The sequence below is a fragment of the Gemmatimonadota bacterium genome, from assembly GCA_009838645.1.
Classification (GTDB): Bacteria; JAAXHH01; JAAXHH01; order JAAXHH01; family JAAXHH01; genus JAAXHH01.
Window position 1 is genome coordinate 230,687 of sequence record VXRC01000049.1, and the last position, 57,671, is coordinate 288,357.

A 57,671-nucleotide genomic window follows, 5' to 3' on the forward strand; every position below is an offset into this window, starting at 1 on the left:
CGCTCCGGTGGGAGGAGCGCAGCGACGAGGAAGCGGCAAGGGCCCTGGATATCGTGCTGAGTAATCCCGATGGCGCACCGGAGGAAGCGTCATTGTGCCTGGGCGACTGGGGCTGGGCGCGGGGCGTGGAATTATCCATCGAACATAATTTGCCGTTCAAGATCCACACAGGTTACTACGCGGGTCACAGCCGGATGCCGGTGGACCGGATCAAGAGCGGGAATCTTTGCGGACTGCTGGCCCGCTACCTCGACGCCCGGTTCGTGCTGATGCACATCGCCTATCCCTACAGCCACGAGTTGATCGCCCTTGCCAAGCACTATCCCAACGTCTGGGTGGACCTCTGCTGGGCCTGGTCCATCGACCCTTTTAGTTCCTGCGATTTCGTCCGCCGCTTCATCCACGCCGTACCGATCAACAAGCTGTTCGCTTTCGGAGGAGACACCGGCTGGCCCACCAGTGCCTATGCCTATGCCGTGCAGGCGCGAAGGTGGCTCGGCCGCGCCCTGGAAGGCGAAGTGAACGACGGCCTCCTCACCGAAAAACAGGCGATGGACGTAGCGCTCCGGCTCATGCAGACCAACCAGCGGGAGTGTTTTGATATCAGCGGAACGTGGGCGAATATCGCGCGGTCCCTGGAATCCGTCGGAGCCTAAAAACGGGTTGCGATCGGGTAGGTCGTGCCTTATATTTAGCGCGGTTTTACCAGGCCACGATAGCTCAGTTGGTAGAGCAATTCATTCGTAATGAATAGGTCGTCGGTTCGAGTCCGACTCGTGGCTTTCCAACACCTCCAGCAACGTGTCGACTGTCTGTTCTATGGCGGTTTCCGACTGCAAGGTCTCTACCGGAATCGACACGTGTAATCCCGCTTCGATCCGGTTCCTCAATTCCACGGCCATGAGGGAATCCACCCCCAGGCTGCGCCACGTGTACCCCAGGTCCACGCTCCCCCGGTCCACTTCCACGATCCGGCCGATCGCATCGGACACGAATTCCTCGATGTAAGCACGCAGTTTGTCCATGGGCAGCGCACTCAAGTCCGCTTTCGATAGCGGTGTAATCGACTGTGGTACGCGTTCCGGACGATCATCTGGAGACAGGTACGGCGCGAGCAGCGATTCTGCAGCGGGCTCCGTCGTGGGAATCACGCCAACGCGCTGGACATCACGGTGCAACAACCAGTCCAGCAACACACCGGCCTCATCTGGCAGGATCGATCGCAGTCCCTGGCGTCTGAGACGATCGACGGCGTGTTCGTCTGCCGCCATGCCCGTACCTTCCCAGGGACCCCAGTTGATCGACGTCACCGACAGGCCCTTCTGGCGCCTGAGGTCCGCCAGACCGTCCAGATAGGCATTCGCGGCGGCGTAGGACGCCTGGCCCGTGGTGCCTACGAGGGAAGCCGCCGATGAAAACAGGACGAAGAAGTCCAGTTCGAGATCTTTTGTCAACTCGTGCAGTAGCCAGGCGCCGATTGTCTTGGGTCCGAGGACCTTGCGGAACCGTTCCACGTTCTGGGTGAGCAGAATGCCGTCGTCCAGCACGCCGGCCGCGTGGAAAACGGCCCTGATCGGCCCGTGCTCCGCCCTCAGGTCCGCTATAAATTGTCCCATTGCCTCCCGGTCGGTCACGTCGGCCTGCACATATCTGACTTTGCCAGTGGGATCGGCTTCTGGTGCCGCTTCCTCGATTCCCCTTCGGCCCGTGACGACCACCACGCCAGCTCCTCGCTCAAGCAGCCAACCCGTCAGGAAACGGCCGATCCCACCCGCGCCGCCCGTAACGAGGTAGGTCCCTCCCGGGCGAATGACAGGATCGTCATCGCCCAGGTGCACCGGAATTGGCGTTCCGTTATCCACGAGTACCAGTTTGCCCGTGTGCCGGGCCTGTGACATGAACCGGAAGGCCTCCGGTGCCTGTTCCATCGGGAAGGTCCGATAGGGCAGGGGACGTATCCTGCCATCCGCGGCCATGTCGACGATCTTCTGCAGCAAGCCGCCTGCTCGATCCGGCCGTTCCTCAATGAACTGCGCGAGATCGATGGTATGATAGGAACGGTTGTGGTCGAACAGGTTCAGGTCAATGGATCCGTGGTTCAGCAAATCGGTTTTCCCGAACTCGATAAATCGCCCGTTAGAAGCCAGCACGGACATCGAAGCCCGCATGGCGGTACCGGAAAGGGTGTTGAGCACGATGTCCATGCCCTTCCCATCCGTCTGCTCCATGATCTCTTCGGCGAAAATCAGCGATCGGGAATCCATTACATGGGAAATGCCCATCTTCTTTAGATAAGCTCGTTTTTCAGGGGAACCTGCCGTGGCGAACACCTCGGCCTCCGCCTGGTGCGCGATCTGAATAGCGGCCAGGCCCACCCCGCCGCTCGCGTTGTGTACGAGAATGCGGTCTCCGGCAGACATCCCGCCGCGTACCACGAGCCCCAGGTACGCCGTCAGAAAGGCTACGGGCAGCGTGGCGGCCTCCTCGGTGCCCAGATGTTCGGGCTTTCGGACGACCAGGCCGGCCTTCACGGTTACGTGTCCGGCCATGGCACCAGGCATCATCCCCAGGACCACGTCGCCGATTTCCACGGAGTCCGCCCGATCGCCGCGCGCGATCACTTCGCCGACGCATTCCCACCCGAAGGACGGTGGCCGCCGTGATGGTACCTTCAGCATGCCGAGGGCGGTCAGCACGTCCCGGAAATTCAAAGCGGCGGAGCGCATGCGAATGACCACCTCGTCTGGTCCGGGTTGGGATTTCTGTTTCGTTTCGAAATGGAGGTCGTCGATGGACCCCGGTTTTGACTGTGACAGTACATAGCTTGTTTTTGAAAAAGCGGTTACAGGTGCAGTTTGTGCCGTGCTACGTTCCAGGTCAAAGGGAACGAGTCGGCGGGTGAAAACACCGGCCCCTCGCAGTGCGATTTCACCGGGTAATGAGTCCGTGGCCACGATCTCCGCGAGACCTTCCATATCGATCTCGCCGGTCCCGGCCGGGAGATCGATCAGCGTACAGTTCAACTCGGGATGTTCTCGCATGGCGACCCGGCCACAACCCCAGATCGATGCATATGCCGGCGATACAAGGTCGTCTGCTTTCACGGACTGCGCGCCCGCCGTAATCAGCCGCAGGCGGCACGGAAGATCCGGGTTGTCCAGCACGGTGCGGACCAGTTCGAAGGATTCCAGGGCGGGGCCGGTGTGTTGGCAAGACTGCTCGCAGGACTGCTGACCGGACTGGCGGCCGGACTTCTGATCGCCGCCTCTCTTCCAGATCCCTGCCAAACCAATGTAGCTACTGTGGTCGCATTCCACGGATCCCAGTTTATCGGCCAGCACCCCCCAATCTGTTTCCGATCCACTGCCGGTTATGTCGATGAATTCACTCTCCACACCAGGGCGCGACAGGGCGTTGGCCAGTTTGCGCCCGAGTCGACGATCGTCCGAAAGCACGAACCAGTGGGAGGCCGGACCGAATTGCCGGTGCTCCGTCCAGCGGTTGTCGACCACCCACTCTTCGCGGTACAGTCCGTGGGGGTTGTTATTGACGTCGCGACGGCCTCCCCAGCCGCTCGCCCGGGACAGGGACACGCCTTCCAGGGTCACCGCGGGAAGGCCCTTTTCGTCAACGAGGTACACGTCGGCCAACAGACCGCCGTCATCGGAGGATTTTCGCAGCCTCGCATAGGCAATCAGGACTTCATCGCGTTCCGGAAGTCTCTGCAGCACAACGGTTTTCACGCCGACTGGTAAATGTGGGCGGTCATCCGGAGCAAGCAGCAACAAGGCCTGCAGACCAGCATCCAGGACACCGGGGTGCAGGCGGTAGGACCCGTGTCCTTCATCCCGGGGCGCCAGAGTGACCAGCGCTTCCCGGTCGGAGTATACGACGTCGTCGACTTGGCGGAAGGCGGGGCCGTATTCAAACCCCGATTCGGAGGCGCGTTCGTAGAATCGGCGGTTCGTGATCCGGCGGTCGCAGCGGGATCTGACGCCTTCCAGGTCGATGTTTTCGGTCATCCCGGCTACCTCAGTCGCCCCGGCCCCCTGAGATCTTTCGGTACGCATGTGCGCCAGCCACGTCGAAGCCGTTTCCTGAGAATCAGATTTGGAGGACAGGGTATACCGGTTCTGCCCGCGCACAACCTGGACGAGGTGGGCACCGGTTTCGGGCAAAATCAGCGGATGCAGGAGTTTGAGGTCGGTGAAGGCGACGGGGACCTCCGGTAACTTCACAACCTCCGTCTCGTCGAGCGTCTCGATGAGCATTTCGATCTGCCCGGCAAACGGCATGATGGATCGGTCCAAAACCGTGTGGTCCGCCAGGATCGGATGGGATGCCAGGCTGATCGCTCGTTCCCATACCTGGGAGTCGGGGTCGACGGACGATTCGATGGCCCGACCGATCAACGGGCGCGGGAACCGGCCGTCTATACCGCCCGAACCACCCGGACGGTCCGCTCCGCCCTGGCTGTCCAGGCCACCCGGATGTGTTGTCAAGCCATCCAGCCAGTACCGTTCCTTCTGCCAGGGGTATGGCGGCAACGGAACCCGCGTATTAGGCGGGTCTACAAGGCGCTTCCAGTGGATATCGTGTCCATGGACGTAGCACTTGGCCACGGATTCGAGCAGGACGTCCCACGCATCGCGATCACGCCGCAACGAAGCCAGCGCGTGGCCCGTCCGCCCGTATTGAGCCAGGTTCTCGTAAATAGCCGAGGAAAGCACCGGGTGGGGGCCGATCTGGATGTACAGTGCCTCCCCTTCACCAGGGATCTGCTCGAATATCCGGTTGAAAAGGATGGGACTCCGTATGTTCCGCCACCAGTGGCCCGCGTCTAGTTCCGTTCCGTCTGCCTGCGCGCCCGTGACCGTCGACAACAGGGGTACGCGGGTTTTCGCGGGAGACAACCCGTTCAGGGACGCCAGGAATTCGTCGCGGATCCCATCCATTTGGCCACTGTGATAGGCGATCCCCGTGTGCAGTTTCTGGCAGAAAAGCCGTCGATCTTCGAGCGTGGCCTGCAACCGGTCGACATCCTCTGACTCCCCCGAAATCGTCGCGGATAACGGGCTGTTGACCGCGGCGATGGACAGGCCGTCGCCGTAGGATTCTATTAGCTCCTCGGCCTCGATCGACGACACCCCCACGGCCAGCATCTCACCCCTGCCCTGCAGCTCCTTCTGTAGCCTGCTGCGCTGGTAGATGATGCGAACGCCTTCCTCCAGGGACAGTGCGTCCGCGACACAGGCTCCGGCGATTTCCCCGACGCTGTGGCCGACGACGATCTGCGGCTCGATGCCCAGGGACTTCCACAGGGCGGTCAGCGCCCACTGCAGGGCCATGTTGGCGGGTTGGGCGATTTCGACGTCGGTGATTCGTTCTCCGTCTGAGCCACTCCACATCGCGTCCTTGATCGATCTCCCTGCTGTTTCCTCGTACAGAAGATCGAACGCGTCCATCGCATCGCGAAAGACGGGGTCCGTGCGATAAAGTGCTTTCCCCATGCCGAACCATTGCGGCCCCATGCCGGTAAAGACGAAAACGACGGGCGCCGGTTTCGCGCCTATCCGTGCCGTCTCGAGCCGATCGGGGATGCCGCCCGCGCAAAACTCCTCAAGATTTCGGGCGGCTTCTCCCAGCTCCTCGAACACCAGCGCCAGGCGGTGATCGAGATCGGACCGGTGCAGGGCGAGCGTAGCCGTGAAATCGCCGGGCGGTATATCGGGGTGGCTTCGCAGCAAGGTAACCGTGTCCGCCGCTTTCTGCTTCAATGCGCCGGCACTGTGGGCGGACAAGGTAAGCAGCAGAGGATCGTACGGGTCGGCCTCGCTCTGCGAACTGTCCTCACCGTGTGATCCGCCCTTTTTGACCGTCGCCGCTCCGTTTCCGGTTCGCGCATCGGCTGGATGTCTATGGGATTCCGTGACCGGTGGAGACCCGAGCACGACGTGGGCGTTGGCGCCGCCGAATCCGAAGGAATTCACACCGGCGAAGGCGGGACCGGGGATGCTGACCGGCTCGGTGGCCACCTTCAGGCCGAGTTCTTCGAAGGGGATGTCGGGATTCGGCTGATCGAAATGCAGGGAGGGCGGCAGGATGCCGTGCTTCAGCGACAGCGCCGTCTTGATGAGACCTGCGACTCCGGCCGCGGCCTCGGTGTGGCCGATATTGGTCTTCACCGAACCGATCAGGCAGCCCGCGCCGTCCGTGACGCGTCCTTCCCCCGTGGCGCGTCCGATGGCCATCGCTTCAATGGGGTCGCCTGTGGGCGTTCCCGTGCCATGGGCTTCCACGAAGGCAAGCTGAGCGGCGTCTACGCCCCCTTCGCGTGCGGCCGCCTCGATGACGGCTTCCTGCGCGCTTTGCCTCGGGACCGTCAGGCCGCGGCTGCGCCCGTCCTGGTTGATCGCGGACCCGTGAATGACCGCGTAGATCGCATCGCCGTCCTCCACCGCGTCGGACAGGCGTTTCAGCACCACGATGCCCGCGCCGTCGCTGCGTCCATATCCGTTCGCCCCCTGGTCGAAGGCCCTGCAGCGCCCATCCGGCGATAACATCTGCGCCTGCTCGAATCCGCGCGTCGTCTGGGGCGTCAACAGTAGATTGGCGCCGCCGGCGAGGGCGGCCGTGCACGTCCCGGCATGGATGTCGCGGCAGGCCAGGTGTATGGCGGTCAGTGACGAAGAACAGGCCGTGTCCACCGCAATGCTCGGGCCCTTCAGGTCCAGGTAGTAGGAGATCCGGTTCGCCGCGATGCTCAGCGTCCCGCCCGTGTTGGTGTGCATGCCGACTTGCGAAGGCGCCGCGTACCGCTGGAGGTCCCAGTATTCGTCAAGGAAGATCCCCATGTACACCCCGACGGGCCGGCCTTCCAGCCTGGCCGGGGGGATCCGCGCGTCTTCCAGCGCTTCCCAGGCGAGTTCGAGCAGGATGCGCTGTTGGGGATCGATGTGGCGGGCTTCCCGGGGAGAGATGTTGAAGAACGCCGCGTCGAACCGGTCGATTTCGTCGACGAAACCGCCCCATTCGGGAAAGTCCCCGCCTTCCGGCCACGGTTTCCACAGCGATTTCCGCTCATCCGGAACCGGACGAATGGCGTCTCCGCCGTTCAGGACGAACTCCCAGAAGGATCGGGGCGTCGATATATCCCCGGGAAACCGGCAGGCGATGCCGGTTATGGCAATAGGTTCACCGGACATGGCTCGCGGTCCTGCGATAGGTCCAGTCGGCGTTTGCGTACCGGGTGCGGACCAACGACTCGGCTGCCCGCCGCTCCACTGCATCCAGCACGTCCGTTCGGCCTTCCACGTTCAGGCGGTCGAGCATCGAACGGGACAGGCGGTTGGTCCATTCCTCGAAGGAGGGCAGATCGGGGATCAATTCGGCAACGGAGACGGTCCGGTGGTTCAGCAACCGGGCGATGGTCTCCCGGCGTTCCGGTTCGTGGGCGGGCATCAACAGGGGAAGCCTGCGGTGCCCCGGACCCAGGAGCATGGATCCGTGCTGCAGCACGACCCCGCGAGATCGGCGCTGGGCGCTGCCGGCCAGTTTTCTGCCGGCCACCGTGATCTCGTAACGTCCAGTGGCCGTGAAGCATACGTCGTCATTGCCACCCGAACCGCAACGCCCTTCCTTCGCCAGTTCGGCCGGTATATCGAAGTGCTTCAGCGTTTCAACCAGCGCCTCGCTCACCGTGCGGAGCATCACGCCGGACCGGCCTCCCAGCGCGGGATGGGATTCCGGCGCGACCAGGCTGTAGGCCAGTTCCTGGTCGTGCAGCACCGCGCGCCCCCCGGTGATCCGCCGGACCACGCCGATACCGTACCGTTCGCACTGACCGAAATCGACTTCTTTTTCGGCCTCCTGCCCGTATCCAATGGACACGGCGGGCGGACACCACGAATAGATGCGCAACGCCATCATCTCCGCGTCTCCCCGGCTCGCGTCCCGCTGGCTCGCGTCGTCCCAGCCCGCGTCGCCTCGGCTCGCGTCGTCCCGGCCCGCGTCCCGCCGGCTCGCGTCCCGCTGGCTCGCGGCTCGCCGGCACGTGTCCAGCAGCGCTTCGTCCACGGCCATGTTGTACGCGGCGAAACATCCGGGCGTGGAGAGTACGCGGATCATGACCGATCGAAGTCGCGGTCGGACTGCAACTGCTCCACGGCCTGTCGCGCTGCATCCTGTTCCGCGTTCTTCTTGCTGGTGCCCGTGCCTTTGCTGACGGGGTTTCCCGCGACGAAGACTTCGATGGTGAAGATCTTTTCGTGATCGGGACCCACGGCGGAATCGACGCGGTATTCCGGCTGGCCGATGCCTTCGCCCTGCGTGTATTCCAGCAGCGCGCTTTTGTAGTTCAGCGTGTGATCGATATGGGAGGGACGTTCCGCGCTCAGTTCCTGCAGGAGGGTACGGTCCAGGAAGCGTCGGACCGGCTGAAGCCCGCCGTCCAGGTAGATAGCGCCGATGAGGGATTCGTAGGCATCGGACAGGATCGAGTGGCGAAACCGGCCGCCGGATCGGGCTTCACTGGTACTCAGCAGCACATAGCTTCCGAGCTTCATCGCCCGGGCCTGGCGGGCGAGCGCCTTCCGGTTGACCAGCGTGGACCGGAGCTGGGTCAGTTGGCCCTCGCGGCGCCCGGGGTACTTGTGGTATATGAACTCGCCGACCACGAGATCCAGCACCGCGTCGCCCAGGAACTCCAGCCGTTCGTTGGAGTGCACGCCCGACTGCTCCCGGGAATATACGTAGGAACGGTGCTTGAGCGCCGTGATCAGGTAATCGGGGTTCTTGAAGCGGTAGTCGATGTATTTCTGAACCTGGCGGACGTTTTCACGTTCAAGGGCCGTTCGGTTCGCGGCGTGACCGGATGCACCGCTATTCAGGCCCGAGACCAGGGCACTGGCCGCGCGTCGCAGCTTCTGCAGAATGGAATGCCGATTTGGCACGGTAGTCCCCGAAGCACGTCCGAGGCTTTTCGGAAAGAAGCTACGCCGTGTATTTCCTGATCACGAGCGTCACGTTGTGCCCTCCGAAACCGAACGAATTGGTTAGGGCCGCCCTCACTTCCCGTTCCCGGCCCGCGTTGGGGACGTAGTCCAGGTCGCAATCGGGATCGGGCTCCTCGTGGTTGATGGTAGGATGGACGAAATCGCGGGCGACGGACAGCGTGGTCGCGATGAACTCGACTCCTCCGGACGCCCCCAGGAGGTGGCCGACGAGCGATTTGGTGGAGCTGATCGCCAGGCTATGCGCTTGATCCCCGAAGACCTTTTTGATGGCCAGGGTTTCGATGCGGTCATTGAATGGCGTGGACGTGCCATGGGCGTTGATGTAATCGATTTCGTCCACGGCCAGTCCGGCGTTCCGAAGCGCCAGGTGCATGGATCGCGCCGCGCCTTCACCCGATTCATGGGGTTGAGTGATATGAAAGGCATCCGCCGTCGCGGCGTAACCCGCCAGTTCGGCGTAGATCGTTGCACCGCGCCGCTTCGCGTGAGCCAGGGTCTCGAGGACGACCATGCCGGCGCCTTCGCCGAGTACGAATCCGTCCCGTTGGGCATCGAAAGGCCTGCTTGCCCGCTCCGGCTCTTCATTTCGCAGGGACAGGGCCCGCATGTTGCTGAACCCGGCCACGGCCATGGGGGATATGCTGGCCTCCGTGCCGCCGGTGACCATGACGTCCGCGTCCCCGTGCTGCAGGATCCGGAACGCGTCGCCGATGCCGTGCGCGCCGCTGGAACAGGCCGATACCGTGGTGTAGTTGGGCCCTTTCAGGCCGTGAATCATTGAGATATGGCCGGGCGCCATGTCCGCGATCATCATGGGGATGAAAAAGGGACTCACGCGTCCCGGTCCCTTGTGCACCAGGTTGGCATGCTGGTTTTCGAAAGTCCATATCCCGCCGACGCCCGTACCCAACACCACCCCGATGCGGTCCCGGTCCTCGGCGTCGAGATCCAGCCCGGAGTCGTCGATCGCCATTTGCGCCGCGATCACGGCGTATTGGACGTTCTCGTCCATTCGCCGCACTTCTTTCCGGTCGATGTAGTCCGCCGCGTTGAAGTCCTTCAATTCGGCGGCGATTTTCGCCGGAAAGGCGCTCACATCGAATTTCGTAATAGGCCCTACGCCGCTCTGACCCGCGCAAAGAGCCTTCCAGTAAGTATCGAGCGTGAGACCCACGGGACTCAGGACGCCCATACCGGTGACGACAACGCGTTCAGCCACCCCGACGCCTCCCGAAATCAGCCAGTCGAGTCACCCAGCCTGCGTGGAAATCCCGATCTGCATGGATATCCCGGTCTGCATGGATATCCCAGTCTGCATGGATATCCCGGCCGGGCCTCGATATGAATCAGCCGTCTAAATTGGACTGGAGATACTTGATCGCGTCGCCGACCGTGACGATCTTTTCGGCATCCTCGTCGGGGATCTCAATGTCGAACTCTTCTTCGAGGGCCATGACGAGTTCGACCGTATCAAGCGAGTCGGCGCCCAGGTCGTCGGTGAACGAGGCATTGTCGGTGACCTGGTCACCGTCCACACCAAGTTGTTCGGCGATGATCTCCTTTACGCGGTCTTCCATCTTCTTTCCTCCTGTACAGATGATTGTAAAAAACCGGCTGCTTTCCTCACATGCCCATGCCGCCGTCGACGCGCATCACCTGGCCGGTTACGAAAGCGGCGTCGTCGGACGCCAGAAAGGCCGCGATGCCGGCGACGTCATCGGGTTGTCCGGCCCTGGACAGCGGCGTGGCTTCCAGGAACGCGGACCGCACCGCCTCGGGAAGCGCTTCCGTCATGGCCGTTTCGATGTATCCCGGAGCGATCGCGTTGACCGTGATGCCCCTGCTGCCCACCTCTTTAGCCACCGATTTGGTGAAACCGATGATTCCGGCCTTGGAAGCGGCGTAGTTGGCCTGGCCCGGGTTGCCCGTAAGGCCCACGATTGAGGTCATGTTAATGATCCTGCCGCTGCGCTGCCGCATCATCTGGCGGATTACGGCCTGCGTACAGACGAACACGCCGCCCAGGTTCACGTGGATGACTTCGTCCCAGTCATCCTGTTTCATGCGCATCAGGAGCGTGTCCTTGACCGTCGCCGCGTTATTGATCAGGACGTCGATGGACCCGTAGTCCTCGACCACGCTGTCGACCAGGTTCTTCACGCTGTCCCGGTCATCGATGCTCAGGGAAACGCCCCGGGCATCGCCGCCCTTGCGGTTCAGCGCGTCGGCGGCTTCCTGCGCCTTCGCGCCGTCGCGGCTGGACAGGATGATCCGGGCGCCTTCCGCGGCGAAGCGTTCGGCGACGGCGGAACCGATACCCTGCGCTCCGCCCGTTACGATGGTGACCTTGTCCTTTAAGCCCCGCAAACTTGAAGTACTCCGCGCGTGCGTGTCGTTATCCGTAAAACGAAACCGGTTTACCGCGATTCCAACCGATCGGCCACGAGCCGTCCGTGCGTTTCCGCCACAGGCCGACCGATCGATTCCGCCACGGCCGTGACGTCGGCAAGTTTGTCCGCGTTCAGGACGGCGATGCCGCGGTGCATCCGCTTCATCAGCCCCGTGAGCACGTTGCCCGGTCCTGCTTCCACCACGGTGTCCACCTCTTGATCGGCCAGCGTCTGCATCGATTCCGCCCAGCGCACGGGGTGGGTCAGCTGTTCGATCAGCAGGCGGCGGATTTCATCGGGCTCCGTCACGGCCCGGGCGTTCACGTTGGCCACTACCGGCGTTTCCAAGCGGGAAAAGGGGGTCTTTTCAATCGCCTCGGAGAGGCCGTGCCGAGCATATTCCATGAGTTCGGAATGGAAGGCGCCGCTGACCTTGAGCGGAACGACCCGTTTCGCGCCCGCCGACCTGGCACCGTCCATCGCCCGTTCTACGGCCGGCACGGCCCCGGCGATGACCGTCTGTACCGGTGCGTTGTAGTTCGCCGGTTGAACGGGTTCGTCATCCGCGCAGGCGGCCCGGCAGACTTCGTCGATCTCTCGTGGAGACAGGCCGATCACGGCCGCCATGGTTCCCCGACGCCGCTGTCCGGCCTCGTGCATCAGTGCACTGCGCAGTCGGACCAGGCGCAGCGACTCCTCGAAATCGAGGGCGCCGGCCGCCACCAGCGCCGAATACTCGCCCAGGCTGTGGCCGGCGACGAAATCCGGTTCGATCCCATGCGCTTTCAGCATGGATGCGACCGCCACGCTGTGCACCAGGATGGCCAGCTGCGTGTAGTTCGTCTGCTTCAGGGTTTCGGCGGGGCCGTCGAAGGAGACGCCGGCGATATCGGCGCCGGTGATCTCGCGGGCCTGCTGGTAAAGCGATCGAACCTGCGGATACCGGTCGTGCAGGTCCCGGCCCATGCCGACGTACTGCGAGGCCTGGCCCGGAAACAAGAAGGCGATCCTGGCTTGGGTCATGGGTATCGGCGCCGAACCTAAATCGCTTCGACTTCCTGGACTTCCCTTCCTTGGTAGTGTCCGCAGTGGGGACAAACGCGGTGTGCGCGTTTCATCTCCCCGCAATGGGAGCATTCCACCAGCGTCGGCATCTGCAGCACCCAGTGCGTACGGCGCTTACGACTCCGTGCCCGAGATTGGCGTCGCTTGGGCAGGGCCATCTTTAATCCTCCTTCAATAACGTTTTCAAGGTGTGCCAGCGTGGGTCCTCCTGCCGCGTACCGCAACTGCAGGCACCCTCGTTGAGGTTCCTGCCGCAATCGGGACAGAGGCCCTTGCATGCTTCGCTGCACAGGGGTTTCATGGGGATATTCAGGTTGACGAGTTCGGCGATGCGCCGACTGAGGTCGATCGTCTTCGCGCTGTAGTCCAGGATTTCCACGTCGTCCGATTCGGTCAGCTCCTCGCCATCGGGTATGGCCCGGTCGGTCTTCTCGTAGTAGGTCGCGATTTCGCCGCTGATATGTTCTTCGACCTCTTCGAGGCACCTGCCGCAGGAGAACGTCATGGAGACCGCGATGTCGGCCTGCAGCACGAGCGAATTCTCGGAGACTGTCAGCGTGCCGTCCACCTTGACGGGCGAAGCGAAACGGCATTCCTCGTCCGGAATGAAATCGGCGGCGGGTGTGTCTTCCAGGTGGATGGGATGCAGACCTTCGGCCAGATGCTCGATCGCTATTTGCATATTGACGGCTTGTTCACGGGACTACGACCACGTTCCACACGCGATTTAAACGCCACATTCCGGATGCGCCGGACTATATCCCAATCAGCCGGAAGCCACTAATAATAGGGAGGTTACCCCTGTCATGTCAAGAGTAAAATCCCCGGATCAGGCGAGTGCGGACCGAATCGAATCCACCACGTCGGCCGACCGGTCGGCTACCGGAATGCCCGCCTCGTTCAGCGCGCTCACTTTCTCCTCGGCGCCGCCCGTTCCCCCCGATATGATCGCGCCGGCGTGCCCCATGCGCTTGCCGGGAGGCGCCGTGCGTCCCGCGATGAAACCGACCACCGGCTTCTTCATGTGCTGCCGCACGAACTCGGCCGCCCGTTCCTCGTCGGAGCCGCCAATCTCGCCGATCATGACCACGGCGTGGGTATCCGGGTCCGCTTCGAAGGCCTCGAGGGCGTCGATGAAGCCCGTACCGATGATCGGATCGCCGCCGATTCCCAGGCAGGTCGACTGACCGATGCCCGCGGCTGTCAACTGGTGGACGATCTCGTAGGTCAACGTGCCGCTGCGGGAGACCACGCCCACATGTCCGGGCCGGTGGATGTGGCCGGGCATGATGCCCACCTTGGTGACCCCGGGCGTGATGGCGCCGGGACAGTTCGGCCCCAGGAGCCGTACGCCGGAATGCTGCAGGACGGCGTAGACCCGGGCCATGTCCAGCGTCGGGATGCCTTCCGTGATGCAGATCACCAGGTCCATTTCGGCGTCGATGGCCTCGTGGATCGCGTCGGCCGCGAAGGCGGGGCGGACGTAGATGATGGACGTGTTGGCGCCGGTCGCCCCTGCCGCTTCCCCGAGGGTATCGTAGATCGGGATGCCGTCCAGGTCCTGGCCGCCCTTCCCCGGAGTGACTCCGGACACGATGTTCGTGCCGTAGGCCGCCATCTGGCGCGTGTGAAAGGAACCGTCCCTTCCGGTGATCCCTTGCACGACGACGCGGGTGTTTGCGTCAACCAGGATGCTCATCTTGCCCCCTTCCCGAGCGCTACGGCCTTCTGAACGGCTTCCGCCATGGTGTCTACGGCAACGAGCCCCACGGATTCGAGTATTTTCCGGCCCTCGGCTTCATTGGTCCCGGTGAGCCGGATGACGATAGGCAGTGTGAGCGGTCCGCCAGGACCGGCGGCGATACGGTCCAGGGCGGTCACGATGCCGTTGGCCACGTCGTCGCAGCGCGTGATCCCGCCGAATATGTTGAAAAGCACGGCCTTGACCCGGTCGTCGGACGTGATGATGTTCATGGCGGTGACGACCTTGTCCGGGTTCGAGCTCCCGCCGATATCGAGAAAGTTGGCGGGCATGCCCCCGTAGAACTTCACCATGTCCATGGTCGCCATTGCCAGGCCGGCGCCGTTGACGATGCAGCCGATGTCGCCATCGAGCTTGACGAAGCTGAGATCCGCGTCCCGCGCCTCGGTCTCGGTGGGCTCTTCGGATTCGGGATCGCGCATGGCCTCGATTTCCTCGTGTCTGAATAGCGCGTTGTCATCGATGTTCACCTTGCCGTCCAGGATCCACAGTTTGCCTTCCGGCGTGCTCACGAGGGGGTTGATCTCCGCCAGGGACGCGTCGCTTTCGATAAAGGCGTCGTAGAGCCGGGCTAGCATGCCGGCGGCCTGTTTGACCAGCGCGGAATCGGAATAGAGTTTGAAAGCCAGGGACCTGGCCTGATACGGTTGCAGGCCGAGCAGCGGGTCGACGGCCAGCTTGTGAATCTTCTCCGGCGTATCCCGGGCGACTTCCTCGATGTCGACGCCTCCCGCCGCGCTGACCATGAACACCGGCCGCCGGGTCTGCCGGTCGAGGATGATCCCGATGTAGGCTTCGTGGTCGATCTCCACCGCTTCGGCCACGAGGACCTGCCGGACCGTCAGCCCCTTGATGTCCATGCCCAGGATCCGGCCCGCGATTTCGAATGCCTCATCGGGCGTCGAGGCCAGTTTCACACCGCCCGCCTTGCCCCGTCCGCCGACGTGCACCTGGGCCTTGACCACCACCCGCGTGCCCAGTTCCTCGGCGATACGCCGGGCTTCATCGGGCGTCCGGGCCACCTGTTCCCGCGGGATCGCCATCCCGTGCCGGGCGAAGATGCCCTTCGCCTGGAATTCGTGTATGTTCAAATCCTGCTCCTTTGCTTTTCCACCATGCCTCCCAGGGCGTCGAAGCCTGGCTTGAGGGCCGCCGTCTCACCCGTCCTTACGTCAGCTTGCTTACCATGCCGCCCAGAGCGTCGAAGCTCGGTTTCAGGGACGGGTACATTGATTTGAAGATCCCGTAACACTCCTCGTAGCGTTCCGACGTCTCCGGTTCCGGCTCCGTCCTGGACACGACGTCGACCAGTTCGTCCGCGGCTTCCTCGACCGTGCCGTACACGCCGGTGCCGACCGCGGCCAGGATGGCGGCGCCGAAGGCGGGGCCTTCCTCGGCGTTCACGGTAACGACTTCCGCCCCGTAGACATCGGCCTGGATCTGCCGCCAGAGGCTGCTCCGCGCCCCACCGCCCGTGGAACGGACCTGCGTGACGGACAGCCCGAGCTCCCGCATGATTTCTATGGAATCCCGCAGGGCGAAGGTCACGCCCTCCATCACGGAACGGATCATGTGGGGCCGTCCGTGCCGTCCCGTGATACCGATGAACGCGCCCCGCGCGTTGGCGTCCTTGTGGGGGGTGCGCTCGCCCATGAGGTAGGGGAGAAACACCAGGCCCTCGCTGCCCGCCGGCGCGCGGGCCGCCTGGGCCGTCAGCAGTTCGTAGGGGTCGGTGTCCAGCATCCGGGCCGCGCTGACCTCGACTTCGCCCAGCGTATTGCGCAGCCACTGGAAGGCGCCGCCCGCGAAGAGGGTCACCCCCATGAGGTACCACTTGTCGGGGACACTGTGGCAGAAGGTATGGACGCGCAGTTCCGGGTCCACGCGGACGTCGTCGGTGTGGGCGAAGACCACGCCCGACGTACCCAGGCTGGCCAGGATCCGGCCGGACCGGACGATACCGGCGCCCACGGCGCCGCAGGTGTTGTCGGCGCCGCCGCCGACCACGGGCGTGCCGGGCCTCAGTCCCATATCCGCGGCCACCTCCTCCGTCACGCGGCCGCAGACGTCGATGGATTCGAAGGTGGGCGGCAGGAACTCCGCAGGCAGGCCGATGGCTTCCAGCATGGCGCCGGACCATCTCCGCTCGCGCACGTCGAACATGAGCGTGCCCGCGGCGTCGGAGACTTCCATGGCGAATTCGCCGGTCATGCGGAACCGGATGTAGTCCTTGGGCAGCAGGACTCTCCGGATGCGGTCGTAAACAACCGGTTCGTGGTCGCGGACCCAGATCAGCTTGGGTGCGGTGAAGCCTTCGAGGGCCGGATTGGACACCCAGTCCACCAGGTTCTCCTCGCCCGCCTGTTCCGTGATCCATCGGCACTGTTCGGACGTCCGCGTATCGCACCACAGGATGGAAGGCCGGAGCACCTCGTCCCGTTCATCCAGCAGGACCGAACTGTGCATCTGTCCCGACAGGCCGATCCCGGCGATGGATTCGGCTGGCACGCCGGCGGCGCCCATGGCTTCGCGCACCGTATTCGATGCCGCGCGCCACCAGTCCGCCGGATCCTGCTCGGCCCAGTTGGGACGGGGCGTGTGCAGGGGGATCTCCTCGAAGGCCCGGGCCGCCAGGCCGCCCCGTTCGTCGACGATGATCGTCTTGATGCCCGAGGTGCCGATGTCGATGCCGATCATGTGTCTCATGGTTGGACCTGTGCCTGCCTGAAGCGTGCCATTCCGGCACAAAAAAACCTGCGCAAGACCGCAGGGACGAGATGATTGGAACTGGGAGCCGGATTCACCCCATGTAGGCGTGCAGCCGGACACTGCGGGACGTATGGCGCAATCGCCGGATCGCCCGCTCCTTGATCTGTCGCACCCTTTCGCGGGTCAGGCCGAACTGCTTCCCGATCTCGTCCAGGGTCATCGGCTTTTCCCGGTTGATCCCGAAATAGAAACGGATCACGGCGGCTTCGCGGTCCGTGAGCGTATTGAGGGCCCAGACCACTTCCTCCTTCAACGACTTCTCCATGACCGGCGTATCCGGCGATTCGATGTTCGTGTCTTCGATCACGTCGAGCAGGCGCCCCTCTTCCCCCGGTGAAAAAGGCGCGTCGAGCGAAAGGTGGGGACTGAACGTCCGCATGATGTCGACCACTTCACGGTGGTCCTGCGACAATCTGCCCGCGATTTCGAGGGTCGTGGGCTCCCGGCCCAATTCCTGCTTGAGGCCCCGTACGACCTTGTTGATCCTTCGCAGCTCCTCGGCCCGGTTCAACGGAAGACGGAAGATCCGGGACTGTTCGGCCAGGGCCTGCATGATCGCCTGGCGCACCCACCAGACCGCGTAGGAAATGAATTTGAATCCCTTGTGCTCGTCGTAGCGCTGCGCGGCCTTGATCAGGCCGATATTGCCCTCGTTGATCAGGTCGGACAGCGGCAGGCCCTGGTTCTGGTACTGCCTGGCCACAACGACGACAAACCGCAGGTTGGCCTGGATCAGCTTGTTGATGGCGCCGTTCACTCCGTTGCGCGCATCGCGCGCCAGCGCCATTTCTTCTTCCAGATTCAATACCGGGATGGTCCTGATTTCTTTCAGGTAGGTATCGAGCGACCGGTCATCACCGGAATTCCGTGATCCAACCCGGGAAATGTTGACTTCCGACTGGGCGGACTTGGGCATGAACTTTCTCCGGTACCGAATGCAGACCGGTTGAAGACAGCCGGATGCTGTCCCGCCGAACTGTTTGTGGCAGCGGTTGTTGCGGATTTGGATCGGTTAAAGGCGAACCGACACCTGCGTGATACATCCGGTTCTTTAGAAACTTACAAAACTATAATAGTGGCCCGGTCGGGGCGTCAAGGTATTTTAAGGCAAACTCCGCAGTGAGGCAACCCCGGCTTAGAACACCCGTTTCTCGACGTTGTTGCCGATATAGATGTCCATCATCGTGGTCCGGTTGCCCCAGAAGTGATCCTGTCCCCACGAATTGGGCTCCAGGCCTTTGAACCAGGGCTTGCGCAGGTCCAGCACGTGGGTGTGATAGATGAAAACGCCCCCCGCGTCTTCCACCAGGATGCGTTCGGCCTGCCCGTAGTACGCCATGCGTTTCACCTCGTCCATCGTCGTTCCCCCGGCCTGCAGCAGCCGGTCGAAGGCGTCGTTCTTCCAGTCATGCCGGCCGTGGCCGACCGGTTGAGAATGCCAGACCTGGGACAGCATGTTGTCGGGATCGGGGTAGTCGTACTGGTAGGGGATCAGCCCGAAGGGAATGGCGTACTGGTACATGTTGTCCATGTAGAGTCCGATTTCCTGGTTCCGGATCTCGACGCGCATGCCCAGGGTTTCCAGCAGCATGCCCTGGATCGCCTGGGCGATGCCCATCTGGGTCGGGTCCGCCTGGCGAAGCCAGAATTCAATCTCGGGCAGGCCCTTGCCGTCCGGATAGCCGGCTTCCGCGAGCAGGCGCCGCGCCTCGGGCGGGTCGTAACGCTGGACATCCTTCAGCAGGTCGCCCGTGTATCCGGGGAAGTTGGGCGGCAGCATCGTGTAGGCGGGCGTGCCGTGGCCCTGCAGGATGACCCGGCAGATGGTCTCGCGGTCGATGGCGTGGCCGACGGCCCGGCGGACCCGCACGTCGTCGAAGGGAGGGATCGCGGTCCGGAAGAAGAGGTACCAGGTCTGGAAATGGGCGTTGGAAGACAAATCCCGGGTCAGTTCGGGGCTGTTTTCGATCTCTCCCAGGAATTGGGCAAAGACGCCCTGGCGGTCGACTTCGTTGTTCTCGTAGGGCGCGATGCCGGGATGGGTGCCGGCGATGATGAACTTCAGCAGGATCTTCTCCAGGTAGCCCGGGTAAGGCCCGTTATAGTGGGGATTCAGGTCGTAGGAGATGTACCGGTCGGTGATCCATTCATCCAGCTTGTAACTGTAGTTGCTGACCATATTGCCGGGCTCGGTCCAGCGACGGCCGTATTTCTGCACCTGCCAGGGCGGCACGGGCGCCGCGGAATTGTAGGCCATGATGTGGGGAAGAAAGGGGCAGGGGGCCTCGGCCTCGATTTCCAGCGTCAGGTCGTCGATGGCGCGAACGCCCACCGAGTCGGGATCGCTGATGTTGCCGTGGTTGAAGTCCCGCGCGTTCTTGATATTGTAGAAGAGAAAGGCGAAGACGTTGCCCTCGTCCGGGTCCAGGAAACGCTTGAAGGTGTACTCGAAATCGTGGGCGGTCACGTCCCGGCCGTCGCTCCAGCGCGCACCCTCCCGGAGATGGAAGGTCCAGGTACGCCCATCCGGGGACGGTTCCCAGCGGTCGGCGGCCCCCGGGATCAGGACATCGTCGGCGTCGAACATGGTAAGTCGTTCGAACAGATAAGGATCCGCGCCTTTCACGCCGTAGTTGTCCATGCTCACGTCCAGCGTCTTGGGCTCTTCGATGAAGTACATCAGGATCTGTTCGTGGAGCGGTGCGGCGTCGGGCGGCAACTGCTTCCCCAGGCTGTTGACCACGGGACCTTCGGCGATCTGAACCTGGGTGCTTTCGTCTCCGCCGCAGGCCGCTGCGCAGAAGAAAACGAGGAGGAGGGCACGGACCCCGAGGGCATGGGAGGACATAGTACGTGCATCCTTAGTATGGGGTTTTGCGAGTTTCCTGTAAAATGACCACCCACCGTCGCGCGGGTCAACAGAAAAGCGCAAGGGCGGTCAGACGTGCCTGCTTGACACCGGGGATGCGGATAGATAGGTTGATGGCGGCCCGTCCCGCTCACCCGAGTCGTCGCTTAAAACATAACACGCCAGGCAGTCCGGACCATGTCCCAACCGCACGCCGAACCTTCCCGCCCCACACTGCGCAAGTCCCTTGGGCTGTTCGACGGCATCACCATCCTCGTCGGTATCACCATCGGGGCCGGCATTTTCTCGGCACCTCAGATCATCGCGGGATTCACCGGATCCTTCACGCCCATCCTCTGGCTCTGGATCGCGGGCGGGGCCTTCATTTTCATCGGCGGCCTGGTCTATGCGGAACTGGGCAGCCGGATGCCGGACACGGGCGGCGAATACATGTACATCAGCCGCGCTTTCGGTCCCTTTGCCGGGTTCATGTTCGGCTGGTCCCAGCTGTTCATCATCCGCACCAGCCCCCTCGCCGGCCTGGCCATCGTGACCGTCAACTATTTTACCTATTTCGTCGACATGACGCACGTCGAACGGATCGCCGTAGCCCTGTTCATCATCCTGCTGCTGACCATCCTGAACTACGTGGGCGTGCACCGGGCCGGCTTCTACCAGCGCCTGACCACAGTGCTCAAGGTCGCCGGCCTGATGCTCCTCGTTGTGCTCGGATTCACCCTGGATTACGGGGGCGAAAACCTGCTGGGCACCGCTGCGGCGCCGACCGGTACGCTGGGGCCCGTCGGCAATATCATCGCCGCCGCCTTCATGGTGGTCTTCGCCTACATGGGATTCGAACGGGTGGGTTACTCGGCGGGCGAGATGAAGGACCCCCGGCGCACCATACCCCTGACCATGTTCGTGGGGATCACCGCGATCGTCCTGATCTATGTCCTGGCGAATCTCCTCTATCACCAGACCCTCGGCATGGAAGGCGTCCGGTCGAGCCGCATCGTGGCATCGGACACGGCCGTCCTGCTGCTGGGACCCATCGGCGCGGGGTTCATCGCGGTCACCGTCATGATCTCCACGACCGGCAGCATGAACGGGACCTTCATGACCGCCACGCGGGTCTATTACGCCATGGCGCGGGATGGACTCTTCTTCAGGTGGCTGGACTACATCCATCCCGTGTACCGTACGCCTTCGCGGGCCATCATCGCCCACGCCGTGTGGGGAACGGTCATATTGCTGTTCCGGGGGACCTTCGAGACCATCATGGCGGGGATGGTGTTCGCGGTGCTCATCTTCTTCGGGGCCAACACCCTGGCCCTGTTCAGGCTTCGCCGGATGGGCGTCGGCGCCGACGGCGGATACCGGGTGCCGCTCTATCCCTGGACACCGGCCCTTTTCCTGGCGGGCATCGTCGTCCTCGTGGTGCTGCGCGCCACCTTCGAATGGTACAACTCGCTGATCGACCTCGCCTTTATCGTCACCGGCCTGCCGTTCTGGTTGATCTGGCGCAAGACGAGGGGCTGAATGCGGGCGTCGACCCGGCCCAGCCATCAGCTAGAGCCAAACCTGGCCATCGTCAGAAGCCGGATCAGAAGCGGATCCGACCGCCGACGAATACGCCGTGGTCTCCGCCTCGATCATATCTGACATTGATGGCCGGCCGGAAGGAAACCCCGCCCAGGCCGGCGACCGGTATTTCCTCCCAGGATTCCGACTTTACCATGTACCCGACCGCGAGACCGGGCAGCGCGCCGACGAGGTTTCCCAGCGTCACCAGGCCGACCCATGCTTTGCCGGTGTCTACATCATCGGCAAATGTCAAGACGACCAATGCCGTCCCCACGCCGCAGCCGATGAGCAGCCCCTTCCCAACGTTGCGCTCCATGCCCAGGCTGCGCTCGAGGCGAACGATGTCCTTGACGTAGTGGCGCCCAGGCATGTTACCCGACGTCACCAGGTCAAAACCGTCCGAGTAGGTCCCCGAGATCCTGCCGGTCATCCGGTTGTCGTGCAGCGTAACGCGGACCCGTTGCCCGGCAAGCTGTTGCACGATCGCGTTCACCGGTTCCTTCACGATCCTGTCGATCTCTGACATCTCGATGACCCGCATCCTGCCGTCCCGCAATTGAATCTTGATCGTCTCGTTAGGAATCTGTTCAATAATGATCCCGCTTACGATGTCTCCGTTTTTCAAATGGACGACGTCTCTCAACTGCTGGGCATCAGCGACAGGGGTTAACACATAAGCGGCCACGAACAGAACTGCCAGGTGTCGAAGCATGCGAACCTCCTTGATTTCTCCAGTGAAATCTAACCAGGCAAATTGGTCTTGGCAACATCCAAAGTCGGCAGGCAGGAATCATCAGATTTCTCTTTACCGAAATGCGTTCTGCGTGTATATTAAATCGTTCAAAGTCAAGTGTATACAATCATTAAACAATGGGTCGACAAGGGCCGCCAGTACGGCCACGAGTTATTGGATGAGCTACCAGTTGACGGACAGTTTCGGTCGAACGATCAACAACCTTCGGGTGTCGGTGACGGATCAGTGTAATTTCCGCTGTATCTACTGCATGCCTGAAGTGGGGATGATCTTCCAGCCGCGCGAAGAGATCCTGACCTTCGAGGAAATCGCCCGATTCGTCGGGATCGTCACCGGGCTGGGCATCTCCAAGCTGCGGTTGACCGGCGGAGAGCCGACCGTCCGGAAGGACCTGCCGGTACTGGTGCGCATGCTTGCGGAGATACCCGGCGTCCGGGACATGGCCATGACGACCAACGGCTTCCTGCTCAAGAAATTGTCACGCGACCTGCGTTCGGCGGGTCTGCCCCGGATCAACGTCAGCCTGGATACGCTGGACGAGGAGAAGTTCAAGGAGATGACCCGCCGCGACGTCCTGCACAAGGTGCTCGACGGGCTGGAGGAGGCGACCCGGCATTTCCAGCTTCCTATCAAGATCAACGTTGTCGCCATGAAGGGATATACCGAGGACGAACTCCTCGATTTCGCGAAACTGGCGCGAACCGGCCCCTACCAGGTGCGCTTCATCGAGTTCATGCCGCTGGACGCGGACCGTTCCTGGACCCGCGACCAGGTGCTGGACGGCGCCGAGATCATTGAGCGGATCGGCGCGCAGTGGCCCCTGGACGCCGTGAAGCGGCCCAACCAGCGGGAGCCGGCCGACCTGTTCCGGTTCCGGGACGGCCAGGGCGAGATCGGACTCATCGCTTCGGTCAGCGAACCCTTCTGCGGCAGCTGCAACCGGATCCGAATCACGGCGGACGGCAAGCTTCGGACCTGCCTGTTCTCCATCAACGAAACTGATATCAAGGCCCTTCTGCGGGGCGGCGCCTCGGACGCGGAGATCGCCGAGACGGTGATCGAGGCCGTGCGGAACAAGGAACCGGGACATCACATCAACGAACCCGATTTCGTCCAGCCGGAACGGACCATGTCCTCCATCGGCGGATAGCAGGAGATCATCATGAGTCAGCGGTTGTCATCTCAGGAGCTTCTCGCCCAGGTCAAGGGCGAAGTTAAAGAGATGTCCATGGAACAACTTAAGGAAAAGCTGGACCGGAAGAACGACCTGGTCCTGATCGACGTGCGTGAGCAGGACGAAGTCGACCAGGGCGTTATCGTCGGGGCGACCCATATTCCGAGGGGCTTTCTCGAGCTAAGGATCGAGAACACCGAGAGCGACCGGGACCGGGAAATCGTGCTGTACTGCGCGGGCGGCAACCGCTCGGCGCTGGCGGCGCAGTCGCTGGAAGCCATGGGCTACACCAACGTCATCTCCATGCGGGAAGGATATACGGGATGGAGCGCGGCCGGCTTTCCCACGGTCCAGGAGCGTGCCTTGAGCAAGGATGAACGCCTCCGGTATTCCCGGCACCTGATCGTGCCCGAGATCGGGGAGAAGGGCCAGGTTAAGATCCTCGAATCCAAGGTGCTGCTGGTGGGCACGGGCGGATTGGGATCCCCGTCGGCCTACTATCTCGCGGCCGCGGGAGTGGGCACCATCGGGCTCATCGACTTCGACGTGGTGGACGTGACGAACCTGCAGCGGCAGATCATCCACGGAACGTCCGACATCGGCCGTCCCAAGGTGGTATCCGCCCAGGAGACGATCAACGACCTGAACCCCGACTGCAACGTGATCCTCCATGAAACCCGCCTCATGGCCGAGAACATCATGGAAATCATCAAGGACTACGACATCATCGTCGACGGCTGCGACAATTTCCCGACGCGGTACCTGGTGAACGACGCCTGCGTGCTGGCCGGCAAGCCGAACGTCCACGGAAGCATCTACCAGTTCGACGGCTACGCCACGGTGTTTCATCCGGATAAAGGACCGTGTTACCGCTGTCTCTATCCCGAACCGCCGCCGCCCGGCGCCGTACCCAGTTGCGACGAAGCGGGCGTGCTCGGCGTCCTCCCCGGGACGGTGGGACTCATTCAGGCCACCGAGGCCCTCAAGCTCGTACTCGACGAGGGCGATTCGCTCATCGGCCGGATCCTGATGTACGACGCGCTGGACATGACCTTCCAGACCTTCAACGTGCAGAAGGATCCGTCCTGTCCCCTGTGCGGCGAAAACCCCACGGTTACCGAGTTAATCGACTACGAAGCCTTCTGCGGCTTCGCGCCGGCCGCCGGATGACAGTTGGCCGGGCGTTGCCTCCTTGCCGTACGTAGGCCGGGTCCCGCATGGGGAAACATCCCCGGACGACCGCGCGGTAAGGGGATATTCATGTTCATTCGTGTTTGATGGTTTTCCATTCAGTTTAGCCGTTAACCCATAAGGAATCCATACCATGGCGGAAAGAATCGGTTTCATCGGCCTCGGCATCATGGGCGAGCCGATGTGTCGCAACCTCATGAAGGCAGGTTATGCCTGCACCGTGCATACCCGGACGAAATCGCGGGCCGAAAAGCTCCTGTCGGAAGGCGCGGTCTGGGCCGACAGCCCGGAAGAAACGGCGGGCAAGTCGGACGTAATCATCACGATCGTGACCGACACACCGGACGTGGAGAAGGTGATTCTGGGTGAAGGGGGGATCATCGAGGGCATAAGTCCGGATTCGGTGGTCATCGACATGAGCACCATCTCCCCCTCGGCCACGCGGACCATGGCCGCGGCGCTCGGGGAGAAGGGCGCGGACATGCTCGACGCGCCGGTCAGCGGCGGCGACACCGGGGCGATCGCGGGGACCCTGTCCATCATGGTGGGCGGCAGGCAGGAGGTCTTCGACCGGTGCCTGCCCGTCTTCGAAGCCATGGGCAAGAGCATCAACCTGATCGGCGATCACGGCGCGGGACAGATGACCAAGCTCTGCAACCAGGTGGCCGTGAGCGTGGCCAACCTCGCCATGGCGGAGGCGCTCCTCCTGGCCGCCAAAGCCGGCCTGGACATGGAGAAGATGCTCGCCGCGATCAGCGGAGGCGCAGCGGGTTCCTGGCAGCTGTCCAACCTGGCGCCGCGCATCATAAAGCGGGACTTCGATCCGGGATTCATGGTGAAACTGCAGCAGAAGGACCTGCGGCTCGTGCTGGGTACCGCCTCGGAACTCGGACTGGGACTGCCCGGCGCGAGCCTTGCCCACCAGTTGTTCAATGCCGTCGAGGCCGCGGGCGAGGGCGACGAGGGCACGCAGGCCCTGGTGAAATCCCTGGAACGCATGTCCGGGGTGGAAGTACACGGCTAGAAACGACCCCTTAAAGGAGATCGATGCGTTTCAGCGTCCTGTTGACCCTCTTCGGCGTCGGTGCGGTCCTGATGGCGGTCGCCGTAGTCTTCATGTACGGGACGGACGGAGCGGGCGAACCGAGAACGCCGGTCGAGCACGGCAGAAGACTCTTCCGGCTGCAGGGCTGTGCAACGTGCCACGCCATTGGTGGAGGGATCTCACGGGGACCCGACCTGGCCGGGTTGATCCCCCGGCTTTCCGCCCGCCTGACCGACACGGCGTATCAGCATCACCTGGATTCGCTCCGGGTGGCCGGACCGGATGCGTACGCTTATTTCGCGTCGCGGTACGAGCAGGTGCTGGACACGCAGGGCGAAGAGCGGATCAAGGCCTGGTTCGCGGAGCACCTGCGGAATCCCCGGTTCGACCACTTCACGGGACTGATGCCCGACTACGATCATTTGACGGAAGAACAAGTGGGTCGACTGACGGCCTTCATACTGACTTTGCGGTAGCACAATCCTCGCAGAACGGAGACCGAAACATGACAGACGCTGGAAAGAGACACAGCAGGACGATCACCGACGGACCCTCTCGCGCCCCGGCCCGGGCTATGCTCAAGGCATCCGGGTTCACCGACGCGGACCTTGCCCGGCCTATCATCGGGATCGCCAACACCTGGATCGAGATCGGTCCCTGCACCTACCACCTGCGCGACCTGGCCGAATATGTGAAGGAGGGCGTCCGGGAGGCCGGCGGCACGCCCATGGAGTTCAACACCGTCTCCATCTCCGACGGGATCACCATGGGCAGCCAGGGTATGAAGGCCTCGCTGGTCAGCCGCGAGGTGATCGCCGATTCCATCGAGCTGGTCACGATCGGGAACATGTTCGACGGGCTCATCGCACTGTCCGGTTGCGACAAGACGATCCCGGGCACGGTCATGGCCCTCGGCCGGGTGAACGTGCCGTCGCTCATGCTCTACGGTGGCTCGATCATGCCGGGCAGCTTCCAGCAGCACGACGTCACTATCCAGGACGTCTTCGAGGCCGTGGGCGCACATGCGTCAGGCAAGATGAGCGACCTGGAGCTTAAAGACATGGAAGATCACGCCTGTCCGGGCGCCGGCGCCTGCGGCGGCCAGTTCACGGCCAACACCATGGCCATCGCCTTCGAAATGCTGGGGATCTCGCCCATCGGCAGCGCGAGCGTACCCGCCACCCACCCGGACAAGCCGGAGGTGGGCCGCGAATGCGGACGCCAGGTCATGGAACTGGTGCGCAGGAACCTCTGCCCAAGGGACATCATGACCCGGAAGGCCTTTGAAAACGCCATCGCCGCCGTGCTCACCACCGGGGGTTCCACCAACAGCGTGCTGCACCTGCTGGCCGTCGCCCAGGAGTCGGGCGTGGACCTGCAGATCGAGGATTTCGACCGGATCAGCGAGAAGACGCCGCTGCTCGCCGATCTGAAACCGGGTGGGCGGTTCGTCGCCAACGACCTGTTCGCGGCGGGCGGCAACCGGCTCGTGGCCAGGCGCATGCTGGAGGGCGGCATGCTCCACGAGGACGCGATCACTGTTTCGGGCCGGACCATCGCCGAGGAAGCCGCGGAGGCGTCCGAGACGCCGGGCCAGGTGGTCGTCCGGGATCTCGAGGACCCGCTCAAGCCCACCGGCGGCTACGTGATCCTCAAGGGCAACCTGGCCCCCGAAGGCTGTGTATTGAAGGTCGCGGGCCACGAGAAGACCCACCATCGGGGTCCCGCACGGGTATTCGACTGCGAGGAAGACGCCATGGCGGAGGTGATGAACGGGGGGATACAGCCCAATGACGTTGTGGTCATCCGTTACGAGGGGCCGAAGGGCGGTCCGGGCATGCGGGAGATGCTGGCCGTCACCGGCGCCCTCGTCGGCCGGGGACTGGGAGAATCGGTGGCCCTGATGACCGACGGCCGTTTTTCCGGGGCAACCCACGGCTTCATGGTGGGGCACGTGGCGCCTGAAGCCGCGGTGCGCGGTCCCATCGCCGCGCTGCGCGACGGAGACACCGTGGTCTTCGACGTGGCGTCCCGCCGGCTGGACGTGGAGTTGCCCGATGAGGTCATCGCCGAACGCCTTTCCGACTGGACCGAACGTTCATCCCGTTTCGGCGACGGCGTCATGACCAAGTACGCCCGGCTCGTCTCTTCGGCAGCCACGGGGGCGGTAACGCGGGCCTGAGATGCGACAGCACGCGCTTGACGGCACTCGCCCGACAGCGAGTGGCGCGTTTGTGGCCGGTCGGCTGAAGGCGTCGCGAGCAAGGGCGGGCTAGGCGGACTAGGCGGGCTAGGCGGACTAGGCGGACTACAAGATCCCGCGGCCGAGGGCGGAAAGCAGGAGTTCCACGCCCAGTTCGGCCGTGGCGTTCCCCATGTCGAGAATGGGATTCAGTTCGACCACGTCCAGGGCGCGCAGCAGTCCGCTGTCGGCCACCGTTTCCATGAGCAGGTGAACTTCCCGGTAGCTGAGTCCGCCCTTGACCGGCGTGCCCACGCCCGGTGCGATGCCCGGATCGCACACGTCGAGATCGAAAGACACGTGCACGCCCGCCGTACCGTTCCCCGCGAGCTCCAGCGCTTTCTGGGCCACCCGGGCCATCCCAAGCTGGTCCACGTCTTTCATCGTGTAGACATGGATACCGGACTCGAGCACCAGGTTACGCTCGGCGGGGTCGAGATTGCGTACGCCGACGAGTACGGTGTGCTCCGCTTCGACGGCCGGTCCGGCCGGACCGAAACCCGACAGTTCGGTTGGTTCACCGCCCAGCAGTGCGGACAGCGCCATCCCGTGGACGTTGCCGCTCGCGCTGATGTCGGGCGTATTCATGTCTCCGTGAGCGTCCACCCACAGCAGGCCGATGCGTTCGCCGTCGTCCCGTGCGCGCGTGGCGGTGGCCACAACCGAACCGGCGGCAAGACTGTGATCGCCGCCCAGGACGATGGGCACCGCGCCGTCGCGGTGCACGGCTAGCGCTGTATCGTAGAGGTTGCGGCAAACCTCAGCGATGTCTTCGATGTACTTCCTGGACGCGTCGCCCGGACTGCACAGTTCCCGGATGGGCGCGGACAGGTCGCCCCGGTCCGTCACCGTTCTCCCCAGGGCGGAGACCCGTTCGCCCACGCCGGCGATGCGCATGGCGGATGGGCCCATGTCGACACCGCGGCGTCCCGCGCCGAGGTCGAGAGGCACTCCGATGATTTGGATGGGGTTCATCGTTCGTATTGCCTTACCGATTGTTCAAAATCGAACGGGTAATGTTCGGACTACGGCCGGATTCTAGTCCCGCACAGGCAGCTCGCCCGGCGGTGCGATGCGGCAGCCGGGCAGGGTGCGGAGAAAGGCCTCGGGACCGGGCGGACAGTAGATGGCGATGATGCGCATGGGTTCCCATCCGGTGTTGATCGTTTCGTGGAACATGTCGGCGGGAATATGGCACATCATGCCGGGTCCGACCTTCCGGCGAATCTCCTGCCCGTCTTCCTCCACCATCTGCTCGCCTTCCCCGGAAATGTAGTAGAGGATCTCCTCCACGCCGGGGTGGTTGTGCCGTTCGTGGCCCTTGCCCGGCTCGAGCACGACCAGCCCCATGCTGAAGCGTTCGGTCTCGGTAACCCGGGGTTCGCTGAACCACTTGATATTGCCCCAGTCGAACATCATGGTTTCCACGTCGTCCGGTTCTACGAATCGAATGCCCGGTTCTGGCATGGCTGCCTCCCTAGTTAGCGCTCGGCGCGGTGCCGCAATCAGCGTGTCCAAACCCCTACAGATTTAAATCGCCAGTCCCTTGAAGTGACGGACCTGTTCCGTCAGCGCCCGTTCCACGGGAAGGCGCTCGATGCTCGACGCCCCGAAGAAACCGACGACTCCGGTCGTGTTATTCAGCACGTATTCGGCGTCATCGGGTTCGGCGATCGGTCCGCCGTGGCACAATACGAGGATATCTTCCCTCACCCCGACGGCCGCGTCCCGGATGGCCTGGACCCTGGCCGCGGCCTCTTCGAGCGTCATGGCCGTCTGGGCACCGATCGTGCCGCTGGTGGTCAAGCCCATGTGAGGGACAAGCACGTCCGCTCCTGCCTCGGCCATCTTCACCGCCTCCTCCTCGTCGAAGACGTAGGGACAGGTGAGAAGTCCCGCCTGGTGGGCCTCCGCGATCATCTCGACCTCCAGGTCGTATCCCATGTTCGTTTCTTCCAGGTTCTGGCGGAACAGCCCGTCGATGAGGCCGACCGTGGGGAAATTCTGAACGCCCGAGAAGCCCTGGTCCTTGAGCTGTCGTACGAAGACGCTCATGATGCGGAAGGGATCCGTGCCGCAGACCCCCGCCAGCACGGGTGTGTCCTCCACGATGGTCAGGACCTCCTGGCCCATCTCGACCACCACCTGGTTGGCGTCACCGTAAGGCATCATGCCGGAGAGCGAACCGCGCCCGCCCATGCGGTAGCGACCTGAGTTGTAGATGATGATGATGTCGGCGCCTCCGGCTTCCGCGCACTTGGCGGATAGACCCGTGCCGGCGCCCGTGCCGATGATCGGTTTGCCTTCGGAAACCTGCGCGCGCAATCGCCGCAGGCATTCGTCATAAGGGATGGCCATGGTTTGCTCCGGGATGAACAGGGTGATGCATGATGAGGTACTGTTGTAAACGTGGTTTTCGCGACTATGAATCCGTTGACTGTCGAACCCGTAGTATGATTCGAGTATAGAAATCCATGGAACCAGCGTCAACGAAATTGGCGCGCGATCATGGCGTACCGGAACAAGGGGCCGGCAATCTGATTGAATCGGCGCTGGCCGCGCTGTATTTTCTCGGATATGAGCGCCGTCCGCCTTTTACCACAGCCCATCCTGACTGCCCACCAGGGAGGACCGGCGCAAGAACGGATGCCTTGAGAGAACCATCCCATGATCTGTACCGAACACCTGCGGATTGTGCCAATGCAGTACGGGGATGCCCACCTCCTTCGTTTCGAAGTCTGTGATCCTGAGCGTGGCTGGCGCACCGTGCTGTCCCACCGGGCCGAAAACAAGCACCGGCCCTGGGAGAAAGATGAGGGGTCGTCAGTTGAAGACCTGGAAGTCGCGCCTTCAACGGGTGTAGCGGCCGCGGTCTTCACGGAAATCGCCGAACAGGGTACGAACGGACTCATCCGTCGCGGAAAGATCGGTGTTCACAGGATCGAGGAACGGATAATCGTCGAGTCCGCCAACCGGTTCCGCGTCGAGGTATGCGATCGCCTCACCCGTTCTGGCATACTTCTGGCAAGAGTGATGAATCACTACTATTTCGTACCCGATGACCGGGCGATGGGTTACGCCCTGCCCCTGGATTTTGCGTGGATTCCCGGGTTGCACGACCATGAAAACCACGTGGCCGGCGACTGGTTCTTTAGGTCGCCCTGTGCAATCGTATTGGCCCACGGCGTCTATGCCGCCATCGTGCCCGACCTGGACCGCATGCAGGAGCACCCGGACCTGCCCCACGCCCTCGATCTGCGCGCCTGGCATCATCCCGGCAGTGGAGAGACCTACGGGCTCCCCCGCATTTCCTATGGAATCTGCAGATGGAAACCGGACGGTCATGTGCTGACGGCCCGTGATGATGCCGCGCCGGTCAGCGGGACCGAGATCACCTATGGCTTTGATCTCCTGATCGGCACCGGAGAGGGTCCTGAATCGATCGTGGCCCAGGTCACGGAGTTGTTGTGGGACAAATACGGGTCGCGGTACTTGAAGGATATTCGGCCCCAGGTCATGCCCTTCGAGGAGTACGGAAGACGGTACAGCTACAGGCATGAACTGAATCTATGGGCAAAGCCCGTATCCTTTGGCAGTCTAGAAGGTTATGGCATCGAAAACACCTGGCGCAGGGGGATAAACTACCATGCCTGGGAGAATGACTTTCAGGCGGGCTTCGGACTCATGCATTACGGAAGGAAATGGGAGGACGACCATCTCTCTTCCATCGCCGAGGGGATGATCCATCTGCGGCTTTCTTCGCCCAGGCGAGACGGCGCATTTCCCTGTATATACCATGTAGATACTGCATCCTGGGAAGGGGCCATGTACTGGACCTCGTGGCCCGCACACCCCATGGATGGATACGACCTCCAGTCCATGGGCGTTACAGCCTGGTGGATGCTTTATTGGTATGAGCAATTCCCCGATCTCGAACGCGGATCAGAAGTACTGAATTGGGTCATCAATTTCTGCCGGTTCCTGGTCGACGCCCAGCTCCCGTCCGGCGCCATCCCTACCTATTTCGACCGTGAGCTCCACCCCGCACCGCAGCTGAAAGAAGACGCGCCGACGGCCATCGGCGGCGCGGTGCTGGCGAAGACCGCGCGTATTGTCGGAGATCCTGAAATGGAACGAGCCGCCGCGAAGGCCGGCGCGTTTATGAACCGGGAAATCGTACCGCGGATGAAGTTCCAGGATTTCGAACTCTTCTATTCCTGCGCGCCGAGACCGCTGTACTGGGTCGATCCACTCAACGGGATCCCGCCGGTCAATACGCTGGCTGTTCAGTGGGCCGCCGACCACTACTTGGCCCTGTACCAACTGACGGAAGAGGGTCAGTGGCTGCGACAGGGCGAGTACTGCTTGGGCCTGCTGTCCCTGTTTCAGCAGGTTTGGGCGCCGAACCGGTTCGGCAAGGCCTATCTCTTTGGCGGTTTCGGCGTGATGAACTGCGACGGGGAATGGAACGACGGGCGGCAATCCCGTATCGTACCCACCTATGCCGACTACTACGTGGCCACAGGCAAAATCGAATACCTCGAGCGCGCCGTGGCCGCATCCCGAGCCGCCTTCGCCGCCATGGACATGGAGCATAACCACGCCAATGGCATCAACGACTACCGCATCACCATGGCCGAGCAGGAACAGGTGAAGCCGGGAATCGGGATGTCCCCCGAAAGTCTCATGCATGGTGATCCCAGGGTGCATTCCGGTGAAGGCGGCGGCTGGACGGGCTTCAACTGGGGTCCCGGCGGCGGTCTGGCCGCGACTGCTTACCTGGAGCGGCATTTCGGCGGCGTGTGGGTGGACGGTTCATCCAGGAAAGCGGTTGCCATAGATGGTGTCACCGCGGAAGTGACGGGATGGTGGGACAATGCCATAAAACTGTCCGTGGTCAACGCGCTGGGAGACCTCGCGATGCCATACTCGGTGCGGCGAGAAATCCCGCTGAAATTTTGCCATCTGGTCGAAGACGCATACCGCATCGTGGTGAATGAACAGTATCTGGGAGATATACCACGTGAGACGCTGGAGATGGGACTGAAAATCGAAGTATGACATAGCCATTTAGGAGAAAGGAACGTCCTTGAAACTGTCGTTGTCACAGCTCGAAGCGTATCACCGGGACGGATGTGTCATTGTCGACTGCCCCTTTCCGCAGACCCTGGCGCAGGACTGCCAGAGTGCCGTGGAAAAGGTCGCCATCGATCCTGAGTCGGTCACCGCAGATACCCGACGGAATCATTTTCGGCTGGCTCCGCAGATTCCCGGCTCCTACTGGTGCGCGCTCGACCATACCGTGCCTTTCCTGAAGATCATGCTCCATCCGGAAATCCTCGAAATGGCCAGGCAACTCTCCGGCGACGACGATGTCTATTTCCGCAACGGCGGCATCAATGAACTGGCGCCCGACCACTCGTTCTGGTGGCACCGCGACAGCGAAATGGTATACACCGAGTTCATGCACTACTTCTCGGGCGCATCGGTAGCGCAGGGCTGTCTCCGGGTCATTCCCGGCAGTCACATCGGGTCCGCCGACCGGTTCAAGGAAGAAGCGGAACGGCGGCGGCGCAACCAGGGATATCCCGAAGAATACTGGGTCGATGGCATTGCGGACGTGGAATTGCCTGGAGAGGTCCCGCTCGAGGTGAGGCCGGATCAACTCATCGTACGTGATTCAAGGATCTTTCACGCGACCGGGCTAAATACCTCGAATGAAGGCAGGTCGATGAGCCACTGGCTGTTTCGAGATGGAGCGAGTAACGACCACCGGTTCCGTTTCGAGGATGTGCTTACCGAGGAACTGATTGAAGCGCTTTCACCTGAGCAGCGGGACGCGCTGTGGCTGGGAAGGGATTTCGATATCGCCGAGGGATATCGGGATGAACGGGAACGAGAGGATGGGAAGGTGATGTGGGGGGTGGTGTGAGTAGATTCTCTGAGTCCGGGACAGAAAGCGTCTTCGCACAATCCTAGTTAGCCGGCGGAGAGTTCAAAACCCATAGCGCAGCGACATCCTGAATCCCTGCCCTCTGAGCATCGCCCAGGTTTCGGCGAGGTCTAACTCCAGCGGTTCGCGGCTGCCGTCCTTCCAGATGACCCGGCCGGTGGCTCTTCCGGTCTCTACGATTCCCCAATTCACGTATCGCCATGCAAGATCGAGCGTGATCCTATCCGAAAGAGACGTAGCCACTCCGGCTGCCAGCATTACGGAGAAATCGACCCGCCGGCCGTCCGGAACTATGGTCTGCGTCCTGGGAAACGTCATAAGGTATTCGCTGATATCGACATAATGCAGTCCCGCGCCGGCACCCGCGAACACACTAAAGGGACCGTGCGCTATGAAATCCATGTACGCGGTGACCGTACCGGAAGCGGCCTGCAGGTCCGCCGAAACGGACTGTAGTACATCGGTCTGAAGGAAGTTGGCGGTCCCTTCGAAGGCGAAACTCGGACGGTAGGATATGGACGTTTCCAGGCGCAGATCCGGTGTCGCGACGTATCCGAGGCCGACCTCGACACCGCCCGCCATGCTGTAATCACCCCGCGTACCTCTAGCGATGCCGTCGCCCCCTGTTCCACACCCGTAGAGCGCCGCAGGAGACGTACTCAGACAGTTCCTGTCCCCGAACCTGGTTGTCGAGGACAGATCGAGGCTCGCACCGACCCGAAGGTAGAAATTGGTTCGGTGGGTGGTGAGACCGGATGCGGATTTGGTAGTCTCGGTCTGGAGAGAAGGACCGCTTTCTGAGAAGTTTTGAGCATGGGCGACCGACGGAATGATAGCCATGGCGCACACGATCGAAGCCAAAGCAGTAAGCGTTCCGGAACAGATGGCGATCTTGCTTTCGTTGGTCATGTTTAGCTTACTGTTAAGTGCAAACGCGCGGTGCTCAATGCTCGTGCAACCTGTCCGGTGGCGAAACCTCTGAGCGAGAGCGGAATTCTGTCGGCGCGATGTTCAAATGCTGGTCGGATGATGCCAGATTCCAAATAACACCGTTCCGATGTCCGTGTTAAGCGTACTTGTCATGTCCGGACTCCGAGGAAGTATCAATCCGTTCTTTGATTCCTGCTCGGTAGCGGTCAATCCATTCGGCGTTGAGTTCGTCTGCAAGACGTCTGTTATGAGTCGAAATCTGGCGTCCGGGTGGTAGCTTGAGGCCGAGGAAGTCAAGGATTTCACAGACTACTTTGACGGGGTCAGCGTCCAGGTCTTCATACCGCACCATATGCGGCTGAATTCCAGCGGAAGCAAACCACGCCCGCCAAGACGAATTGTGATCTTCTATTACTTGCACCAACTTATGGATCAGATCGAAGTCGAAACGTGGTTCTATTACCGGCTGTTTCAGCTTCTCCCGATCGGTCTGGTGCCAAACATTGGATTGCTCAGCCCGGTGCCACGACACAGCCTGCGCCAGCACATCGTCACGTTGCAGATAGATGAACCCCGTATGACCGAGCGCCTGGTTCAACAGTTCGATATCGTGACCAGCGGGAGCAGGATAGACGGTACCCAGTCTGTCGAACAAATAATCCAAAGTACCCCACATAATCCGGGCGGCAAATACTCCGTTTTCTGACCTGCCCGCGGCGAGGGCAGCACGTATGAACTCGGAATACTCGAAGATCCTATGGGAAGAGCGGACAATGTCCCATCGCTCAGCCCACAACTGCTCATCGGGTTGTCGGAAGTACGACTCGGGCTGACCCGCGAATTTCGTAGACGCCATCAATCCACACAACAAGGTACTGCCCGTACGTGGGGTGGCGCAGATCAAATACGAATCGATGCGTCCCATCCAACAACCTTCCTCACTGGTTCTTGATAACCTGTCTACGCAGGCCAAACACACCATCCAACCTGTTATCGAACCTTAGTCTATGCGAGATGATTGTCGTCAGGGTTAAGGCAGAGCAACCGGCGCAGGTCGACGATAGGCGGCCCACCCCGTTCATCCGATTTTGATGCGGAGACAACGTTGACCCGGCCAGTGAGAATCCCCTCACCCAACCTTCGCCTCGAACGCCGCTATCTCTTCCGCACCCTCCATTACACCGATCTCTAGGTGAAAATCCCGTATCTCGTCGGGCTCGATGTGCTGCAGGTAGCCGTTCTTGCGGTTCCAGGCCCGGCCGAGCATGCTGACGTTGCCCGGTTCGATGCCGGTGACGTAGGTACCCCTATGGAAGTGCTGCCAGTGGCTTACGAGGGGGATCTCCGCCTTGGGGAAGGACCAGTACAGACCCAGACCCAGCCGGTCATTGATCAGTCCTACGTGGCACAGACCGCTGGCATCGGCCCGGGGACGGAGGACGTAGACGTCGTCGTGCGCTTCGTCTGCGGGTGCAGAGACCGTAGAAAAGGTATCGGGATCGACCTCCCGGTCTTCGAGCCATTCCGTCGACTTTTCGCTGTCGATGACGACGCGCGTGCCCTCGTCGAGGATGGGGAAACCGGGGTTGCAATGATAGACGAACATCAGGGGTGAGCGATCGACGGATTGGTTGTGTATACGGTCGTGAATGTGCAGCGATTTCTCGCCCAGGACCGTCGAGATTTCCCGGGTGAGTTCCAGGTTGGTGCCGAAGACGACGGCTTCCCTGATCTTCCCGCGCACTTTGATGACATAGTCGTCGCCGTCCCATTGGCCATCGGTATGGACCTGCCGGGCGGGAAGGAATGAAAGGCGTCCGTGGAGGCCGAGTTCTTCGTTTTCTTCTTCGGGATCGACTTCCGGATGGCCCGTGAACGTCATCCCGCAGCTCAGGACCAGCCCGCCGTAAAACCCGCGCATCCAGCCGTAGCCCTGCGGTTCGTAAAACGCTGGCCCCACGTCGCCCGTGTTGCTGCGGAAGCAGAGCGACATGCCCTTGTAGTGGGCCGAGGCCACGTCAAGTGCCCGCCCGGGCAGCAGGGAGAAGCACAGGCCCGAGGCGTTGAATACCTCGATGAGATCGGCGCCCCGGTCGCTGCCTTCGCGCAGTTCGCCGTACCGGGCGTGGGCCACCTGGCTCATGTCACCAACGAGATCGAGCAGTTCCCTGCGTGTATACTCTTTTCCGAATAGACGTGCCATGGTCACCTTCCTGGATGGAATCGTCTCTGTGAGTTGCGTGAACTCGTATCTACTTTTGTTCTACTTCTGCTGGATCTTCGCCCAGGTATCGCGGAGGGTGATCGTACGGTTGAACACCGGTCCGTTGGGCTGCGTTTCGACGGCGTCGATACAGAAGTAGCCCAGCCGCTCGAACTGGTAGTTTACACCGGGTTCGGCGTCTGCCAGCCCGGGCTCGACCTTGCAGTCCGTGACGGTCTTGAGCGAATCAGGATTCAATAAGGACCGGTCATCGTCGACTTCACCCGGACGGGGATCCGGGTCGCTGAAAAGCCGGTCGTAGAGACGCACGGTGGCGTTCAGGGCGTGCGCGGCCGATACCCAGTGAATGGTGCCGCGTACCTTCCGGCCGTCCGGCGTAGACCCGCCCCGGGATTCGGGATCGTAGGTGCAATGCAGTTCGACCACTTGCCCGTCATCGTCCTTGATCACGTCCGTGCAGGTGATGTAGTAGCCGTATCGCAGGCGGACTTCCCGGCCCAGCGCCAGCCGGAAGAACTTCCGCGGCGGATCTTCCATAAAGTCGTTTCGCTCGATATAGATTTCACGGGTGAAAGGCACCTGCCGCGTCCCCATGCCCTCGTCTTCCGGGTTGTTCACGGCTTCCATCTGCTCGGTGCGGTCGGTGGGGTAATTGGTGATCACGACCTTCAGCGGGTCGAGCACGCCCATGACCCGAGGTGCCCGTTTGTTCAGGTCCTCCCGGATGATGAAGTCCGCCAGGGCCATGTCGATGAGATTGTGGTTCTTGGCCACACCGACGCGGTCGCAGAGGGTCCGGACGGCCACGGGGGTGTATCCCCGGCGCCGCAGGCCGGACAGCGTGGGCATGCGGGGGTCGTCCCACCCGGACAGCACGCCTTCTTCGATGAGCGGCCGGTAGAAGCGCTTCGAAAGCACGGTGTGGGCCAGCGCCAGCGGCGCGAATTCGATCTGCTGAGGGTGGTAGACGTCCAGTCGGTCCAGGATCCAATCGTAGAGCGGCCGGTTGTTCTCGAACTCCAGGGTGCAGAGCGAATGGGTGATGCCTTCGATGGAGTCCGAAAGGCAGTGGGTGAAGTCGTACATGGGATACACGCGCCACTTGTCCCCGGTGCGGTAATGATGGGCGTGTCGGATCCGGTACAGCACGGGGTCGCGCATCGTCAGATTCGGATGGGCCATGTCGATCCGGGCCCTCAGGACGTGCGTACCGTCCGGAAACTCCCCGGCCTGCATGCGTTCGAAAAGGTCCCGGTTCTCCGCGACAGTCCGGTCGCGGTACGGACTGTTTCGGCCCGGTTCCGTGGGCGTGCCACGGTGATCCCGCATTTCTTCCCAGGTCAGGCTGTCCACGTAGGCGTCGCCCTGGTCCACGAGTTGCTGCGCGTAGGCGTACAGCTGATCGAAGTAACCGGAGGCGAAGTACAGGCGATCTTCCCAGTCGAATCCCAGCCACCGGATGTCCCGCTTGATCCCCTCCACGAAGTCCACGTTCTCCGTCTCGGGATTGGAATCGTCGAACCGGAGATTGCACAGGCCGGAGTACTCCTCCGCCACTCCGAAATTCAGGCAGATCGACTTGGCGTGACCGATATGGAGATAGCCATTCGGCTCCGGAGGAAAACGGGTATGCACCTTGCCCCCGAATTTCCCACTTTCCATGTCCGTGTCGATAATTTCGCGTATGAAATCCCTGTACTGTTTTTCTGTGCTCATAAGTTCCTGATCGGGTTACCGTTAGAGCAGATTCAAGACCGTGTAATATAGGGCGTTAGAGGAGAAATGGCAAGGTGAAGATAGGGCAGCGAGAGGCACGGAATCATTCGTAATATAGTAAGGTGCTTATAGCATTCTGACTATAATACAGAACTCAGTCGGTCCTATATTATAGCCTGTGTTGAATACAATCACAGAATCAGGCCTTATACCAGCCTAACTTTAATAGCGAATTTGTCTCGCTAAGTCGCAACAAACAGGAAAATCGAAAGCGGCGCTATTGATTTTCTACATTGTCCTCGCCCACGCCCCGATATGCGGCGGAATAACAACTGGTCGCTTCGCCGCGACGATTTCCTCCCGTACCCGCCGGGGAATGGTGTCGATGTCCACCTCTTCGGCGGTCGCGATCCCGTAGTGTTCCAGCAGCGGGACGACGCTACGGAATGAATTCGCGACGTACGAATACCCCGGCCAGTCGGCGGATCCGCCGAGCAGCATGCCGGCGTCCAGGGTGGGCTCGGGCAGGCCGGCCTCGATGAACACCCGGTGCAGGTCCAGTCCCATATTCGGGTTCGCCCCGGATCGCTCAAATACCTCCACGATCCAATCGACCAACTGGCGCATGAGCGGAGTATCTTCGTTACTGTACGACCGGGTCATCGTGAAATCGATCTCCTGGAAGACAACGAGACCGCGGGGGCGCAAGCGGGTTGCGAGTTGTTTGAGTGTGGCCACGGGATCGGGCAGGTACATGAGCACCAGTCTTCCGATCAGGGCGTCGAAATCGCCGCCAAGTTCCAGGGTATGCACGTCGCCGGCAAGGAACTCCACGTTTCGGTGCCCCGCCTGCCGGACCCGTTCCCGGGCGGTCTCCAGGATCTCCGGATTCATGTCCACGCCCACGACTTCCCCTTCGGGACCTACGAGCTCCGCCGCGACCAGGACCACGTCGCCCGCGCCGCTGCCGATGTCGAGGACCCTCATGCCCCGAGCAAGGCCGGCCGACTTCAGAAACCGCTCCGTGATCGGCCTTAAGAGCCGGGACTGCTCGATCAGGCGTTCAGTCTCTTCGTCGCTGCGTCCCATCGTGTATTGCCGATCGCGGTCTTGATCCGTCATTTCAGATACTTCTCCTTTCCATCCTTCTACTTGCACATACATGCGCTGGTTTGGACTCGGCTGCTCGCGAATCGCTCAAATTGTGGCCCATAGCGTCACACGTCAACGACTTTAAGTCGCGCTTACCATTCTCACCTGTCACACGCATCACATGCGTCATAACTAGGAGTTACTGTCCATCCTCCCTCACTCCTTCACCGCCCCCAACGTGATCCCCTGCACGAACTCCCGCTGCATCGCGAGGAACAGGGCCATGATGGGCAGGATGGACAGCAGTGTCCCGGCCATGAGCATGCCGTATTCCTGGCGGTAGACGCCCACCAGGCTGGCCAGGCCGAGGGGCAGGGTGTACTTGGCGGCGTCCCGCAGCACGATCATGGGCCAGAGGAACTCGTTCCAGGCCCCCAGGAACCCGAAGATGCTCAGGGCGCCCATGGCCGGCTTCACGGTCGGGATGATGACGCGCCAGTAGATACCGAATTCGGAGGTGCCGTCGATCCGCGCCGCATCGAGCAGATCCGAGGGTACGCCGAGAATGAACTGCCGCATGAGGAACACGCCGAAGCCACTGGATGCCAGGTAGGGCAGGATCACGCCCTGGTAGGTGTCGAGCCAGCCAAATTTGTACAACAGGGTGAACAGGGGCACCAGCACCAGGTGAAAGGGGATCATCATGGAGGCGAGGACGATGGCGAAGAGGACGCCGCGGCCCCGGAACGAGTACTTGGCAAAGGCGAATCCGCCCATGGTGGCGATGGCGAGAAGCAGCAGCGTGTGCGAGGTGGCCAGGAAGGTGCTGTTGACGACGTACTGGATGATCGGCATTTCCTGGAACAGCCGGGTGAAGTTCTCGAGTGTGGGGTCCTGGGGGAGAAAGGTCGGCGGGTAGGTGAAGATTTCGCCCGACGGCTTGAAGGAAGCGGATACCACCCAGAACAGCGGCGTCAGGACCAGGACGGTCAGCATTATCAGGAGCACATAGGTGATGGTGGTGCGAACAGGGTTTCTCATGGTGTCAGTTTTCCCTGAGTACGCCGAAAAACCGGACCTGTATGATGGAAATGACCCCGATGATCACGGCCAGGGCCCAGCCGATGGTCGCCGCGTAGCCGAGGTTGATGAACTCGAATCCATGCTTGTACAGGTACATCACCATGGTCATGCTCGCATTGCCGGGGCCGCCCTCCGTGAGTACGTAGGGCAGATCGAAGAGCTGGAACGAGCCAATCATGGACGTGATCACCACGAAAGCGATGACGGGCTTGAGGGCGGGGACCGTCACGTGCACGAAGCTCTGCCAGGGTCCCGCGCCGTCCACCGCGGCCGCTTCGTAGAGCTCCTGCCGAATGCTCTGAAGCCCGGCGAGGAAGTAGACCATGTTGAATCCCGCCCACCGCCATACCCCGGCCAGTACGAGGGCGGGCATGACCAGGTCGGGATCCTGAAGCCACGGGATTTCGGAACCGAGCACCCTGTTCACCAGGCCGTAGCGCCGGTCGTACAGCAGGTAGAAGATCACGGCGATGAAGACGCCGGAGATCAGCACCGGCGAGAAGAAGGAAAGACGGAACAGGTTCCGGCCTTTCAGGCGGGCGTTGCTGAGGAGCAGGGCGAGGGCCAGGGCCACCGGCAGTTGCAGGAGCAGGCTGCCCGCGGCGAAATAGGCCGTGTTCCAGAGGGCGGTCCAGAAGAGCGGGTCGGCGATCAACCGTTCGATGTTCTCCAGGCCTACGAAGGTCTGGTTCTGCATGCCCCGGACACTGTACGTGCTAAGACGGATCGAATCAAACAGGGGGTAGACCATGAAGACGCCGAAGAGCGCGAAGAATGGCGCGAGGAAGAAGTAGGGGGCGTACCGGGGTTTCATTCGGTCTCTGCTGTGTTATCCCGCAGCGCGCGGACCTGCTCTGCCAGGTGGGACAGCGCATCGGCGGGCGTCCGAATCCCATTGGCGGCTTCGTACACGGCCTGCCGCAGCAGATCGTTGGCTTCGGCCCAATACGGGTTCAGGTGAAATCCGGGGATGTCGGGCGCGAGTTCCGTCAGGCTTCTGCCCAGGACCTGCCCGTCCAGGTACGCCTCGGACTCGCCGTACACCGGGTTGGACCACGCCGACCGGATCGGCGGGATGATAAAGGTCTTGCGGTAACGGTTCGCGAGGGCCTCGTCGTCCATGTAGGCGAACTTGGCGAATTCCCAGGCGAGATCCGGGTTCTCGGCCTGTTTGGTAACCGCGATCATGGTGCCGCCCCAGGTCGAGGTGCGTCGCTCGCCTTCCCGCCAGGCCGGCAGGGGCATGGCACGCCATTTCCCTTCCAGTTCCGGGACGAACCTCCGAACGAAGCTAATGTACCAGTCCGGTGCCAGCACACCCAGAATGACGTTTTCCTTCATGGCGGCGTAGCTGGCCGGGTCCTGGGAGAATTCGGGGATGGCCAGTTGCGCCTCGTTGAGCAGGCTGCAGTAGAATTCCAGGGTGGAAACGGCGATGTCGTTGTCGATGATGACCCCGCCGTCCTCATCGAACATGCCGCCGCCGTTCTGCAGGAGCATAAGCCAGAAATGGCCCGGCTTGTGGGCGCTCAGCATGATCGGATAGCGGTCGGGCCGCCCGTCTCCGTCCTCGTCGCGGGCAAGGGGTCTCGTCTCGCGGACGAAATCATCCCAGGTTTCGATGGATGCCGGATCGATCCCCGCTTCCTCATACACGTCGTGACGGTACAGGAGCATGACGGGATGGACGTCGCGGGGCAGGCCGTACACCCGGCCGCCTAAGGACCAGGGTGCGAGGCGCGCCTGTACGAACTCATCCGCGATCCCCTCGCGCTCGATGCGGTCGGTCAGGTCCACGAAGCCGATTTCTTCCTTCGTGCCCTTGAAGAACCGGCCTACCGATGAGATTTCTACCTCGGAAAGATCGGGGCCGCCGATGCCGGACAGGAAGGCGGCAAGGAGCTTGTCGTGCAGTTTCGAGATCAGCCGCAGTTCGACCCTGACGCCGGGATGGGCTGCCTCGAACGCCGGGATCCTGGCACTGAACTCATCGTAGTGCGTCTGCGCGAAGATCCAGAACTCCAGCGTGTCCGAGCGGTCATCGCCGCGGAACACGATGACGGGAAAGGCCAGGAGGAAGAGCAGGCCGAAGATCAGGGGAGCCTTGCCGAGGTGGTTCATATGCTACGCCTGTTGCCGGCGAACGGGTGGACGGTCATACGCGGTCAACCATCTCCCATGGCCTGCCGGATCGGGGTCATCACCGGTTCGGTAACCGATTCCGGCGGCGGGGTTGTGAAAAGCGACACCACGACGCCCACGATGGAAGTGGCCATGAAACTCCACGCGACGGGGATGAGGCCCGGGTTCGGCAGCCATTCGTAGAACATGGCGACGAGCACGGCGTTCCCCGCGATGATGGCCGTGATGGCGCCCGGGGCCGTGAACCGCCTCCAGTGCAAACCGAGCAGCCAGATAGGGGTCAGCGTGACGAAACCGGAGAAGGACAACTGGGCCAGGGCGAAGATGGAGGCCGGCCGGAGGATCACGATGTAGTAGGCGATCGCGCCGAGTATGACGAGGAACAGCCGGCCCAGCACGACCTGTCGGCGCTGGGACAGCCCGTACCACACGTCGCGGGTGAGCATGGACGAAAGGGTCAGCATCTGGGCGTCCAGGGTGGACATGACCGCCGCCAGGATACCGGCCAGGGCGAGTCCCTGGATCAGGGGACCGAAGTGGCTGCGGATCACCATGGGGAAGACCATGTCGGAATCCCGGCCCACGAAATCCGGGAATTCGATGCGTCCCCACACGCCGTAGAGCGTGGCCACCAGCATCAGCCCGATCATGATGATGGGGTAGTACCGGATGGAGTTCTTCAGCGATTTCACGTCTTTCGCGGCGAATACGCGCACCAGCAGGTGGGGAAAGGCGAGGACGACCAGCCCCATGGCCATGCCCCAGACGAACCAGTTGCCCGTAGTGAAGGGCGGAGTATCCTTTGTGGCCGTGAGCTCCGGGAACCGCCGGGCGACCTCCTGCATGACGCCCGAGACGCCGCCGAAATCGGCCGCGACGACGAAGATCGATACGTAGAGGAACACGCCGAAGACGAGGCCCTGGAACACGTTGGTCCACATGGTGGCCCGCATGCCGCCCGTGGTGGTGTAGAGCAGCGTGATGACCAGGATGCCGGCCGCCGCGACTTCGAAGGAGATCGCCTGTTGGGTAAAGACGTCGACGGCCAGCCCCACGCCGGCGACGCCGGTGGACAGGTAGGGCAGCATGAATACGAAGTACACGACGAAGAGCAGGCGGCCGAGGTTAGGGCTGTCGAGCCGGCGGGCGAGCAGTTCGGCGGGCGTCACGGCCTTCAGTTTCCGGGACGCGATCCACGCGGGGTAGCCGATGACATAGTAGGCCACGGGGATGATCAGGGCCGCCATGGCCGCCGTATAACCGAACACCCCGTAGCCGTGATGGTAGGCGAGCCCCGAAATGCCCATGATCAGGAAGGGCGTGATGTTCGTGCCGAAGAGGGCCATGAACATAACGAGCGACCGGGCGAGGCGGCCCCCGAGGAAGTAGTCTTCGGCCGTCGGCTGGGACCGGCGGAACGCGGCGGCGCCGATGCCCAGCACCACGGCGAAGTACACCACCACCACGACGAATATGGTCGTTTCAGGACTCATCGAAGTCCCGCCATACATATCGGGTGAAGTAGAGGACGAGCGCGGCGGCGGCGATCACCCATACGACGTGGTAGGCCAGGTCGACAGGAAGCCATCCGAAGAGCGGCGGAGGAGAGATGCCGTGGTTGAAGAAATCGACGTGGAGCGCGGCCAGCACGACCACGAGCACCCAGAATATCCTTCTATGCTGTCTTCGTGTCATGTCTGCCGAAGTATCGCCGGGTTTCCGCGGCGACGATGGGAGATAGGAAGAGCAGGGCGACCAGGTTGGGGAAGGCCATGAGGCCGTTCATGATGTCGGAGACTCCCCAGACCAGTTCCAGTTCCGAAACGGCGCCGACCCCCACGAAGAGGCAGAACAGCATGCGATAGGGCAATGCGGAGCGTTCGCCGAGCAGGTATACGACCGATTTCTCGCCGTAGTAGCTCCAGCCCAGGATCGTCGAATAGGCGAACAGTACCAGGCCCACGGCGACCAGATAACCTCCGAATCCGCCAGGCAGGCCGCTGGCGAAAGCCGCCGCAGTGAGCGGCGCGCCCGTGTCGCCCGACAGCCAGACGCCCGTACCGATAATGGTGAAACCCGTGATCGTGCATACGACCAGGGTATCGATGAAGGTCTGGGTCATGGACACCAGGGCCTGCGTGACCGGGTCCTTCGTCTGGGCGGCCGCGGCGGCGATGCCCGCGCTGCCCAGGCCGGACTCGTTGGAGAAGATGCCTCTGGCCACGCCGAACTGTACCGCCTGCCGGACCATCGCGCCCGCGAAGCCCCCGGCGGCCGCGGCGGGCGTGAAGGCGTGGGTGACCACGAGCTCGAAGATGCCCGGGATCGCCGAGGCGTTCATCAGGATGGCGGTAAGTCCGCCGAGGATGTACAGCACGATCATCGTGGGGACGATCAGGCTGGCGACCCGGCCGATGCTCTTGATCCCACCGATCAGGACCAGGCCCGTGCCGATCATCAGGACGATGCCGGTGACCCACGGGTCCACGCCGAAGCTGCTCTGGAGCACGTCGGCCATGGAGTTCGACTGGGTCATGTTGCCGATGCCGAAGGCCGCGAGCGCCGCGAACAGTGCGTAGGCGGCCCCCATCCACTTCCAGCCCATGGTGTTGGAGATGTAATACATGGGGCCGCCCTTCATGAGCCCCTTCGAATCCGTCTCGCGGTACTTGACCGACAGGACCGCTTCCGCGTATTTCGTGGCCATACCCACCAGGCCCGTCATCCACATCCAGAAGAGTGCGCCTGGGCCCCCGGCCGCGATGGCCGTGGCCACGCCGGCGATGTTTCCCGTACCGACGGTCGCCGCCAGCGCGGTCATCAGGGCCTGGAAGTGGCTGATGTCGCCTTCGGCGCCGGCTTCCCGGCGCCTGACGAACGCCAGGTAGAGCGCGTGCCACAGGGAGCGGAACTGCACGCCTTTTAACAGTATGGTAAGGTAGAGTCCCGTGCCGCCCAGCAGCACCAGCAAGGGCACTCCCCATACCAGGGCCTGCACGTTGCCGACATATTCAAGCAGCGGGTTATCCATGAGGTCTTCCATGTAAGGGTGATGAGGCAGACAACGATGGCCAACCTAAGAGCCCGGCGGAACGCCTGTCAAGCACTTTCCATTTTGCTGCTTGATCTTTAAACGCCCCGTTTTTATAGTGAACCATCGCCGGTGACGGTCGGCAACGACCGGGTCCGGTTTCCATTTCACCTTTGCAGCAGGAAGCATATCACCTAGAGGACCGCGCAACATGGAAACACTCCATATCGGTATCGCGGGCGCCGGCGGCATGGGCGGCCACCACGCCCGGTTGCTGTCCGCCCGAGAAGACGTCCGGGTCGTGTCTCTGTTCGATACCGATCCGGTCGCGATGAACCGGATGGAAAAGACCCTGGGGCCTTCCGCACAGGGCTTGAACCACTACGCTTCGCTCGAGTCGATGATCGACGCGGAGAAACTGGACGCCATCGTCATCGCGACCCCCCATACCCGGCACGCGGACCAGGTCCGGACCAGCCTCGAGGCGGGACTGCACGTGCTCGTGGAGAAACCCATGGCGACGACGACACGGGACGCCAGGGACTTCATCGAATATTCGGAAAGGGCGGACCGGGTGCTGGCCGTCGCCTACCAGCGTCACGGCGAGGGGAAGTTCATCAAGGCCCGGGAGATGATCGGGGACGGCGTCATCGGCGACGTGCGCCTCGTCCACGTCATCATCGCCCAGGACTGCCTGGGGATCTTCAGCCCCGGTGCCTCATGGCGCGCCGATCCCGAGCTGTCCGGCGGCGGGCACTTCATGGACACGGGCAGTCATATCAATGACATCCTGCTGTGGACGACGGGCCTGGAAGCGAAGTCCGTCCACGCGTTTATCAACCCCGAAGGCACCCTGGTCGACGTGAATACGGCCATCTCGGTGGAGTTCACGAACGGCGCCGTCGGCAACCTGTCCTACACCTCCATGTCGCCCGAATGGCGCGAGGAATTCACCTTCTACGGCACCGAAGGCGTGATGCGTTTCGGCGCTTCCGAGCCCCTCTTCGTCCATCGGAAGGGAGAGGATATCCGGTTGCCGCAGACCCCGGGCCGGGGGAAGCCGCCGGCGGAGAACTTCATCGAGGCCATCCTGGGCGAAGCGGAAGTACAGGCCCCGCCGGTCTGCGGCCTGCGCGTCGTGCAGTTGACCGAGGCGGCCTACAAATCGGCCGAGAGCGGAAAACCCGAAGCCGTGGGCTGATTGATTTCGCCAATCGATTTCGCAGTCCCCTGAAGGGTTGCATTGATTTAAACTAATTACATGAAACGTATTCAAATCATAACTGAGGAAGACATCGAGGTTGCACATGCTTGATCAGGAAACGAACGGATGCCCACTGTTCATCGGCGGAAACTGGACCGGCGCGGCCGACGCGGCCACGGAACCGGTATTCAATCCATCGGACGGCAGCGTGATCGCGAGGACGCCCATGTGCGGCGCCTCCGAAGTCGATGCCGCGGTTCGAGCCGCCCGGGAAGCCCTTTCCGACTGGTCGGCGACCCCGGTCGTGGACAGGGCCAGGATACTCTTCCGGTACGTGCATCTGCTCGAAGCGCATTTCGAGGAACTGTCCCGCCTGGTCACGCGGGAGCACGGCAAGACCCTTGAAGAAGCGCGGGGATCCGTGCGCCGGGGCATCGAGGTCGTGGAATTCGCCTGCGGGGCACCGACGCTGCTCATGGGCGACGCGCTGGAAGAGATCGCCAGCGGGATCGATTGCGACACCATCCGCCAGCCCGTGGGCGTCTGCGCGGGGATCACGCCCTTCAACTTCCCGGCCATGGTGCCCATGTGGATGTATCCCATCGCCATCGTCTGCGGTAACACCTTCGTGCTCAAGCCGTCGGAGAAGGTGCCGCTGACCGCCGTCAGGCTCGTGGAACTCCTGCAGGAAGCCGGGCTGCCGCCTGGCGTGATGAACCTCGTGCACGGCGGCGTGGACGTGGTCAACGCCCTCTGCACCCACCCGGGCATCGATGCCGTTTCCTTCGTCGGGTCTTCGCCCGTAGCCCGGCACGTCTACACGACCGCGACGGCCCACGGCAAGCGCGTGCAGGCGGCCGGCGGCGCCAAGAACTACATGGTCATCCTGCCTGACGCGGATCCGGCTTTCACGGTGGACGCCCTGATCGGATCGGTGTACGGCTGCGCCGGGGAGCGGTGCATGGCCGGCAGTGTGGCGGTGACGGTGGATGACGCGGCCCGGCGCGTGCTGCCTCCGCTGCGCGAAGCGCTGGACGGGATGAAGGTCGGTCCGACGGACCGGGATCCCGGGGCGGACATGGGACCGGTCGTTACCCGGCAGCACCTCGACAAGGTACATGGATACATCGCCTCGGGCCTGTCGGACGGCGCCTCGCTCTACCGGGACGGCCGGGGGGTCGAAGTGCCGGAAACGCCGGACGGGTTCTACCTGGGTCCCACGATATTCGACGAAGCGTCCACCGGCATGAAGATCGTCCGCGAGGAGATCTTCGGTCCGGTCCTCTCCGTGATCCGCACCGACAGCCTGGACAAAGGCATCGAGGCCTGCAACCAGAGCGGTTTCGGCAACGCCGCGGTCCTGTTCACGGGTGACGGAAAGGCCGCCCGGACATTCAGGAATCGAGTGAGTGCCGGGATGGTAGGCATCAACGTGGGTGTGCCGGCGCCCATGGCGTTCTTCCCGTTCTCGGGTTGGAACGGCTCGTTCTACGGCGATCTGCACATCCAGGGCAAGGAGGGTTTCGCCTTCTACACGCGTCAGAAAGTCACCATGAGCCGGTGGGCATGATCGCGGTGGCGCCCAGGCGCCCACGACGGCCCGCAGGGCGTGATCGCGGCGGCTTGTTGGGGACGAGATAAGCGGCCCACGGGAGATGAGAAAATGTCCAAACCCGATGTGTATATCCTGAAAACCCGCCTGGACGGCGAAGACGCGTTGAGCGATGCGGCCTTCGCCGTACCGGCCCGTGAGATGCTGCACGCCCTGGGCGTCGATCCCGGCAACCGCGCCGTGATGATGAAGCCCAACGTCACCGCCGGGGCGCCGCGGAACAGCGGTATCGTCACCCATCCGGCCTTCGTGGCCGGTCTCGTCGATTACTTCGTCGAAGACGCGGGCGTTCCGGTCGGCGAGGTATACGTCGGCGAAGCGACCAGCCGGCTGACTTCGAAGGCCCAGCGCGACCTGGCCTGGGCCCGAAGCGGCTACACGGAGATGGCGCGCGAAAAACGCGTGCGGTTGCTCGAGCTGGCGGACTACGGCAACGTGCGCGTCACCCCGGGGAACACGGTACGGCTTCACAACATCGGGATTTCCCGCTGGGCGGCCGCGGAGAACGTATTCTACGTTAACGTGCCCAAGCTGAAGACCCACAACCTGGGCGTGGTCACCCTGTGCGGCAAGAACCAGCAGGGCGTCATGATACCGGTCACGGAACGGCACCTCTGTTCGGACGCGTGGCGTGCCACGTTCGGGCGCGACGACCGGCGAAAGCAGGGACGGGAATGGATGCGCGTCGAAGACCACGAGGCCTGGCAGCGGACCATCGCCCACATGCACTGGGACGTCTACCTGGCCTGCCAGCCAGATTTCAACGTGGTGGAGGGCATCGTGGGACGGGACGGCAACGCCTTCTACCAGGGCCGAAACTTTCCCACCGGCCTCGTCGTCGCCGGCGCATCCATGGCCGCGGTGGACCTCGTGGCGGCCCATCTCATGGGTTTCGAACCCGAGAACCTGGTGTATCTGCAGGTAGGGATCGAACGGGGACTGTGCCCACCCTCGATCGATGACGTGAACGTGCATCTGGTTCGGGACGGCGAGGTGGCCGGATTGGCCGATCCGGATCGTTACCGGGCATATCCGCCCTTTGTAGTGTACCGCGACATCCCCGCGGACTACGGCAAGAAAGACCTATTCGACGAATACGATCCGAACGCCGAGGATTTCCAGATCACGGCCTGAAGAAAGGCCTGAAGATGGACCGGATCCCTTGGCGGGACGCATCCCGGAGGGTCTCCCATGACCCAGGTGGAACCGGATCCCCTGTACGCCGCCTTGATGTCGCCCGAAACACGCGACTTTACCTACGGTTTTCTTCCGCCCGAAGACCCCCTTTCCCGCCTGCCTGAACCCTTCGGGGAATGGGAACAGGCCGGCCGCGTGCTGCCCAAGCTGGCTCTGACGCGCCATATCCGCCCCACGATAGAGGATCTTCCCCCCTTTCCGGGGAGCATCCTGGAAACCCTGGCCGAGCATGAACGGGCCATGAGCCTGCTTTCCTTCCTGGCCAACATGTACGTCTTCGCCCCCGATCACCCGGTGGCCACAGCCATCCCCCGGAACCTGGCCACGGCCTGGCACGGCGTGGCCTGCCGCCTTGGACGGCCTCCCATGCTGACCTACGCCTCCCAGGTCATGTACAACTGGCGCAGGTTCGACCGCCAGGGCCCCGTCGAAGTCGGCAATCTCCACATGATGCTGAATTTCCTCGGCGGGATGGACGAGGAGTGGTTCGTCACGATCCACGTGCATATCGAGGCGGTCTCGGGAAAAGCGCTCTCCATGCTGATTCCCGGCCAGGACGCGGTGTCGCGGGGAGACGCCGGGACCGTCGCGCGCTGCCTGGACGCCGTGACCGGGACGCTCCTCGAAATGCGGGCGGTCCTGGAACGCATGACGGAACGGTGTGATCCCAATACCTACTATCACCGGGTCAGGCCGTACATGTTCGGCTGGAAGAACAACCCCGAACTGCCCGATGGCATGGTGTATTCGGGCGTGGAGGCCTATGGAGGGAAGCCCCGGCAGTTCCGCGGCGAAACCGGGGCGCAGAGCGCGGTCATTTACGCCGTGGACGGTTTTCTCGGGGTCGAGCACGGCTACGATGAGATGCGGGCCTACCTGATGGAAATGCGAGACTATATGCCCGTGCAGGACCGGCACTTCATCGAAACGGTGGAAGCGGGACCGTCCGTGCGGAAGTTCGTCCGGGACCGAGAGAACGACCAGCCCGGCTTGCGAGACGCCTACAATGCCTCGGTGGAAGCGCTGTACGAATTCCGTCGGCTGCATATCGAGTACGCCGCCATGTACGTGCTCAAACCCGGGCAGCGGGAGAACAAGGGTCACGTGGGCACGGGCGGCACACCCTTTACCGTCTATTTGAAAAAGCACATCGACGAAACCCTCGCGCATCGGATCTGACCGGATCCGACCGGATCGCGCCGGTACGAAGCCGAAAACCGTTGCCCTCGCGGGCGCTCCGTGTTAAATTGATATACCGGTAAAGGCCATATCCACAAGGGCTTAGCGATGGCGCGCCAGTTCGACATTCCCAGTTACTACAAGAGCGAAATCACCTCCCGGATCAAGCAGGGCCGGCGGCTGGTCGATCCCAAGAAGAAGGATCTGACGCCCTCCGTACTGAATTTCGGCGGCGTACGGTTCGTTTTCGCCCGGCATTTCGGGTTCTGCTACGGCGTGGAAAACGCCATCGAGATCGTGTACAAGACGCTGGAGGAGAACCCGGACAAGCGGATCTTCCTGCTCAGCGAGATGATCCACAATCCGAACGTCAATACCGACCTGCAGTCCAGGGGCATCCAGTTCATCCATACCACCCTCGGCGAACAGCTCATTCCCTGGGACGAACTGACACGGGACGACCTGGTCGTCGTCCCCGCCTTCGGCACCACGGTGGAGATCAAGGAAATGCTGACCCGCCGCGGCATCGACTTCTGCACCTATGACACGACCTGCCCCTTCGTCGAAAAGGTCTGGACCCGGGGCGGTCAGATCGGGCAGCAGGGTTTCACGGTCGTCATACACGGCAAACCCCGGCACGAAGAGACGCGCGCGACCTTTTCCCACAGCGTCCAGCAGGCCCCGACCGTCGTGGTGCGGAACCGGGAGGAGACCCTCATCCTCGCCGATATCATCACGGGAAAGGCCGACGGGGACCGGTTTTTCGAAGTATTCGGCGACAACTGTTCGGAGGGATTCGAACCGGAAGTCCATCTGAACCGGGTCGGCGTAATCAACCAGACCACCATGCTCGCCAGCGAGACCCACGAGATCGCGCGGCTGATCAGGGAAGCGCTGGAGGAACGGCACGGCGCCGAGCGCATCGCCGATCATTTCGCCGATACTTCCGACACCCTGTGCTACGCGAGTAACGAGAACCAGAACGCCACCTACGCGATGATCGAAAAGGGGGCGGACGTCGCCCTTGTGGTCGGCGGCTACAACTCGTCCAACACCTCCCACCTGGTGGAGCTCTGCGAGGAAACGATCAGCACCTTCTTCATCAACAGCAGCAAGGACATTCTGTCGGACCGGCAGATCCGCCACTTCGACCTGGAATCCAAGTCGATCGTCGCGACCATCGACTGGCTGCCGATCACCCGGCCCGTCGACATCATCCTGACCTGTGGCGCGTCCTGTCCCGATATCATGCTGGACGACGTATTGCTGCGCATCCTCTCTTTCTTCCCCGACGCACCGCCGGTAGCTGAAGTCATCGCCGAGTACGAGCATACGGTCCGCCAACCCGTCGTTTCCGCCACGTGAGCCCACCAGGGAGCGCCATGCAGATCGGGGTCAGTTCTTACAGCTACAGCCGGTTGGTCCGAAGCGGCGAGATGACGGAATTCGACGCCATCCGCAAGACGGCGGAACTCGGATGCGACGTGATCGAGTTCTCCTCGCTTCACCCGCCCGGAAGCGAGCCGTTCGAAAAGTACGCCCCCGACGTACGCGCGGCCTGCGATGAGGCGGGACTTCCCATCGCCAACTACACGGTCGGCGCGGATTTCATCAACGGTAGCGGGGGAGACTGGCAACGCGAGGTGGAGCGGGTGAAAGACGAGGTGCGCATTGCCCACCTGCTCGGCGCGCCCGGCATGCGCCACGACGCCACGAGGGGATTCCCCGACAGCCGTCCCGGTGAGCGCTCATTCGATGATGCCCTGGCCGTCCTCGTGCCGGCGATCCGGGCGGTCACGGAGTTCGCGGCGGACCTGGGCGTTCGGACCATGGTGGAGAACCATGGGATGTTCTGCCAGGACAGTGAACGGGTGGAAAGGCTGGTCAACGCCGTGAATCACGAGAATTTCGGCGTGCTCATCGACATCGGCAACTTCCTGTGCGTGGACGAACCGCCCGACGCCGCCGTGGGACGTCTGATCCCCTACGCCTTTCATGTGCACGCCAAGGACTTCCACACCAGGCCGGGCACGGATACCGACCCTGGTGAGGGATGGTTCCGGACCCGGGGCGGCAACTATCTCAGGGGCGCCATCGTCGGCCACGGGGAAGTCCCTCTGGCGTCCTGCCTGCACGTCCTCTCACGCCACGGATACGATGGCGTGCTTTCCATCGAATTCGAAGGACTCGAACATCCCGTCGACGGCGTTCGCATCGGGCTCGATAACCTCAGGCGCTGCCTGGGCTGACCAGGCTGGCGGCGGTACCGTCCGGTTCCCCGCATCCACCGTGCTTTCGGGCTGACCGTGCCGTCTACGCGAGGTGAACGACTTCGCCCGACGCCATGGATTCGTTCGCCGCGAGGGTGACGGCGAGGCTGTTGACGACGTCGCCGTAGGCCGATCGGATGAGGGACGGATTCTCCTCTTCGATGGCCTGAAGGAAGAGTTCGTTCTCAAGCTGGTAAGGGTTGTTCCGGCCGGGATACCGCACCGTTTCGTCTTCGCGCACGACGTGCAGATTGCCTCCGGCGATCTTCACCGTGAGCCCCCGGGCAATGACCTCGAGCGCGGTTCCATAACCCTGTTCGGCGACACAGGAAGAGAGTATGGTGGCCACGGCGCCGCTTTCGAACACGAGCGACACCGTACTGGCGTCTTCCACGTCGTAGTTCGGCAGATCCAGCATCCGTCCCTTCGTTCCCGCCGCGTAGACGCTGACCACGTCCCCCATGAGGTACCGCGCGCAGTCGTACACGTGTGTGGTCTGCTCCACGATCTGTCCGCCCGACTTCGCCTTCACACGCCACCAGGGGGATCCGGGCGTGTTTCCGATCCAGTATCCGATCGCGAGGGCCGGCCGCACGCCGGATAACAGGTCCCGGGCCTTTTCCGTCACGTCCAGGTACCGCCAGTTGTACCCCACGCACGAGAGGACGCCACATTCTTCGACCTTTGCCGCGATGTCACGCGCGGTATCGACGTCCAGCGCTTGGGGTTTCTCGACAAACAGGTGGAGGTTGCGTTCCAGTACGGCCATTTCGGGATCGCCGTGGGCGAAGGGCGGGAGGCATACGTACACGGCATCCAGTTCTTCCCGGTCCAGCATCTCGCGGTAGTCGCCGTACGCGCGGCCTCCGCACCGGTCGGCCGCCGCCTGCGCGCGCTCGACCTGGATGTCCGCGTACGCCACGAGTTCGGCCCGCTCGATATCCGGCAGGAGTCCCAGGTGCATGCCCGCAATGCCGCCGGTTCCGATAAATCCTATACGAACGCCCATGCGTAGTCCTCCGCTGTTCCCTGCGCGTGAATCCCGCGATGCCCGGTCCAGCCTGCCGCCGGTCCACCCTTGAAATCTATGGTTCCTTCTTTCATAGCTCCTTATCTCATGATTCCTTCTTTACGACGATCATCGTCGTGTCGTCGTCCAGCCTGCCGCCGCCCACGAAGGCGCGCCACACTGCGACGACGTGGTCCCGGATCTCCTCGACCGGACAGTCATGACAGTCCTTGATCGCCTGTTCCAGCCGTTCGATGCCGAAAATCTCGTCTTCCATGATGGACTTCTCGATGAGGCCGTCCGAATACAGGACCACGACGTCTCCATCATCCAGGTACACGCGACCGTCCTCGAAACTCGCGTCCTCGAACGAACCCACGATCAGTCCCCCGGTGTGGAGATTGACCGTTTCACCGGATTTCCGGCACAGCAGGGGCGGTGGATGGCCGGCGTTGCAATAGACGAAGGTGTTTTCCTGCAGGTTCGCGATACCGTAGAACAGGGTGGCGAATCGGTCCGCGGACGTGACCTCGTACAGGACCTCGTTGACGTGACCGATGACGTAACTCGGAAGGTAGACGTAATAATTGGCGAATTCGTGGAAAGACGTATAGAGCGAAGCCATGGTCAGCGCGGCGGGAATGCCCTTGCCGACCACGTCGCCCACAGCCACGCCCAGTTGCTTGTCGGAAAAGGGAATGAAATCGTAGAAGTCGCCCCCGACCTCCCGGCTGGGTTCGCTGAATGCGGCCAGGGAGAGGCCGCGCACTACAGGCACGGCGCGCGGCAGCAGGGCGCGCTGAATCTCGCCGGCGACCTCCAGTTCCCGGTCCAGCAGCCGGCTCCGCCGCGCGTCATCGAACAGGCGCGCGTTCTGAATGGCGATACTCGCCTGGGATGCAAAGGCCTCCAGCAGGGACTGGGCCTCCGCGTCGTAGGCGTTCGCCCGGTCGTTTTCGATGTTGAAGACCCCGATGACCTGGTTACCGGAAAGCATGGGTACGGCCATTTCCGATTTCGTGCCCGGCCGGTGCTGCACGTACCGGTCATCCAGGGACACGTCCGGCACGATAATCGCCCTTCCGGTCTCGGCCGCGGACCCGCTGATGCCTTCGCCCATCTTCAGGTTGATCGCGTCCAGATCCGGCGAATATCCCCGGATGGTCTGTTCGACAACCGCGTCCTGGTCCTCGTCGAGCAGGAAGATGACCGCCGCATCGTAGGGCACCACGGTCTGCAGCGCGTCGATGATAAGGTTCAGGACCTCGCTCAGGTCCAGCGAACTGCTGATCCGTTTGCCCACCTCGTACAGGGCGGTCCGGTGGATCATCTCCCGCCGGGCCAGTTTGAAATGCAGCAGCCGCGTGACCGCGTAGCCGGCGTGGCGCGCCAGGGAGATGGTTACCTCGAGGCGTTCGGGGTCGATGCCGGTCTCGCCGGAAGCCATGACCGCGAGCAGGACGCAGTGAAACCGTTCGTCGATCTGGTGATGAAAAAGTACGGCCTGTCCGTTCAGCACTTCGCGGCCGGATGCGGTCTGCAGGGGCCAGTCCAGCTGCCGGACGTCCTCGACCAACCGGGTGCTCGGTTGGGACCGCAGCCAGGACAGCAATGCCTCAACCTCCCGCTCCGGCCCAGGCAGGACGAAATCACGGCCGGCGGTTTCGAAGACGATCCGGTTCGCTTCGCAGTCCACCATGAAGAAACGGCAGACTTCCGCGCCGGACAGCTCGAGCGAAATCTCTTCGATGGCGGCGGACAGGTCGGCTTCTCCCGTTGCGGCCGTCATGCGGGTCAGCCCATCGACCACACGGTGCCACAGGATGTCCGAACGTGCTTCTACGGCTGTTGAATCGAGCATGGCGATATCGGGAAGTGCGCCTCGTTATATCAGGCGGTTTCAGGACCCATGTCGTTCCGATCGGGGGCCGGTCGTACACGTACTGCCGGACAGAATAGCGACAGCCTGTTTCATGTCGTCGGGCAGGATCGCCTTGAAGGAATGGGGCCGGCCCGAGAATGGATGGATAAACTCCAGTTCGGATGCATGCAGCGCCTGCCGCCGCAGGACATCCAGCATCTTTTTCAACATCGGGCGGCGCCGAGGCGCCGTGCCGGCCAGCCGCTTGAGCCTTCCCCCGTAGACCGGATCGCCGATGACGGGATGGCCCAGGTGGGCCAGGTGAACCCTGATCTGGTGCGTACGGCCGGTTTCCAGCACCAGGGCCAGCAACGTCCCGTCCTCTAATGATTCACTTACGCGGTAATGGGTGACGGCTCGGCGGCCACGGCTTTCTTCCACCACGGCCATCCGCTGCCTGAACCGCGGATGCCGTCCTACCGGCGCGTCGATCGTCCCCGAGGGTTCGGCGAAACGGCCCCATGCCAGGCCGGTGTAACCACGTTTTATGCGGCGTTCGGCCAGCTGTCGGGAGAGAAACGCGTGGGCGTCTTCGCGTTTCGCCACGATCATCAGACCGGACGTATCCTTGTCCAGCCGATGCACGATACCCGGCCGGACCGGATCGTCGAACTGCTCCAGGTTCCCACAGTGGTGCAACAGGGCATTTACCAGCGTCGAACGCGCATGTCCGCAGGCCGGATGCACGACCATGCCCGCCGCCTTGTTCACCACCAGGAGCGCTTCGTCTTCGTAGACGATGTCCAGTGGGAGGGGCTCCGGTTCCGCGGTCAAGGGAGGGGTTTCGGGTATGGTCACGGCGACGACGTCGCCTCCGGAAACCCCATGGCCGCACTTTTCCACGACGACCGAGTTGACCGAAACCGCGCCGGCCCGGATCCAGCGCTGGATTCTCGACCTGGTTACCGGCAGGTCCGTTTCCGACAGGTACCGATCCAGCCGCCACTGGGACTGCGAGGCGGGCACCACGGTCTCGACGAAGGATCCCTCCCAGTCATCCGGAAGGCGCTTCATCGTTCAATATCCGGTTGATGGCGGCCAGACGGGTAAACAGGAGGATGATCCCGATGGTGATGGCGGAATCCGCCACGTTGAATACGGGCCATCGGTACGCTCCCATCCCGATATCGATGAAATCCGTAACGGCGCCGTAGACCGCGCGATCGATCAGGTTGCCGATCGCGCCGCCCAGTATGCTCATCATGGCATACCGTCCCCACCGTTCGACGGGGGGAATCCTGAACAGGTAGTAGATCATGACCGCGCAGGC

The 57,671-nt window shown here is 62.5% G+C and carries 50 protein-coding genes, 1 tRNA gene and 4 pseudogenes (2 of these 55 running past the window's edge); 18 read left to right on the plus strand and 37 right to left on the minus strand.

Annotation, left to right across the window (positions count from 1 at the left end; genetic code table 11):
- Together F4Y38_14945 and F4Y38_14950 are read left to right on the plus strand one after the other, a co-directional pair.
- Positions 1-656 carry the 3' portion of an amidohydrolase family protein gene (locus F4Y38_14945; protein ID MXY50578.1) on the plus strand. 646 nt of this gene lie to the left of the window's left edge, so only the last 656 of its 1,302 coding nucleotides appear in the window; the start codon falls outside the window, past its left edge; it ends in the stop codon at positions 654-656.
- 53 nt (positions 657-709) lie between these two features.
- Positions 710-782 (plus strand) — tRNA-Thr (locus tag F4Y38_14950).
- On the opposite strand, the gene F4Y38_14955 is transcribed toward F4Y38_14950, so the two are convergent.
- Positions 738-1,271 carry a hypothetical protein gene (locus tag F4Y38_14955; protein MXY50579.1) on the minus strand — a complete coding sequence of 178 codons (534 nt, stop codon included), beginning with the start codon at positions 1,269-1,271 and terminating at the stop codon, positions 738-740. The genes F4Y38_14950 and F4Y38_14955 overlap by 45 nt on opposite strands.
- A gap of 336 nt (positions 1,272-1,607) precedes the next feature.
- Here F4Y38_14955 and F4Y38_14960 point away from each other — a divergent pair, with 336 nt between their 5' ends.
- Positions 1,608-1,895: a hypothetical protein gene (locus tag F4Y38_14960; protein ID MXY50580.1), complete on the plus strand. Its 288-nt coding sequence runs from the start codon at positions 1,608-1,610 to the stop codon at positions 1,893-1,895.
- Positions 1,896-2,345: 450 nt separating this feature from the next.
- Positions 2,346-2,663 carry a hypothetical protein gene (locus F4Y38_14965; GenBank protein ID MXY50581.1) on the plus strand — a complete coding sequence of 106 codons (318 nt, stop codon included), beginning with the start codon at positions 2,346-2,348 and terminating at the stop codon, positions 2,661-2,663.
- On the opposite strand, the pseudogene F4Y38_14970 reads toward F4Y38_14965, so the two are convergent.
- The 17 genes and pseudogenes from F4Y38_14970 to F4Y38_15050 all read right to left on the minus strand — a co-directional run bounded on the left by F4Y38_14970 (position 2,565) and on the right by F4Y38_15050 (position 19,848).
- Positions 2,565-3,041: pseudogene (locus tag F4Y38_14970) on the minus strand (alcohol dehydrogenase catalytic domain-containing protein). The gene F4Y38_14965 and the pseudogene F4Y38_14970 sit on opposite strands and share 99 nt — an antisense overlap.
- 531 nt (positions 3,042-3,572) lie before the next feature.
- Positions 3,573-4,757, minus strand: a pseudogene (locus F4Y38_14975) (hypothetical protein).
- Between the two features lie 909 nt (positions 4,758-5,666).
- Positions 5,667-6,197 (minus strand): annotated as a pseudogene (locus tag F4Y38_14980) (hypothetical protein).
- Positions 6,198-6,458: 261 nt separating this feature from the next.
- Positions 6,459-7,289: pseudogene (locus F4Y38_14985) on the minus strand (polyketide synthase).
- Positions 7,195-8,127: a lipoate--protein ligase family protein gene (locus F4Y38_14990; protein MXY50582.1), complete on the minus strand. Its 933-nt coding sequence runs from the start codon at positions 8,125-8,127 to the stop codon at positions 7,195-7,197. Before F4Y38_14990 ends, F4Y38_14985 begins: the two are co-directional and overlap by 95 nt.
- Positions 8,124-8,951, minus strand: coding sequence for a ribonuclease III (gene rnc / locus F4Y38_14995; protein ID MXY50583.1), 828 nt, complete (start codon positions 8,949-8,951; stop codon positions 8,124-8,126). The genes F4Y38_14990 and rnc overlap by 4 nt, the downstream gene beginning before the upstream one ends.
- Positions 8,952-8,991: 40 nt before the next feature.
- On the minus strand, positions 8,992-10,233 hold the full coding sequence (fabF, locus tag F4Y38_15000; GenBank protein ID MXY50584.1) for a beta-ketoacyl-ACP synthase II: 1,242 nt from the start codon (positions 10,231-10,233) through the stop codon (positions 8,992-8,994).
- Between the two features lie 127 nt (positions 10,234-10,360).
- Positions 10,361-10,591, minus strand: coding sequence for an acyl carrier protein (gene acpP, locus F4Y38_15005; GenBank protein ID MXY50585.1), 231 nt, complete (start codon positions 10,589-10,591; stop codon positions 10,361-10,363).
- Positions 10,592-10,637: 46 nt separating this feature from the next.
- Positions 10,638-11,381 carry a 3-oxoacyl-[acyl-carrier-protein] reductase gene (fabG, locus tag F4Y38_15010; protein MXY50586.1) on the minus strand — a complete coding sequence of 248 codons (744 nt, stop codon included), beginning with the start codon at positions 11,379-11,381 and terminating at the stop codon, positions 10,638-10,640.
- Between the two features lie 50 nt (positions 11,382-11,431).
- Entirely contained in the window at positions 11,432-12,427 is a 996-nt protein-coding gene (gene fabD, locus F4Y38_15015; protein MXY50587.1) for an ACP S-malonyltransferase, read from the minus strand.
- Between the two features lie 17 nt (positions 12,428-12,444).
- The gene (locus F4Y38_15020; GenBank protein MXY50588.1) at positions 12,445-12,627 is read right to left on the minus strand and encodes a 50S ribosomal protein L32; all 183 of its coding nucleotides are present in this window, start codon (positions 12,625-12,627) and stop codon (positions 12,445-12,447) included.
- A gap of 2 nt (positions 12,628-12,629) precedes the next feature.
- Positions 12,630-13,151, minus strand: coding sequence for a DUF177 domain-containing protein (locus tag F4Y38_15025; GenBank protein ID MXY50589.1), 522 nt, complete (start codon positions 13,149-13,151; stop codon positions 12,630-12,632).
- A 147-nt stretch (positions 13,152-13,298) separates the two neighbouring features.
- Complete coding sequence (gene sucD, locus F4Y38_15030; GenBank protein MXY50590.1) at positions 13,299-14,168, minus strand: succinate--CoA ligase subunit alpha; 870 nt, start codon at positions 14,166-14,168, stop codon at positions 13,299-13,301.
- A complete protein-coding gene (gene sucC / locus F4Y38_15035; protein MXY50591.1) occupies positions 14,165-15,322 on the minus strand; it encodes an ADP-forming succinate--CoA ligase subunit beta in 1,158 nt (385 codons plus the stop codon). The genes sucD and sucC overlap by 4 nt, the downstream gene beginning before the upstream one ends.
- A 76-nt stretch (positions 15,323-15,398) precedes the next feature.
- On the minus strand, positions 15,399-16,937 hold the full coding sequence (xylB, locus tag F4Y38_15040) for a xylulokinase (protein MXY50592.1): 1,539 nt from the start codon (positions 16,935-16,937) through the stop codon (positions 15,399-15,401).
- A 94-nt stretch (positions 16,938-17,031) separates the two neighbouring features.
- Positions 17,032-17,916 carry a sigma-70 family RNA polymerase sigma factor gene (locus F4Y38_15045; GenBank protein MXY50593.1) on the minus strand — a complete coding sequence of 295 codons (885 nt, stop codon included), beginning with the start codon at positions 17,914-17,916 and terminating at the stop codon, positions 17,032-17,034.
- A gap of 219 nt (positions 17,917-18,135) precedes the next feature.
- Complete coding sequence (locus F4Y38_15050; GenBank protein MXY50594.1) at positions 18,136-19,848, minus strand: peptide ABC transporter substrate-binding protein; 1,713 nt, start codon at positions 19,846-19,848, stop codon at positions 18,136-18,138.
- A gap of 198 nt (positions 19,849-20,046) precedes the next feature.
- On the opposite strand from F4Y38_15050, the gene F4Y38_15055 reads away from it, so the two are divergent.
- Positions 20,047-21,387 carry an amino acid permease gene (locus tag F4Y38_15055; GenBank protein ID MXY50595.1) on the plus strand — a complete coding sequence of 447 codons (1,341 nt, stop codon included), beginning with the start codon at positions 20,047-20,049 and terminating at the stop codon, positions 21,385-21,387.
- Positions 21,388-21,451: 64 nt separating this feature from the next.
- On the opposite strand, the gene F4Y38_15060 is transcribed toward F4Y38_15055, so the two are convergent.
- Positions 21,452-22,144 carry a hypothetical protein gene (locus F4Y38_15060; protein MXY50596.1) on the minus strand — a complete coding sequence of 231 codons (693 nt, stop codon included), beginning with the start codon at positions 22,142-22,144 and terminating at the stop codon, positions 21,452-21,454.
- A 199-nt stretch (positions 22,145-22,343) separates the two neighbouring features.
- Between F4Y38_15060 and moaA the strand changes: the two genes are divergently transcribed.
- From moaA to ilvD, 5 genes are all read left to right on the plus strand, one after another.
- A complete protein-coding gene (gene moaA, locus F4Y38_15065; protein ID MXY50597.1) occupies positions 22,344-23,336 on the plus strand; it encodes a GTP 3',8-cyclase MoaA in 993 nt (330 codons plus the stop codon).
- A 12-nt stretch (positions 23,337-23,348) separates the two neighbouring features.
- Positions 23,349-24,530: a molybdopterin-synthase adenylyltransferase MoeB gene (gene moeB, locus F4Y38_15070; protein ID MXY50598.1), complete on the plus strand. Its 1,182-nt coding sequence runs from the start codon at positions 23,349-23,351 to the stop codon at positions 24,528-24,530.
- A 154-nt stretch (positions 24,531-24,684) separates the two neighbouring features.
- Complete coding sequence (locus F4Y38_15075; protein ID MXY50599.1) at positions 24,685-25,575, plus strand: NAD-binding protein; 891 nt, start codon at positions 24,685-24,687, stop codon at positions 25,573-25,575.
- Positions 25,576-25,598: 23 nt separating this feature from the next.
- Positions 25,599-26,072 (plus strand): cytochrome c, encoded by a 474-nt coding sequence (locus F4Y38_15080; protein ID MXY50600.1) that lies wholly within the window; start codon positions 25,599-25,601, stop codon positions 26,070-26,072.
- A gap of 29 nt (positions 26,073-26,101) precedes the next feature.
- On the plus strand, positions 26,102-27,778 hold the full coding sequence (ilvD, locus tag F4Y38_15085; protein ID MXY50601.1) for a dihydroxy-acid dehydratase: 1,677 nt from the start codon (positions 26,102-26,104) through the stop codon (positions 27,776-27,778).
- A gap of 126 nt (positions 27,779-27,904) precedes the next feature.
- On the opposite strand, the gene rocF is transcribed toward ilvD, so the two are convergent.
- The 3 genes from rocF to F4Y38_15100 form a co-directional block, all read right to left on the minus strand.
- Positions 27,905-28,813 (minus strand): arginase, encoded by a 909-nt coding sequence (gene rocF / locus F4Y38_15090; GenBank protein MXY50602.1) that lies wholly within the window; start codon positions 28,811-28,813, stop codon positions 27,905-27,907.
- Positions 28,814-28,876: 63 nt separating this feature from the next.
- Positions 28,877-29,305, minus strand: a complete 429-nt coding sequence (locus F4Y38_15095; GenBank protein ID MXY50603.1) for a cupin domain-containing protein — start codon at positions 29,303-29,305, stop codon at positions 28,877-28,879.
- A gap of 63 nt (positions 29,306-29,368) precedes the next feature.
- Entirely contained in the window at positions 29,369-30,196 is an 828-nt protein-coding gene (locus tag F4Y38_15100) for a phosphoenolpyruvate hydrolase family protein (GenBank protein MXY50604.1), read from the minus strand.
- A gap of 342 nt (positions 30,197-30,538) precedes the next feature.
- On the opposite strand from F4Y38_15100, the gene F4Y38_15105 reads away from it, so the two are divergent.
- Entirely contained in the window at positions 30,539-32,899 is a 2,361-nt protein-coding gene (locus tag F4Y38_15105; protein ID MXY50605.1) for a hypothetical protein, read from the plus strand.
- A 28-nt stretch (positions 32,900-32,927) separates the two neighbouring features.
- Entirely contained in the window at positions 32,928-33,770 is an 843-nt protein-coding gene (locus F4Y38_15110) for a phytanoyl-CoA dioxygenase family protein (GenBank protein MXY50606.1), read from the plus strand.
- Positions 33,771-33,833: 63 nt separating this feature from the next.
- On the opposite strand, the gene F4Y38_15115 is transcribed toward F4Y38_15110, so the two are convergent.
- From F4Y38_15115 to F4Y38_15165, 11 genes are all read right to left on the minus strand, one after another.
- Positions 33,834-34,700, minus strand: coding sequence for a porin family protein (locus F4Y38_15115; GenBank protein MXY50607.1), 867 nt, complete (start codon positions 34,698-34,700; stop codon positions 33,834-33,836).
- A 157-nt stretch (positions 34,701-34,857) separates the two neighbouring features.
- The gene (locus F4Y38_15120) at positions 34,858-35,703 is read right to left on the minus strand and encodes a hypothetical protein (GenBank protein MXY50608.1); all 846 of its coding nucleotides are present in this window, start codon (positions 35,701-35,703) and stop codon (positions 34,858-34,860) included.
- Between the two features lie 147 nt (positions 35,704-35,850).
- Positions 35,851-36,924: an aldose 1-epimerase family protein gene (locus tag F4Y38_15125; protein MXY50609.1), complete on the minus strand. Its 1,074-nt coding sequence runs from the start codon at positions 36,922-36,924 to the stop codon at positions 35,851-35,853.
- 60 nt (positions 36,925-36,984) lie between these two features.
- The gene (locus F4Y38_15130) at positions 36,985-38,661 is read right to left on the minus strand and encodes a glutamine--tRNA ligase/YqeY domain fusion protein (GenBank protein MXY50610.1); all 1,677 of its coding nucleotides are present in this window, start codon (positions 38,659-38,661) and stop codon (positions 36,985-36,987) included.
- A 288-nt stretch (positions 38,662-38,949) separates the two neighbouring features.
- Positions 38,950-39,783, minus strand: a complete 834-nt coding sequence (locus F4Y38_15135; GenBank protein MXY50611.1) for a class I SAM-dependent methyltransferase — start codon at positions 39,781-39,783, stop codon at positions 38,950-38,952.
- 186 nt (positions 39,784-39,969) lie between these two features.
- A complete protein-coding gene (locus F4Y38_15140) occupies positions 39,970-40,794 on the minus strand; it encodes a carbohydrate ABC transporter permease (protein MXY50612.1) in 825 nt (274 codons plus the stop codon).
- A gap of 4 nt (positions 40,795-40,798) precedes the next feature.
- The gene (locus F4Y38_15145) at positions 40,799-41,650 is read right to left on the minus strand and encodes a sugar ABC transporter permease (protein ID MXY50613.1); all 852 of its coding nucleotides are present in this window, start codon (positions 41,648-41,650) and stop codon (positions 40,799-40,801) included.
- A complete protein-coding gene (locus tag F4Y38_15150; protein ID MXY50614.1) occupies positions 41,647-42,957 on the minus strand; it encodes a sugar ABC transporter substrate-binding protein in 1,311 nt (436 codons plus the stop codon). Before F4Y38_15150 ends, F4Y38_15145 begins: the two co-directional genes overlap by 4 nt.
- 44 nt (positions 42,958-43,001) lie before the next feature.
- Positions 43,002-44,489, minus strand: coding sequence for a sodium:solute symporter family protein (locus F4Y38_15155; protein MXY50615.1), 1,488 nt, complete (start codon positions 44,487-44,489; stop codon positions 43,002-43,004).
- Positions 44,461-44,673, minus strand: a complete 213-nt coding sequence (locus tag F4Y38_15160; GenBank protein ID MXY50616.1) for a hypothetical protein — start codon at positions 44,671-44,673, stop codon at positions 44,461-44,463. Before F4Y38_15160 ends, F4Y38_15155 begins: the two co-directional genes overlap by 29 nt.
- A complete protein-coding gene (locus F4Y38_15165) occupies positions 44,654-46,021 on the minus strand; it encodes a sodium:alanine symporter family protein (GenBank protein ID MXY50617.1) in 1,368 nt (455 codons plus the stop codon). Before F4Y38_15165 ends, F4Y38_15160 begins: the two co-directional genes overlap by 20 nt.
- Before the next feature lie 199 nt (positions 46,022-46,220).
- Here F4Y38_15165 and F4Y38_15170 point away from each other — a divergent pair, with 199 nt between their 5' ends.
- From F4Y38_15170 to F4Y38_15195, 6 genes are all read left to right on the plus strand, one after another.
- Entirely contained in the window at positions 46,221-47,210 is a 990-nt protein-coding gene (locus F4Y38_15170; GenBank protein ID MXY50618.1) for a Gfo/Idh/MocA family oxidoreductase, read from the plus strand.
- Positions 47,211-47,316: 106 nt separating this feature from the next.
- Positions 47,317-48,783, plus strand: coding sequence for a CoA-acylating methylmalonate-semialdehyde dehydrogenase (locus F4Y38_15175; protein ID MXY50619.1), 1,467 nt, complete (start codon positions 47,317-47,319; stop codon positions 48,781-48,783).
- Between the two features lie 93 nt (positions 48,784-48,876).
- A complete protein-coding gene (locus F4Y38_15180) occupies positions 48,877-49,959 on the plus strand; it encodes a DUF362 domain-containing protein (protein MXY50620.1) in 1,083 nt (360 codons plus the stop codon).
- A gap of 96 nt (positions 49,960-50,055) precedes the next feature.
- Positions 50,056-51,201, plus strand: a complete 1,146-nt coding sequence (locus F4Y38_15185) for a hypothetical protein (GenBank protein ID MXY50621.1) — start codon at positions 50,056-50,058, stop codon at positions 51,199-51,201.
- A gap of 108 nt (positions 51,202-51,309) precedes the next feature.
- The gene (locus tag F4Y38_15190; GenBank protein ID MXY50622.1) at positions 51,310-52,566 is read left to right on the plus strand and encodes a 4-hydroxy-3-methylbut-2-enyl diphosphate reductase; all 1,257 of its coding nucleotides are present in this window, start codon (positions 51,310-51,312) and stop codon (positions 52,564-52,566) included.
- A 17-nt stretch (positions 52,567-52,583) separates the two neighbouring features.
- The gene (locus F4Y38_15195) at positions 52,584-53,450 is read left to right on the plus strand and encodes a sugar phosphate isomerase/epimerase (GenBank protein MXY50623.1); all 867 of its coding nucleotides are present in this window, start codon (positions 52,584-52,586) and stop codon (positions 53,448-53,450) included.
- A 64-nt stretch (positions 53,451-53,514) separates the two neighbouring features.
- On the opposite strand, the gene F4Y38_15200 is transcribed toward F4Y38_15195, so the two are convergent.
- The 4 genes from F4Y38_15200 to lspA all read right to left on the minus strand — a co-directional run.
- Complete coding sequence (locus F4Y38_15200) at positions 53,515-54,480, minus strand: Gfo/Idh/MocA family oxidoreductase (GenBank protein MXY50624.1); 966 nt, start codon at positions 54,478-54,480, stop codon at positions 53,515-53,517.
- Positions 54,481-54,586: 106 nt separating this feature from the next.
- A complete protein-coding gene (locus F4Y38_15205) occupies positions 54,587-56,341 on the minus strand; it encodes a SpoIIE family protein phosphatase (protein MXY50625.1) in 1,755 nt (584 codons plus the stop codon).
- 39 nt (positions 56,342-56,380) lie between these two features.
- Positions 56,381-57,415, minus strand: coding sequence for an RluA family pseudouridine synthase (locus tag F4Y38_15210; protein ID MXY50626.1), 1,035 nt, complete (start codon positions 57,413-57,415; stop codon positions 56,381-56,383).
- On the minus strand, positions 57,396-57,671 hold the 3' portion of the coding sequence (gene lspA / locus F4Y38_15215) for a signal peptidase II (protein MXY50627.1). It continues 210 nt past the right edge of the window; only the last 276 of its 486 coding nucleotides appear in the window; its start codon lies beyond the right edge, outside the window; the stop codon is at positions 57,396-57,398. The genes F4Y38_15210 and lspA overlap by 20 nt, the downstream gene beginning before the upstream one ends.

Excerpts from the sequence above, each read along its gene's own strand:
- F4Y38_14955 (MXY50579.1), bottom strand. The coding sequence starts at position 1,271 with ATGGCGGCAGACGAACACGCCGTCGATCGTCTCAGACGCCAGGGACTG.
- F4Y38_14990 (MXY50582.1), bottom strand. The coding sequence starts at position 8,127 with ATGATCCGCGTACTCTCCACGCCCGGATGTTTCGCCGCGTACAACATG.
- acpP (MXY50585.1), bottom strand. The coding sequence starts at position 10,591 with ATGGAAGACCGCGTAAAGGAGATCATCGCCGAACAACTTGGTGTGGAC.
- fabD (MXY50587.1), bottom strand. The coding sequence starts at position 12,427 with ATGACCCAAGCCAGGATCGCCTTCTTGTTTCCGGGCCAGGCCTCGCAG.
- F4Y38_15020 (MXY50588.1), bottom strand. The coding sequence starts at position 12,627 with ATGGCCCTGCCCAAGCGACGCCAATCTCGGGCACGGAGTCGTAAGCGC.
- F4Y38_15025 (MXY50589.1), bottom strand. The coding sequence starts at position 13,151 with ATGCAAATAGCGATCGAGCATCTGGCCGAAGGTCTGCATCCCATCCAC.
- sucD (MXY50590.1), bottom strand. The coding sequence starts at position 14,168 with ATGAGCATCCTGGTTGACGCAAACACCCGCGTCGTCGTGCAAGGGATC.
- xylB (MXY50592.1), bottom strand. The coding sequence starts at position 16,937 with ATGAGACACATGATCGGCATCGACATCGGCACCTCGGGCATCAAGACG.
- F4Y38_15045 (MXY50593.1), bottom strand. The coding sequence starts at position 17,916 with ATGCCCAAGTCCGCCCAGTCGGAAGTCAACATTTCCCGGGTTGGATCA.
- F4Y38_15050 (MXY50594.1), bottom strand. The coding sequence starts at position 19,848 with ATGTCCTCCCATGCCCTCGGGGTCCGTGCCCTCCTCCTCGTTTTCTTC.
- F4Y38_15055 (MXY50595.1), top strand. The coding sequence starts at position 20,047 with ATGTCCCAACCGCACGCCGAACCTTCCCGCCCCACACTGCGCAAGTCC.
- F4Y38_15060 (MXY50596.1), bottom strand. The coding sequence starts at position 22,144 with ATGCTTCGACACCTGGCAGTTCTGTTCGTGGCCGCTTATGTGTTAACC.
- moaA (MXY50597.1), top strand. The coding sequence starts at position 22,344 with ATGAGCTACCAGTTGACGGACAGTTTCGGTCGAACGATCAACAACCTT.
- moeB (MXY50598.1), top strand. The coding sequence starts at position 23,349 with ATGAGTCAGCGGTTGTCATCTCAGGAGCTTCTCGCCCAGGTCAAGGGC.
- F4Y38_15075 (MXY50599.1), top strand. The coding sequence starts at position 24,685 with ATGGCGGAAAGAATCGGTTTCATCGGCCTCGGCATCATGGGCGAGCCG.
- F4Y38_15080 (MXY50600.1), top strand. The coding sequence starts at position 25,599 with ATGCGTTTCAGCGTCCTGTTGACCCTCTTCGGCGTCGGTGCGGTCCTG.
- ilvD (MXY50601.1), top strand. The coding sequence starts at position 26,102 with ATGACAGACGCTGGAAAGAGACACAGCAGGACGATCACCGACGGACCC.
- rocF (MXY50602.1), bottom strand. The coding sequence starts at position 28,813 with ATGAACCCCATCCAAATCATCGGAGTGCCTCTCGACCTCGGCGCGGGA.
- F4Y38_15095 (MXY50603.1), bottom strand. The coding sequence starts at position 29,305 with ATGCCAGAACCGGGCATTCGATTCGTAGAACCGGACGACGTGGAAACC.
- F4Y38_15100 (MXY50604.1), bottom strand. The coding sequence starts at position 30,196 with ATGGCCATCCCTTATGACGAATGCCTGCGGCGATTGCGCGCGCAGGTT.
- F4Y38_15105 (MXY50605.1), top strand. The coding sequence starts at position 30,539 with ATGCAGTACGGGGATGCCCACCTCCTTCGTTTCGAAGTCTGTGATCCT.
- F4Y38_15115 (MXY50607.1), bottom strand. The coding sequence starts at position 34,700 with ATGACCAACGAAAGCAAGATCGCCATCTGTTCCGGAACGCTTACTGCT.
- F4Y38_15120 (MXY50608.1), bottom strand. The coding sequence starts at position 35,703 with ATGGTGTGTTTGGCCTGCGTAGACAGGTTATCAAGAACCAGTGAGGAA.
- F4Y38_15125 (MXY50609.1), bottom strand. The coding sequence starts at position 36,924 with ATGGCACGTCTATTCGGAAAAGAGTATACACGCAGGGAACTGCTCGAT.
- F4Y38_15130 (MXY50610.1), bottom strand. The coding sequence starts at position 38,661 with ATGAGCACAGAAAAACAGTACAGGGATTTCATACGCGAAATTATCGAC.
- F4Y38_15135 (MXY50611.1), bottom strand. The coding sequence starts at position 39,783 with ATGACGGATCAAGACCGCGATCGGCAATACACGATGGGACGCAGCGAC.
- F4Y38_15140 (MXY50612.1), bottom strand. The coding sequence starts at position 40,794 with ATGAGAAACCCTGTTCGCACCACCATCACCTATGTGCTCCTGATAATG.
- F4Y38_15145 (MXY50613.1), bottom strand. The coding sequence starts at position 41,650 with ATGAAACCCCGGTACGCCCCCTACTTCTTCCTCGCGCCATTCTTCGCG.
- F4Y38_15150 (MXY50614.1), bottom strand. The coding sequence starts at position 42,957 with ATGAACCACCTCGGCAAGGCTCCCCTGATCTTCGGCCTGCTCTTCCTC.
- F4Y38_15155 (MXY50615.1), bottom strand. The coding sequence starts at position 44,489 with ATGTATGGCGGGACTTCGATGAGTCCTGAAACGACCATATTCGTCGTG.
- F4Y38_15160 (MXY50616.1), bottom strand. The coding sequence starts at position 44,673 with ATGACACGAAGACAGCATAGAAGGATATTCTGGGTGCTCGTGGTCGTG.
- F4Y38_15165 (MXY50617.1), bottom strand. The coding sequence starts at position 46,021 with ATGGAAGACCTCATGGATAACCCGCTGCTTGAATATGTCGGCAACGTG.
- F4Y38_15170 (MXY50618.1), top strand. The coding sequence starts at position 46,221 with ATGGAAACACTCCATATCGGTATCGCGGGCGCCGGCGGCATGGGCGGC.
- F4Y38_15175 (MXY50619.1), top strand. The coding sequence starts at position 47,317 with ATGCTTGATCAGGAAACGAACGGATGCCCACTGTTCATCGGCGGAAAC.
- F4Y38_15180 (MXY50620.1), top strand. The coding sequence starts at position 48,877 with ATGTCCAAACCCGATGTGTATATCCTGAAAACCCGCCTGGACGGCGAA.
- F4Y38_15185 (MXY50621.1), top strand. The coding sequence starts at position 50,056 with ATGTCGCCCGAAACACGCGACTTTACCTACGGTTTTCTTCCGCCCGAA.
- F4Y38_15190 (MXY50622.1), top strand. The coding sequence starts at position 51,310 with ATGGCGCGCCAGTTCGACATTCCCAGTTACTACAAGAGCGAAATCACC.
- F4Y38_15195 (MXY50623.1), top strand. The coding sequence starts at position 52,584 with ATGCAGATCGGGGTCAGTTCTTACAGCTACAGCCGGTTGGTCCGAAGC.
- F4Y38_15200 (MXY50624.1), bottom strand. The coding sequence starts at position 54,480 with ATGGGCGTTCGTATAGGATTTATCGGAACCGGCGGCATTGCGGGCATG.
- F4Y38_15205 (MXY50625.1), bottom strand. The coding sequence starts at position 56,341 with ATGCTCGATTCAACAGCCGTAGAAGCACGTTCGGACATCCTGTGGCAC.
- F4Y38_15210 (MXY50626.1), bottom strand. The coding sequence starts at position 57,415 with ATGAAGCGCCTTCCGGATGACTGGGAGGGATCCTTCGTCGAGACCGTG.